The organism is Sphingopyxis sp., from assembly GCF_016463645.1.
Taxonomy (GTDB): domain Bacteria; phylum Pseudomonadota; class Alphaproteobacteria; order Sphingomonadales; family Sphingomonadaceae; genus Sphingopyxis.
The window spans coordinates 57672-99495 of record NZ_JAEMQX010000004.1; the positions used below are offsets into that span (position 1 = coordinate 57672).

Sequence of the window (41824 nt, forward strand, 5' to 3'; positions counted from 1 at the left end):
TATGATCGAAGGGGTCTAGTCCTTCCAGCCCCAGAAAAGGAAGCACGGCGGGACGTTCACCCATTCGAAGGCGTTGTCGATGCGCTTGAAATGCGCCGCGAGAAAATCGCGCGCGCGGGCGCGGAACTGGTAGACGAGAAATGCGCCGCCCGGGCGCAGCACGCGGTGCGTCGCGGCGGCGATCGCGGGACCGACACCGGCCGGCAGCGTCGAGAAGGGCAAGCCCGAGAGGACGTAATCGGCCTGCTCGAAGCCATGCGCGCGGACGATCTCCTCGACATCCGCCGCCGAGCCGTGGACCGCGATGAAGCGGCTGTCGCGAATGTCCTTCCGCAGATAGTCGATGAAATCCTCGTTCGTATCGATCGCGATCAGCGTCGCATCGCCCGCCATGCGCTCGAGAACGGGGCGGCAGAAAGTGCCGACGCCCGGACCATATTCGACGAACAGCCTGGTATTCTTCCAGTCGACGGGACGCAGCATGTGGCGGATCAGCGTCGGCGACGACGGCACGATCGATCCCACCATGACCGGATGCTTGATGAAACCGCGGACGAACATGCCCCACGGCCCGAAAAAGCGTTTGAGGCCCTCGCGCAGCCGACGGGCCAGCGGGGCTTTCGATTGCTGGGCCTGCGCCCGGGGATTGGTCATGATGGCTTTCGCGTTGTTGCGGTTGGTCAAATGCGTGGCAAAATCGTGACGGTCGCGCAAGAAAAGAGTCTGTCTTGACTCTGGACAGACAGCCGCCCGCGTGTAGGGACAGGCGGCATTGACGGCCGGAACAACAGGGAGGGGCGGACATGGCGACACCATCGCATTCCATCCCTTCGGACCGCATGGCGGTGCTCTTTGCGGTGATGCTGGTCGCGGCGGCCGGCAATACCGCGATGCAATCGATCCTGCCCGCAATCGGCACCGAACTGAAAATACCCGATGTCTGGGTCAGCCTTGCATTCAGCTGGTCGGCGCTGCTCTGGGTCCTGACCGCGCCACATTGGGCGCGCCAATCGGACAAGCGCGGCCGCAAGGCCCTGATGGCACTTGGCGTCATCGGTTTCCTGTCGTCGATGGCATTGTGCGGTCTCGTGCTGTGGGCAGGCCTGAAGGGCCTTGTCGGCGCCGGGATCACCTTCATCATTTTCGCGCTGTTCCGCAGCCTTTACGGCGGATTGGGCTCGGCCGCCCCTCCCGCGGTACAGGCTTATGTCGCCTCGCGCACCGATCCCGAGCAACGCACACAGGCTCTTTCGCTCGTATCCTCGTCCTTCGGGATCGGGACGGTCATCGGGCCTGCGGTCGCGCCCTATTTCATTCTGCCGGTCGTCGGAATGGCAGGTCCGATGCTGATATTCGCGCTGATCGGACTGATCGTGCTGATCATGCTGCGCTGGCGACTGCCCAACGACACCCCTCGCTTCGCGGCGCGCGGCGCGATCGCTCCCTACCCCCTGTCGGCCGGCCCGAACGAGCCCTCGGGCGAGGAGGAGAATGACCCGAGCGCCCCTGTGCAGGAATCGCTGAGCTGGCGCGACACGCGGGTTCGGCCGTGGTTGCTCGCCGGCTTCCTCGGGGGGCAGGCGCAAGCGATGATGATTGGCGTCATCGGCTTCCTCATCCTCGACCGGCTTCATTTGCGCGGAGACCCGAAAACCGCTGCCGGGCTCACGGGAACGGTCCTGATGGCCAGCGCATTTGCCACTCTGTTGGCGCAATGGGGACTGATTCCGCTTTTCAGGATGACCCCGCGCCCGACGGTCCTCTGGGGCGCCGCTCTCGCCATCTGCGGGATATTGATGACCGGGCTTGCGCAGGACCTCCACGGCATCATCATCGGCTTCGCCCTTGCCTCGCTCGGTTTCGGGCTGTTCCGCCCCGGCTTCACCGCGGGCGCGTCGCTATCGGTACCACGCCGCGATCAGGGCGCGGTCGCGGGGATGACCGCATCGATCAACGGATCGGCCTATATCATATCGCCCGCGATCGGCGTGCTGCTCTACAACTGGCACGCGATGGTCGCCTATGGCCTGATGGCGGGTTTTTGCGGCTGGCTGGCAATCTGGGGCTGGTCGGCACTCAAGCCGAACCAGCCCGGAACCTAGCTGAAAGTCAGTCCTTCGGTTCCTCATGCTTGCGCTCGCGCGAGGGCTTGAGCATGCCGGGCGCGAAAAAGCCGATCGGATCGACGCTCATCGCCGCCTGCTTGATTTCGCCCTGGATCTTTTCATAATCCTTTTCCATCGCCTCGGTCACCGACGCGCGCGTATCCTTCAGCGCGGCCTCGAAATCCTCCATCGTCACCGTCTCGCTGTCCATCGAGCGCTTGAGCGCGGCAAGGCCGGCACGACGGGTCAGATCCTCGAGGTCAGCGCCGGTAAAGCGATCCGACCTTTCGGCGAGGGCGCCCAGATCGACCTCCTCCGCCAGCGGCATCCTGGCCGTCTGGATTTCAAGGATGCGCTTGCGTCCCTCGGCGTTGGGGACCGAGACGTAGATGAGCTCGTCGAGCCGCCCTGGACGGAGCAGCGCGGGATCGATCAGGTTCGGACGGTTCGTCGCCCCGATCACGACTACCGACTGCATCTCCTCGATCCCGTCCATCTCGGCAAGGATCGTGTTGACGACGCGTTCGGTCACCTGCGGCTCGCCCGATGTCCCGCTGCCACGCGCGGGCACAAGGCTGTCGAGTTCGTCGATGAAGATGATCGTCGGCGCGACGGCACGCGCGCGCTGGAACAGCCGCGCGATCTGTTGCTCGCTCTCGCCATACCATTTCGAGAGGAGGTCCGACGATTTGATCGAGATGAAGTTCGCGTCGGATTCGCGTGCCGCCGCCTTCGCCAGCAGGGTCTTGCCGGTTCCGGGAGGCCCATAAAGCAGAAAGCCCTTGGCCGGGCGAATCCCGAGCCGCCGGAAGGCCGCGGGATTCTTCAACGGCAGTTCGATTCCCTCGATCAGCTTGTCGCGCGCGGCATCGAGTCCGCCGATGTCGCTCCAGCGCGTCTTCGGCGCCTGCACCATCACCTCGCGCATCGCCGACGGCTGGACGCGCTTCAGCGCATTGTTGAAGTCCTCGCGCGTGACGCGCAGTTCCTCGAGCACTTCGGGCGGGATCGTCCCGGCCTCGAGGTCGAGCTTGGGCATGATCCGCCGCACCGCCTCGATCGCGGCCTCGCGCGTGAGCGCCGCCATATCGGCTCCGACGAAGCCGAACGTCGTCCGCGCAAGCTCGTCGAGATCGACATTCTCGCCGAGCGGCATGCCGCGCGTATGGATGCCCAATATCTCGCGCCGCCCCTTCTCGTCGGGAACGCCGATCACGATTTCGCGATCGAAACGGCCGGGCCGCCGCAGCGCCTCGTCGATCGCGTCGGGGCGGTTGGTCGCCGCGATCACGACGAGGTTGGTGCGCGGTTCGAGCCCGTCCATCAGCGTCAAAAGCTGCGCGACAATGCGTTTTTCGGCCTCGCCCTGCACCTGTCCGCGCTTGGGCGCGATCGAATCGATCTCGTCGATAAACAGGATCGAGGGCGCCGACTTCGTCGCCTCCTCGAAGATATCGCGCAGCCGCTTTTCGGATTCGCCATAAGCGCTGCCCATGATCTCGGGGCCGTTGATCAGGAAGAATTGCGCTTCGCTTTCATTGGCGACCGCGCGTGCAAGCCGCGTCTTGCCCGTACCCGGCGGGCCGTGCAGCAGCACGCCGCGCGGCGGATCGACGCCGAGGCGGCGGAACAGCTCGGGATAACGCAGCGGCAGCTCGACCATCTCGCGCAACTGGTCGATCGTCTCGCCCAGCCCGCCGAGATCGTCATAGGTGACGTCGGTGCGCCGCGCGTCCTGCGGCTCCTGATATTCGGGGAGCAGCTCGATTTCGGTATTTTCATCGATGAAGACGACACCCTTCGGGCTCGCCGACACGACGAGCAGGCGCACCTCGGCGAGCGCATAGGCCGGCGCGTTGAGCATCTGGCGAAGCTGCGGCGGCATATCGCCCGAGGGAAGCCGCTGCTGCCCTGCGGTGGCGACCGTATCGCCCGCAACGAGCGGGCGCCCGAAAAAGCTGCGCTTCAGCGCGTTGGCCGAGCCCTGCAGCCGGAGGTTTTCCTGCGCGGGGGCAAAGACGACGCGCGTCGCGGGACGCGTTTCGACGCGGCTCAATACGACCATGTCGCCGGCGCCGGCGCCGGCATTGGCGCGCTGCAGGCCGTCGAGGCGAATGACTTCGAGCCCTTCATCCTCGGCATAGGGCAGGACAACACGCGACGCTGTGTCGCGCTTGCCTGTAATCTGGATGATATCACCCTCGGTGACGCCGAGTTCGGCCATGGCGGATCGCGGAATACGCGCGATCCCGCCGCCGCTTTCCTCGGCCCGGGCATTGGCCACCTGCAGTTTGACCAGTTTTTCTTTTACCGCTGCATCGGCCAAGGCGTGTCTCCCGCAAAATCGTCAGAATGCGAAAGATAGGATGGTGGTTCCCCTTTTGCGACCCCCCGGATGCAGCTTTGATACATCCGATTTTATGACGCACCGCACAAAATTCTGGCATGTCCGTGAGGCACATGCCATCATCGGCACCCGATATGCCACGCCTTCCTCCCATCAGCAGCATGGAAGCCTTTCTGGAGGTCGCCCGCCACGGCACGGTCAAGGCGGCGGCGCTCGAACTCGGCCTGTCGATGCCCGCGCTGTCGCGCCGGATCCAGACGCTGGAGCACGCCGTCGGCCGCCCGCTCTTCAATCGCCATCATCACGGGCTCAGCCTGACCGAAACCGGACGCGCGCTACACGAACAGCTGTCGCCCATCCTCGACGAATTGCGCACCGTGATCGGCCAGGTCGGCAGCCCCGATGCGTCGCTTCGCCTGCACCTCAATGTCCTGCCGCTCTTTGCGCAGCAGCGCCTGTTCCCGCGCCTTCCCGAACTCCGCCGCCAGCATCCCGAACTGCATATCGACATCGACACCATGTCGCACGGCGAGGCGCGGCTGGGCGAAGGCATCGACGCGGCGATCGCGCTCGCGCGCTCGATCGACCCGGCGCTCTATGCGGCGCGGCTCGATCAGGACAAGGTGTTCCCGATCGCCTCGCGCGCGCTGACCGACGGCGACCGGACTATCACGGTCCCCGAACAGATGCAGCGGATGACGGTGCTGCTTCATCGTGAAATGCCCGAGACCTTTACCGAATGGAAGAAGGCGGTCGGCATGCCCTATCTGGAACCGGCGGGGATCGACTATTTCGATTCGGGACCGCTGATGCTCGAGGCCGCGGCGCAGGGCATCGGCGTCGCCTTCATGCACGGCCACCATTTCGACGACGCGCACGACCCGCGGCTCGTCCGTCTCTTCGATTTCGACGTCGACAGCCCGTACAGCTACTGGTTCGTCTGTCGCCCGCGCGCGCTGCGCCAGCCCGCGGTGAAACTCTTCCATGACTGGCTGCTGGCGGCAAAAATCTGAGGAGAAATGGTGCTGCTGGACAGGATTGAACTGTCGACCTCGTCATTACCAATGACGCGCTCTACCACTGAGCTACAGCAGCAACCGATAAGCCCCGGAACGCATGTTCACTGGGCAGGCGCGGCCTATGGCGGGGCTCCCCTCGCCTGTCAAGGTGCGAGGCTTGACGATATGGCAATTTCGCGAGATTGGCCGCGTATGAGCAAGACGCCCTCCCCCGCCGACATCGAACGCGAGCGTCGCCTCGCGGAAGCGCTGCGCGACAATCTGCGCAAGCGCAAGGCGCAGGCGCGCGAAGCCAGGACCGGGACCCCGCCTAAAGACTGACCGTCACCGTGACCTCGTCGCCTTCGACGAGGCTTTCGGCTTTCCGGACTGCGGCTTTGACCGGCAACAACCAGCCACCGCTTTCCTTGTGCGGGAAGACCGATGTACTCCAGCTCGTGCCGCCGATCGCCGCGCGCACCTTCGCCGAGCCAAAACCCCTCCGCCCGTCGAGCCACTGTCCGCTAATCGCTGCAAGACGGATTCCGTCGCCTGCCTCGCCAGCGATAGTGACGAAGAACCACGCCGCGGGCGCGGTCGCCGACTGCCAGCGCCAGAGCGGCGTCGTGACCGTGAAATCCTCCAAATGCGCTACTTCGCCGCCACCGGACGCACGGGCACGGGTATATTGCAGATGTCCGCGCCGCCGGCGGGCCGGATGAAAAAGGGATCCCGGCGGTTCGCGCGCGCGTCGGCGTAGCGGGCGAAGCTGTCGCTGTCGGTCGACAGATATTCGAAGCGCGGCCGGTCGGCAGCAGGCAGGTCGGTCGCAATACGGATCGAAATGATCGCGACACGATCGGCCGCATCCTCGTAAAAGCCGAGTGCGCCGGTCCCGCGCGGCAGGCTCGACAGATGCTCGATCCCGCTGATCACGCGGCCGACGACCGCGATATTGCGGTCGAGATGGCGCGGGGCATGTCCGATCACGGCATAGAGCTCGGCACCCGAACCGGTATCGGGCGACAGGTTTCGACCGACGCCGACCGCGCCATAGCAATGGAGCGGCCAGCGGCTATCCGGAACCTGCGCATCCGAATATCCGATCGGCCATCCGTCCGCGAACATCACGTCCGGCGCGTAGGCATCCGCCATTGACATACCGCCGAAAATATCGCGCTTTCCCGCCCGTTCAATCTGCTCCCCCCTCCGGGCCGCCTCGTCTTTCGACAGCCGGATGGCCGGCTTGCCGTCGACCGACGTCTGGCTGCTTGCGGGGTCCGAGTTCACATATTCGACCTCCGGCACCGTCGCCAACCCTGCCGGCAACGCCTTCTTCTCGGTCGCATCGCCCCATTGCGCGACATAATTGTCCTGCACACGGTTGACGCTGGTGCCGTCCCACCAGTGCGCGGCGGCAAGCTTGCGGATATTGCCGATCCATCCCTGGCTGAACGGCGCCGGCATCAACTGGATGATGACGCGGCGCTGTCTGCCCTTCGCGTCGGGCGCAAGGTCCATTACGAGCAGGTCGGCGGGCGCGATGGCGACCCAGTCGCCGGCGGGGGCCGCGGCCGCGATCTCGCCTGGCGACGGGACGGGTGCGGGTTCTGCGGCGAATGCCGGAAGGACGAACGACGTGGCAGCGACAGCAGCGAGGAAAAGATGTTTCATGTCCGGTGTCTGCCACGGCCAATCGGCTTGCGAAAGCCCCGTCGAGCGACTAGGGCCCGCGTTCCAGTGCATGCGGAGCGGTGGCCGAGTGGTCGAAGGCGCTCGCCTGGAAAGTGAGTATACGTCAAAAGCGTATCGAGGGTTCGAATCCCTCCCGCTCCGCCATTCCAGACCGCCTCTGGGCACGCCAATCGCCGCCGATTGCCGCCCTTGACCGGCAATAAGCGTCTTTAGCAGCTCCGTTTTCGATCCCATGATGCGAATTGCGTCGTCCGCGACCTCGACGCGCTGCGCCAGGGCGCGCAGGTGATCCCGCCGATAGCCGCCCTCGTGGCCGCGAATGCGCTCCCGCGCGCGACGTGCAAACCCTTCGATCATTGCGGGGCTAAGAGCGCTATGGCCGGGGCTTTCGAGCATAGCTTGCGCCCGGTCGGCGTCGGCCCGCGCCTGATCGCGGAGAACCTTGAGGCCGGCAATACGCTCCTTGAGCGCGGGGTCCTCCAGATCGGCGACGCCCGCCTCGATGGCGTCATAGAGCCGCTTGAGGCGTGATTCCGATTCGGTGGCCTGCCGCTGCAATGAGGCGATGTGTTCACGGCGGCGCTCGGCCTGATCCTCGCGGCGACCGAGGATGCTGCCAAGCAGCTTCTCCAGACGGGCGGGATCGAGCAAGCGATCCTCGATATGGTTGACCACCATATCGTCGAGCTTGTCCATGGGGATCGAGCGGCCCTTGCAGCCGGTCTCGCCCTGGCGCGCCTTGATCGAGCAGGCATAGTAGCGGTAGCGGCCGCTCTTGCCGGTGCGGATGGTCATGGCTCCCCCGCAATTGCCGCAATAGCAGATGCCGGTCAGCAGGGTCGGCCCGATCACCACGCGGGCGGGCAACTCGGTCTTGGGGTTGCGAGCCTGCAAAAGAGACTGAACGGCGTCAAAGGTCTCCCGCTCGATGATGGCGGGCACCGGGACGATGACGATTTCGCCGGGAGCGCGCGGGTCATTGTGCTTGCTGCGCTTCCCCCACTCATGTTCACCGATATAGGTGCGGCGGGTCAGGACGCGGTGGACCTGGCCGATGCCCCACCGTCCGCCGTCGCGGGTGAAGATGCCCTTTGCGTTGAGATGCTTGACGATGGCCTTGACGCCCATCTGGCCGCTGTCGCCCTGACCTTCGAGAGCGAGCCGGTAGATCAGGCGGATCGTGTCGGCGTGCAGTGGGTCGATTTCCAGCTTCTTCTTGGTCTTGGCTCCACGCTGCTCGGCGGCGGCGATCCGGTAGCCGATCGGTGGCAACGCGCCATTCCAGAAGCCCTGCCGGGCGTTCTCCTTCAGAGCGCGGGTGACGTGCTTGCCGTTCTCCTTCGACTGATATTCGTCGAAAAGTGACATGATCCGCCGCATCATGTCGTGGATCGGGTCGTCCCCTAACTCCTGCGTGATGGAGATGAGGCGAACGTCATTCTTGGCGAGCTTGCGATAGTAATATTCCATGTCGAAAGCGTCGCGGAAGAAGCGCGAGAAGCTGTGGACCAGCACCACGTCGAATGGTGCGGGCTTCGACGTACCCGCCTCGATCATCCGCTGGAACTCCGGGCGGCGGTCGTTGGTGGCGGTGTTGCCCGGCTCCACGAAGATTTCGACAAGCTGATAGCCGCGCGCCGCGCAATAGGCTTCGCCCTGCCTGCGCTGGTCGGGGATCGACACGTCATGCTCGGCCTGCCGCGCCGTCGAGACACGTAGGTAAAGGGCGGCGCGCAGCGCGACGTTGGGGGATTGCGCGTTCATTTGCCGGCTCCTTTCGACTTGCGCCGCTCGATCAGCGGCAAGACCAGCTCCACGCGGTCATGAATGACCTTCGGGACCAGCTTGAGACCCTTGCCCTTCTCCATGCGAACAAGGCCGTAGCCGGCCATGGCTTTAAGTGTGCGGGACAGGTTGGATTTTGCGCGGCCGGTGATCTGCGCCAGTTCCTCCAGCGATTCCGGCTCATGCTGATGGATGATGCGAAGCAACTCGCAATTGCTGGGCGACAGGAACTTGGCAAAGGACATGGTGGACGCGAACCAGACGGTCGGATCGCCGGGCGCTGGCTTTTCCTCGCCTCTGGCGATCCGCATGGTGCGGGCCTTCATTTCATCGGGTTCGGCGATCCCGACCTTCAGTGTCGTCATGGCGTGGCTCGATCATCAGTTATGGCTTTTCATTATCATACAGAGATAACTTTTTCAAGCCTTCTGGCAGATCGACAGAGCCGAACATCTCGTCGAAAACATCGGCGAACCAGCGCTCGAACACCTGAATCTCGGCCTCGGTGATCGGCATCTCATCGGGCCAGTCGTCTATTACGGGCAGCTTCTCCACGTCGAAGACATGAGACGGACTGCCACGCGACGGGCTGATACGCGGCGCGGGATCGTCATCATAGTCGTAGAGGTCGTCGGGGAGCGTTCCGGGGGCCGGCCTTTTTGGGCGGCCTCGTTGGGCGCGGCGGTGCTCTGCGCACATGGTATCCTCCGTGTTTCGCGGGTGGATTCAGAGGCGCTAAAGCCCCGAATTAGGCGAAGCATGGAGGGGGATCGGCGGTGTGTAGCGTGCCGCATTCGCGCCTGTTCGCTCGCGGCACCCCCGTCGTGACGGATCAGGTCGCCTGCCGCCGTGCCTTGGCGAAGCCGCGATCCGTGGCGATGAACCGCTCCAGCATCGGCACGATAAGTCTGGCTGGCTCGATTGGGGCACCGCCATCAGCCAACAGAGCGCCATAGTCAATTAGGTCACGGTGGAGCTGCGCGGGTAGTTCCAGCGTCACCTTCACCGGCTTGTCGTCGGCAAGGGGACCGAGTTTCAGCTTCGCCATAGTCAGTTCCTGTAGGGTTCGAGGACTAAATCCCGCGTCACAATGACCCTGACCGGGAAGCCCGGCCGGATGGTCAGCGTGGGCGCGACCTGCAACTGGCGCTGGACGATCTGCTGCCCGGCCTGATTGATGGTGTCCTGCGCCCCGTCGCGGATGGCGCGGATCAGCCGGTCCTCGTCGTCGGTCGCCAGCTCCGTGCCGATGCCGAGCAGCGTGGACAGGCCGGCTGCCTTCATCAGATCCCACCAGTGATAATCGACGCCATCCTCAAGCCCGGCATAACCACTGGCGTCCGCGCCGGGCTGGCGCTCCAGCACGATGGAGCGGCCGTTGGGCAGGATCAGGCGGTTCCAGACGAGCAGTACGCGGCGCTGACCGAAGGTCACGCCGGCATCATATTGGCCGATGATGCGCGTCCCCTGCGGGATCAGGAGAAGCGCGCCGGTCGGGCTGTCATAGACGTTTTCCGTCACCTGCGCGGTGATCTGGCCGGGAAGGTCCGAACGAATGCCGGTTATCATCGCTGCCGGGATCACGGCCCCGGCCTGAAGGATGTAGGGCGATGCGGGAGCCATGATGCGGTCCAGGGCGACGGTCTGCCGGTCCACCGGACCATTGAGGAAGGCCGTATGCCTGTCCTGTGTGCCGGTCGCGCCGGGCTGGCCGTTGAGGCCAAGGCCGGCGAGGCTCGGGCTTGCGGTTCCCGCTCCCGGTGCAGTCTGGAAAAAGACGCGGCTGACGCGCGCGGCTTCTTCTTCGGCAAGGCGGCGTTCCTCGGCAGGATCGCGAGCGGGCGTCGCCATTGCGGGCGGCGTGATGGGCTGGCCCCGGTTCTGCGCGTCGAGGATTGGGCCGCCGAGATCGCCCGGCAAGGCCGGCCCCAGGACGGGTCCGGTATAGTCGCGCGGCAGGCCGGACAGTCCGTCCGCCGTGGGGCGATTCTCGGTCGAGTAGAGTTCTTCGCCGCTGCCTCTCATGTCACGGGTCTGGAGCGCATAGATCAGCGCACCGCCGATCCCGAACAGCGTGACGGCTCCTACACCTGCAAGCATCTTGCGGGACAGACGGGTGACGCGCGGCGGTTCGGCACGCAGCCGCATAGGTGCGGTGGTGTCGGCTGCGGCTTCTACAGTGGTCGTGTCTTCGGTCATGACGGGGATTCTCCGGTCGCCTTTGCCGGCTGTGCAGCCTGCCGTTGTTCTATGCGGACGATCCTGACCGTCTGCTGCCGATCGCCGCTGCCAAGGCGCAGTTCGGCCGCGCCGAACAGCCGGTCCACGATCAGGATGTTCTGGTGGATGCGGCTGTTGACGATCTGGGTCTCGCCATCGGAGCCGATGACGAAGATCGGCGGCATCTCGCCCTGCACGATGCCACGCGGGAAGACGACATAGACGCGGCGGCCGTCGTCGAAGACGGAGATAGGCTTCCAAGGCGGGCTATCGCCGGTCAGGCCGTAGCGATAGTTGCGCGCCGCCTCGGCCGGGATGATCGGTGCGGCCGGAACGGTCTGGCGCTGACCCGCCGGTTGCGCCGGATAGGCCCAGGCGACGGACGGCATGTAGAGAGCTTCGCGGGCGCGCAGCTCGATCATGTAGGTGCGACGGTCTGTCGTCACGACGAGGTTTGTCGCGATGTCCGGGCGCGTCGGCTTGACGAGAATATGGACCCGGCGCGTCGTGCCTGAACCGCTCTCGGTATCGCCGATGATCCAGCGGGCGGTATCGCCTGCCGCAATCGGTCCCGCGCCGGTCAGGCCCTCGCCCGGCTCCAGCGCAATGGTCGTGATCTGTCCCGGCGCGGCATAGACCTGATACAGCGCGCCTTCCGACCACGGATAAATTTGGATGGCGTTATAATAGCCCTCGCGGCGCGGTTCGACGCGGGCGGCTGCATTGGCGTTCTCGACACGGCCTGCCGGCGTTCCGGCAGCGGTCCCGCCGCGCGCGACCGTCCATGCGGACGGCGTGTGCAACGGCCGGGGCCGGTCGTCGGTGACGGCGGCCTGCACGACCGGGAGCGATGGCACGTCGGCGTCATAGCTGAACTGCGGCGGGCGGTTGGTGGCGCAGCCGGCGAGCATGGTGGCGGACAGCAGCAGAGCCGGAAGGCCGGATTTACGGAAAGCCGGAAACACGGCTTTACGGATCATCGTGCGGGTCATTGGCTCATCTCCCGCGACCATGAGATTGCGTTGACGTAGATGCCGAGCGGATTGGCGCGCAGGCGCTCGGCGTCGCGCGGGGTCTGGATCACGATGGTCAGGATCGCGGTCCAGCGTTCGGTCGTGGAAAGCTGGCCGTTCTCATAGTGCCGTTCGGTCCACGCCACGCGGAAGCTGTCGTTCGATGCGCGGATGACGCTGGACACCTCGACCGCGACCTGTTGCCGCCCGACCTTCGTGAACGGGTCGTTGCTGCGGGCATAGTCATTGAGGGCGGCCGCGCCGCGATCCGTGGTCCACTCATAAGCCCTGAGCCAGTTCTGGCGGACGATGATGGCGTCTGCCGGGATCGCGCGGACCTGTTCGATGAAGCGGCCGAGATGGAACGCAATCTGCGGATCGGTCGGGCGATAGTCGGCAACGGCGGGCGCAACGGTCTGTGCCTGTCCGAGATTATCGACCTGCACCACCCAGGGCACGACGGTCCCGCGCGCCGATTGCCAGACAAGGGCGGCGGCAAAACCGGCCGATAGGATCAGCGAGCCGAAGGCCATATAACGCCAGTTCTTCGCCTGAACGCGGGCCGAGCCGATGCGCTCGTCCCATGCCTGCGCCGCCTTCTGATAGGGCGTCTCGGGTTCGGGGGATTTGCCGTAATGGGTCGATGGTCGTTTGAAGATGCTCATGAGCGGTCACTTTCGGAAAGGTTGACGGAAGAGCCGCCACCGTGGCTGTCGCCGGAGCGCACCGCATGGGCGGCCATGGTGGTGCCGTGGTTCATGGCCTGCGAACGCTGCATCCGCTGCGCCCAGGCCGGGGGACCGGCGGTCGGTGGCGATGGTGCTGCGGCTGCGGGGGCGGCACTGCTGCCTCCGACCGTGCCTGCGGTGGAGGAACCGCCCGTCACGCCAAAACCTGCGCGTGCGCCATCGGAAAAGCTGGATTTGACGCTTTCGGATGCTTTGGAAGCGGCGCGCTTCAGGGGCGATACGGCGGCGGAGCCTGCGGCGCGGGCGACACCGCCGAGGCCGGAGGCGACGCCTGCCGCGCCCGACTGGCCGAGCGATCCCATGCTGTAAGCGGCAGATGCTGCGCCTGCGGCGGTCGCGCCGCCCCGAACGGCGGCGGCTCCACCGGACATGGCGGCAGCGCCTCCCTTGACGGCGAGACCGGCCGCGCCGCCTGCGGCAAGAGCTGCACCGCCCACGGCAAGGCCGGTGCCAACGGCCGCGCCTGCGCCGAGCTGCGGGCCGCCCGAAACGAGACCGGAAGCAATGCCGGGACCGAAGATGCCGAGGCCGAGAAGAGATAGGGCCGCGAGCACGATCGCCATGGCGTCGTCGATCGTCGGCGTCGCGCCGCCGAAGCCTGCCGTGAATTGTGAAAACAGCGTCGAGCCGATGCCGATGATAACCGCGAGGACCAGAACCTTGATGCCGGACGAGACGACATTGCCGAGCACGCGCTCGGCCATGAAGGCGGTCTTGCCGAACAGGCCGAACGGGATCAGGACGAACCCCGCCAAGGTGGTCAACTTGAACTCGATCAGGGTGACGAAAAGCTGGATCGCCAGAATGAAGAAGGCGAGCAGCACCAGCGCCCAGGCGAACATCAGGCAGGCGATCTGGATGAAATTCTCGAAAAACGACCAGTAGCCCATCAGGTCGGAGATGGAGTCGAGCAGCGGGCGGCCGGCGTCGAGGCCGGTCTGCGCGACCTTGCCGGGACGCATCAGGTCGGCGGTGGAAAAGCTGGTGCCGGAGGCTTTCAGGCCGAGGCCGGCGAAGCTCTCGAAGACGATGCGCGCCAGATTGTTCCAGTTGGAGATGATGTAGGCGAACGCGCCGACGAACAGGGTCTTCTTGACCAGCCGGGCGATGATGTCGTCATCCGCGCCCCAGCTCCAGAACAGCGCGGCGAGCGTCACGTCGATGACGATCAGCGTGGTGGCGATAAAGCCCACCTCGCCGCCGAGCAGGCCGAACCCGCTGTCGATGTAGGACGTGAAGACTCCGAGGAAGTTGTCGATGACGCCGGTGCCGCCCATGGTTCACTGTTCCCCGTTCTGATGCGGGGCGGCGGGCGCCGGCGTCCGGCCGAGAAACCGATCGCGGTTCTCGGCCCAGGTGGCGAGGCAGCCGGGATCGCTCGCGGCAGCCTCGCCAAGACGCTGGCATTCGCGCAGGCTCTGGCGCAGCGGATCGGCAGGAGGTTGTAGCTCCGGCGCGGGCCTGCCGCGCGGCGGCTCGTCCTTGCGGGTCATCTCGATCACCGTGGCGGTGATGGCGATGGCGACGAATATGATCGCGCCCAGCCGGGCCGGCATCTTGCCGTCCATGTCGCGCCCCTCCTGTCCGGTCAGTTGTTGCCGTTGCCGAACATCTGCGCGTTGCCGGGCTGGTAGCCCGATCCCGGCGTCAGGAAGCGTTCACGCTGGATGCGTCCCTGTTCGGCGGCGGTGGCGCGTTCGGCCTCGATCAGCGCCTCCGAACGGCCATTGGCCGACATCAGCGCGATCAGGTCGGAAAGCTGCTGCGACTGGAGGGCGAGAAGCTGATTGCCGGCCTGCGTGGCTTGCAGCGCGCCGGTCGCGTTCTGGCTCTGACCGACCAGTTCCGACATCTGCGTGCGGTTGGTGTCGATATTGCCGACGACGCCGGCCTGCACGCGCATGGCGTCCTGCAAGCCGCCGACCGTGTTCTGCCAGCGGGACCGCGCGTCGGCGACAAGCTGGCCGTCGGTCGCGGACAGCGAGACGTTGCCATATTGGGTCTGGAAGATCTGATCGACCTTCTGCACGTCGAACGCGATGTTTTGCGCCTGGCTCAAGAGCTGCTGCGTGCGCTGCACGTTCTGCTGCAACGTCTGGAGCGAGGAAAATGGCAGGCTCGCCAGGTTCTTCGCCTGATTGATGAGCATCTGCGCTTCGTTCTGAAGCGAAGTGATCTGGTTATTGATCTGTTGGAGCGTGCGCGCGGCGGTAAGCAGATTCTGCGCGTAGTTGCTCGGGTCATAGACAATCCACTGCGCGGCAGCGGGCGTGATGAGCACCGGCGAAAGCGCTACGGGCATGGCGAGCGCGAGGGCTAGAGCCGAAGCGCGGGCGATGCGGGGAACGGGAAGACGGATCATGAAAGGGTCTCCTTTGCTTTGGGGCCAATCGGCGCGGCGGTGTCCGGCCGCTCAGTGAGATTGGTGAGGTTGGGGATCAGGTCGGCCGCCCAATCGACGCCGCGCAGGCGCAGCCACTGGCCAAGGAAGCCGTCGCGGCCGTGTTCGGCGACGACGCGCGCGATGGCGGTCTGGTCGGATTTGGACGATGCGGCACAGAGCGCGAGGCCCACTTCGGACAGGCCAAGCTCGAACAGGCGGTTGCCGCGCCGCGACTGGCAGTAGTAATCCCGCTTGGGCGTGGCTCGCGCGAGGATTTCGATCTGGCGGTCGTTCAAGCCGAAGCGGCGATAGATGGCGGTAATCTGCGGTTCTATGGCCCGTTCGTTCGGCAGTAGCAGGCGCGTCGGGCAGCTTTCGATGATGGCGGGCGCGATAGTGCTGCCGTCGATGTCCGACAGGCTTTGCGTGGCGAAGATGACGGAGGCGTTCTTCTTCCTGAGCGTCTTCAGCCATTCGCGGAGCTGGCCTGCGAAGCCTTCGTCGTCCAGCACCAGCCAGCCCTCGTCAATGATGAGCAAAGTCGGGCGGCCGTCGAGCCGGTCGCCGATCCGATGGAACAGATAGGCGAGCACGGCCGGGGCCGCGCCGGTTCCGACAAGGCCCTCGATCTCGAAGGCTTGCACATCGGCCGAGCCGAGATGTTCGACTTCGGCGTCGAGCAGACGGCCATAGGCCCCGCCGATGCAATACGGCCTCAATGCCTGTTTCAGATCGTTGGATTGCAGCAGCACCGTCAGGCCGGTGATGGTGCGTTCTCCGGCCGGCGCGGTGCTAAGCGATGTCAGCGCCGTCCAGATATATTCCTTGGTCTCGGGCGTTACGGGCACGCCCTCGCGGCCAAGGATGGCGGCGATCCAGTCGGCAGCCCAGGCGCGTTCATAGGCATCGTCGATCCGCGCGAGCGGCTGGAGCGAGACGGACGCCTCATCCCCTTCCGTCAGTCCACCGCCAAGATCATGCCAGTCGCCGCCCATCGCGAGCGATGCGGCCCGGATCGAGCCGCCAAAGTCGAACGCAAAGACCTGAGCATCGGCGTAGCGGCGGAACTGCAAGGCCATGAGGGCGAGCAACACGGACTTGCCCGCGCCCGTGGGGCCGACGATAAGGGTGTGGCCCACGTCGCCGACATGAAGGTTAAACCGGAACGGGGTCGAGCCTTCGGTCTTGCCGAAGAACAGCGGGGGCGCGCTGAAATGCTCGTCCCGTTCCGGCCCCGCCCACACGGCCGATAGCGGGATCATGTGGGCAAGGTTGAGCGTCGAGACGGGCGGCTGCCGGACGTTCGCATAGACGTGTCCGGGGATCGAGCCGAGCCAGGCATCGACGGCGTTGACGGTTTCGGGCATCGCGGTGAAGTCGCGGCCCTGAATGATCTTTTCGACCAGCCGCAACTTCTCGTCGGCACGGCGGGGATCGGCATCCCAAACCGTGACGGTCGCCGTGACATAGGCCATGCCCGCCATGTCGGCGCCCAACTCCTGCAAGGCCATATCGGCGTCGAGCGCCTTATTCGCCGCGTCCGTGTCAACGAGCGCGGATTGCTCGTTGGTCATGACTTCCTTGAGGATGGCGGCGATGGACTTGCGCTTGGCGAACCATTGCCGCCTGATCTTCGTCAGCAGCCGGGTGGCATCGGTCTTGTCCATGAGGATGGCGCGCGTGCTCCACCGATAGGGGAACGGCAGCCGGTTCATCTCGTCGAGCAGGCCGGGCGTCGTCGCGGTCGGGAAGCCGATGATGGTAAGGACGCGCAGATGCGCGTTGCCAAGGCGCGGCTCCAGCCCGCCGGTCAAAGGCTGGTCGGCAAGCAGCGCGTCGAGGTGCATCGGCACCTCGGGCACGCGGACGCGATGCCGGTTGGTCGAGATGGTCGAATGCAGATAGGTCAGCGTGCCGGCGTCATCGAGCCAGCGGCATTCCGGCATGAAGCCGTCGAGCAGCGCCAGCACGCGGTCGGTGCGGTCGATGAAGCCACGCAGCAGTTCCCATGGATCGACGCCGGATTGTTCGCGGCCCTCGTAGAGCCATGTTTCGGCGCGGGCGGCGTCCTCGGCGGGCGGCAGCCAGAGGAAGGTCAGGAAGTAACCCGACACGAAATGCGTTCCGGCTTCCTCGAAACCGGCCTTGCGCTCGGCGTCGAGCAGCGCGGATGCGGCTTCGGGAAATTGGCTCGCGGGATAGGTCGCGGCCTCGCTGCGCTGCGCCTCGACGAAGATGCTCCAACCGGAGCCAAGACGACGAACGGCGTTGTTGATGCGGCCGGCGACGGCGACCAGTTCGGCCGCGACGGCGGAATCCAGATCGGGGCCGCGAAACTTCGCCGTCCTCTGGAAACTTCCGTCCTTGTTCAGCACGACGCCGGAGCCGACCAGCGCAGCCCAGGGCAGGAAGTCCGCGAGACGCGCAGCGGTGCGGCGGTATTCGGCAAGGTTCATCATGGTCGCGCCCTCACACCGCTAGAAAAGCCGGGATGCGCAGATGCCTGCGCCCCACCTCGACAAAGAGCGGATCGCGCTTCGCGGCCCAGACGGCGGCGAAGTGGCCGATGGCCCAGATGGCGAGGCCGACAAGCCAGAGGCGCAGGCCGAGGCCGACAGCCCCGGCGAGCGTTCCGTTCATGATGGCGATGGAGCGCGGTGCGCCGCCGAGCAGGATATGCTCGGTCAGCGCCCTATGGACCGGGACTGAAAATCCCGGCACCGCGTCGAGTTGTTCGAGGCCGCCCGCCATCAGACGAGCGCCCCGCCGCCAAAGCTGAAGAAGCTGAGGAAGAAGGAACTGGCCGCGAACGCGATGCTGAGGCCGAAGACGATCTGGATCAGGCGGCGGAAGCCGCCGCTGGTGTCGCCGAACGCGAGCGCGAGGCCGGTGGCGATAATCACGATCACCGCGATGATCTTGGCGACCGGCCCCTCGATCGACTGAAGGATGGATTGCAGGGGCGCTTCCCAGGGCATCGACGAGCCGGATGCGTGTGCGGCCGGGGCGAGGAACAGGCTGACATAGGTGAAGGCGGCGGCCGTTGCGATGTGACGGCGCAGGCGCAGGGCATGACGGATCATTCTGAATTTCCTTTCGGGCTGGTTGCGGGGGTGATGCGGTAGTCGCCGTCCGGTCCCAGCCCCTCAACGCGGGCGAGTTCGGCCAGCCGGCGCGCGGAACCGCGCCCGGCGAGGACGGCAACGAGGTCGATGGTCTCGGCGATCAGCGCGCGCGGGACGGTGATGACGGCTTCCTGAATGAGCTGTTCGAGACGGCGCAGCGCGCCGATGCCGGAACCGGCATGGATGGTGCCGATGCCGCCGGGATGTCCCGTTCCCCACGCTTTCAGAAGGTCGAGGGCTTCGGACCCGCGCACCTCGCCGATGGGAATGCGGTCGGGGCGCAGGCGAAGGCTGGAGCGCACCAGATCGGAAAGCGTAGCGACGCCATCCTTGGTCCGCATGGTGACAAGGTTGGGCGCGGCGCATTGCAGCTCGCGCGTGTCTTCGATGATGACGACGCGATCCTGCGTCTTCGCCACCTCTGCCAAAAGCGCATTGGTGAGCGTCGTTTTGCCGGTGGACGTGCCGCCCGCGACAAGGATGTTGGCGCGCGCCGCAATGGCTTCACGCAGCGTCACGGCCTGATCGGCGGACATGATGCCGGCCGCCACATAGTCGTCGAGCGTGAACACCGCGACCGCGGGCTTGCGGATGGCGAAGGCGGGCGCGGCGACGACGGGCGGTAAAAGCCCCTCGAACCGTTCGCCGGTTTCGGGAAGCTCTGCCGAGACGCGGGGTGCGCGGGCGTGGACTTCCGCGCCGACATGATGCGCGACCAGCCGCACGATGCGCTCGCCATCGGCGGCGGACAGTGTTTCGCCCGTATCGGCCAGCCCTTCGGACAGCCGGTCGATCCAGATGCGACCGTCCGGGTTCAGCATCACCTCAATGACGGCCGGGTCTTCCAGAAACCGGGCGATGGATGCGCCGAGCGCCGTGCGCAGCATGCGCGCGCCGCGTGCAATCGCCTCCGGTTTCTGGTGATGTGTCGTCATGTCGGCCCCGATTTCTCGCGGGGCGCAACAGACGGACCCCGCAACGGGGTCGATTAAAAGAGCCTGAAATCAGGCCGATTCAACAAGTATCTAAGAGGATGCGGTGATCGGCGGCTATCGGCGGCAAATAGGATGGGTTGAAAATCTAAACAGCGTCGCCATCGGTCTCGGTCTGATCTTGCGGCGGACTGTCGTGCAGCGAATCCATGTCGCGTGACAACTCTTTCAGGAACCTGTCTCCGGTCGCCAGCCTGCGACCGAGATTCTGCATGAAACCCTCGAACCGTTCGTTGCCCTTGATCCGCGCGGACTGCTTGGCGCTGTCCGGCAACGGCGGGGTCATCGTCAACCAGAAATGGACGAACAACGAAAGGGTCTCGCCGAGGACGGCGAGATCTTCGTCTAGCGTGCCGATCTGTCGGCCGATCTTGTCGAGACGGCGCGACATGGCCGCTTCCAGCCGATCCGACGTGTCGCCCGACAGGAAGGATGCGACCGCCGCCTCGATGATGGCGGACTTCGAGACCTGTCGGCGCAGCGACAGCGCCTCGACCTGTTTGAGCAGTTCGGGATCGAAATAGACGTTCATGCGGGTGCGGGTCGTCATTGGCTTCCCCTCAAAGCTCGATGCCGTCATCGGGGTTCATGGACGCCTGCCGGGCGATCATCCGCATCCGCGAACGCAGCGCGCGGGCCTTGGCGGCATCCACGTCCGGCTCGTCGTCCAGAATGTCGAACTCCTGGGCCGGCGTTGTCGGCGGCGGGACGATTTCCTCATGCTCGGGTAATTCCGGCTCGCGGCGGATGCCGGCATTGTGGGGATCGCCCTCCGCGCCACGGGCAGCGGTCGTCGCTGGCCTGTCCGCCCCTACGATGACGCGGCTCGTCCAGTCGTCGGTTGCCGGGTTCGTTGCTGGAACGGAAGGCAATTCGGGCGGTGGCAGAATGCGTTCCTGCAACCGCGCGTCCTCGAAGTAGCGGGCCTTCTTCGCCCGGATCGGCGGCGTGCCGGCGACCATGACGATTTCGTCGGCGGGCGGAAGCTGCATGATCTCGCCGGGGGTCAGCAGCGGCCGCGCTGTTTCCTGCCGCGATACCATCAGATGCCCGAGCCAGGGCGCGAGCCGATGGCCGGCATAGTTGGTGGAATCGCGCATCTCCGTCGCGGTGCCGAGCGAGTCCGACACGCGCTTGGCCGTGCGCTCGTCGTTTGTGGCGAAGGCGACGCGCACATGGCAGTTGTCGAGAATGCTGTTGTTCGGCCCATAGGCGCGCTCGATCTGGTTGAGCGATTGGGCAATGAGGAAGGATTTGAGGCCGTAGCCCGCCATGAAGGCGAGCGCCGATTCAAAGAAATCGAGCCTGCCCAATGCCGGAAATTCATCCAGCATCATCAGCAGGCGATGCCGCTTGCCGGAGGTGCTCAATTCCTCGGTCAGCCTGCGGCCGATCTGGTTGAGGATGAGCCGGATCAGCGGCTTGGTCCGGTTGATGTCGGACGGAGGGACGACGAGGTAGAGCGTCACCGGCTTCTTGCTTCCGACCAGATCGGCAATGCGCCAGTCGCAGCGGTCTGTGACGCGCGCCACGACCGGATCGCGATAGAGGCCGAGAAACGACATGGCCGTGGACAGCACGCCCGAACGCTCGTTCTCGCTCTTGTTCAGCAGCTCGCGCGCCGACGACGCGATGACGGGATGAACGCCGGCTTCGCCCAGATGCGGCGTGTCCATCATGGCGCGCAAGGTGGCCTCGACCGGGCGGCGCGGATCGGACAGAAAATTGGCGACGCCGGATAGGGTTTTGTCCTTCTCGGCATAGAGGACGTGGAGGATAGCGCCGACCAGCAGGCTGTGGCTGGTCTTTTCCCAATGATTCCGCTTGTCGAGGCTGCCTTCGGGATCGACCAATATGTCCGCGATGTTCTGCACGTCGCGGACTTCCCATTCGCCCTGCCGCACCTCCAGCAACGGGTTGTAGGCGGAGGACTTGGCGTTGGTCGGATCGAACAGCAGGACGCGGCCGTGCTTGCTACGAAAGCCCGCTGTCAGCGTCCAGTTCTCCCCCTTGATGTCGTGGACGATGCAGCTTCCCGGCCAGGTCAGCAGCGTCGGCACCACAAGGCCAACGCCCTTGCCGCTGCGGGTCGGGGCAAAGCAAAGCACATGCTCCGGCCCGTCATGGCGCAGATAGTCGCGATCGTATCGGCCGAGCAGGACGCCATCGGGGCCGAGCAACCCGGCGCTGCGGATTTCCTTGTCCTCGGCCCATCGCGCCGACCCATAGGTGGCGACGTTGCGGGCCTCGCGTGCCCGGATGATCGACATGAGGATGGCGGCGGCAATGGCGAGGATACCGCCCGACGTGGCGATGGCCGCCCCCTCCATGAAAATCGCGGGCGCATAGGCGTCGAAGGAAAACCACCACCAGAAGAAGGCGGGTGGATGGTAGAATGGCCAACCGGCCAGATCGAACCACGGGCTTCCGAGTTGGGGCTGAAAGCCGAGCCGGAACGCCACCCATTGCGTCGCGGCCCATGTCATCACCAGAACAATGATGAAGACGACTGTGATCTGACCCCAAAGTATTCGGCCTCCACGCATACAGGCTCCAATCGGCAAGAGAGACGGAGCCGATCAGAGAATAGGCAATCATCGGGTCTGCAACTGCAAAGGCATTGTCGGAGGGCTATAGGATACTATCGGCGGCAAATAGGACGGGTTGGCGCGGCACTCTTCCGGCACTGTGCTGGTGGATTGGTTGCGATTCGGTCAGCGGAAAGATCAGCGCATGTTCGTCGCGAGCGCGAGCAACTTGAGAAGCGCGGGCGCGCGATTGGACGGCGACCAGACAGCCGAAAATGGGATGGTTTCAGGCTCGTCCCGGATCGGCCGGAAAGCGACATTCGCCGTGCTGTCCGCTGCGCCTTCCTCGACGAAAAGCGAGATTCCGTGTCCGATGGCTACCATGGACAGCAGGGTGCTGCGTTCAACATCGAAACGCAGGATTGTTGGCGTTAGCCATTTGCCGGCCGCCCGCGCCACGATCAGATCGTGAACCTGCGGGCCAGTGCCGCTATGGCGGACGAGGAAAGTTTCGTCCGCAAGGTGACGCCATTCCACATCCGATTGTGCCGCCAGAGGATGCTTGACCGGCAGCGCAACCATAAGGCGGTCGCGCCAGATCACGCGGGAATTAAGGTCGGGAGTCTGATGGGTGCAGGCCATGAAGGCGACATCGAGCCTGCCTTCGCGGATCATGAATTGGGCGTCTCTCGCCGTTCCCTCGGCAACTTGCAGCCGGATACCGGGATGGTCGGTGTGGAACTGCTCCAATAGCCGGTCGAGAAAGCAGCCAGGGGTGAGCGCATGCACGCCGATGCGAAGTTCTCCGGCCTCGCCGCGCGCTTGCATCCCGGCGATCTTGATGGCGCGGTCGAGGATACCCATCGCCTCACCGACCTGATCGACGAAGCGGCGTCCGGCTTCAGTCAGGCGGACGCCGCGCGTGTTGCGGTCGAAGAGAATGATGCCAAGGTCCTCCTCCAGCGCCTTTATCCGAGCGCTGACGCTGGACTGGCTGACGCCGAGCGCCAGGGCGGCGCGATGAAAGCTTAGATATTCAGCGACAGCGAGCGTCTGAACGAGGACGGCCATAGGGAAACGACCACCCCGCAAAGCAGACAAGGTGATCGCCTCACCGACATATTCACTCCGCTTTCGCCGCCGCATACAAGCGCCACCTACACATCGGTCGCCGGCACGTCCGTCGGCTTGTCGCGAAGGGTGAGCAGGCAGATGAGAGCCGTCAGGATGGCGAGCATGGCGAGCACGAAAAGGATCGAGCGAAACGCATCCGTGTAGGCGACATTCGCCAGCGCCGTGATCGTCCCGTCCAGTGCCGGGCCTCCGTTTGTCGTGGCACCATGCGCGCCGCTGCTGATTGTCGATGCGATTGTGGAGGTGCTCGCCGGGAGCGATATGGCGCTATCGGCTGCGGCGACGGTCAGTCCATGCGCTGTAAGTCCGACCAGCCCAGCGCCGATTGCCGCTATGGCGATGGCTTCGCCCGCGACACGCATGGTGGTGAAGATGCCGGCCGCCATGCCAGCGCGCTCCTTCGGCACGACGCTGACGGAGAGCGCGTCCATCAATCCCCATGGCAGGCCGTTGCCAATGCCGATCAGCAGCATCGGCAGTATCATCGGGCCAAGCCCGGCTGCCGGCGAAAGCCGCATGAGCAGCAGCGCACCGGCACCGGCAATCAGGAAGCCGATGCCGGACAGAACGCCGGGCGAGACGAACTTTGCCAACCGGCCGGCGATCAACGGCACCACGAGCATCGGCGCGGTGAGCGGCAAGATAGCGAGGCCGGCAGCGAAGGCGTCCCGGCCCTGAATGGCCATGAACCAGATCGGCAGATAGACGATCAGGGCGACGAAGCTGAACCCGGTTGCGACCGGCAGGAGCTGGACGCCGATGAAGCGCGGATAGCGAAAGAGCGACAGGTCTAGCATCGGATGCGCGCGCTTCAACTCGACGGCAACGAAGGCCGCCAGCAGCACGATTGCGCCGCCGAGCAGGCCGAGAACCGTGGCGCTCGCCCATCCCTGCTGCGGGCCGAGCACGATGGCGAAGGTCAGGCCGACCAGAGCGGCCGTGAACAGGATCGTTCCCGGCCAGTCGATCCCTTGCGCATCCGGGTCGCGTGATTCCCTGATCCGGGGTGTCCCAAGCACGAGGATCAGGATCGAGATGACGGCGATGGCGAAATAGAGGGCGCGCCAGCCCCAATGCTCGATGACGAAGCCGGAGGCCATAGGGCCGAAGGCAAGGCCCACGCCGAAAGCCGTGCCGAGGAACGAGAAGGCGCGTGTCCGCTCCGCGCCCTCGAACTCCTGCGCCAGCAGCGACGTGGCGGATGTCAGCACCAGCGCGCCGCCGATGCCTTCGAGCGCTCGCAGGAGATTGAGCACCAACAGGCTCGGTGTGAGACCGATCAAGACAGAGGTGACGGCGAAGATTACGAGGCCGGTCACGAAGCAACGCTTGCGGCCGACCTGATCGCCGAGCGCGCCCGCCGCCATGACGCAGCCGCCGAAGGCGATGGCGTAGGCGTTCACGATCCATCCGAGGCTCGCCTGATCGCCGCCAAGATCACGCGCGACCGAGGGGATGGAAATGGCCGGGCCGGTGAAGACCAAGGGGATGATGACAGCCGAGATGCAGATCGCAACGAGAACCTTGTAGCGGTGATCGGCGGCGGTCGGGATTGATGCTGCGTTCATGTTGAACTCCGTTTCGCCGCGCCGGAGCGCCCGGCTGAACGGAGGGAGCGGAAGCACGGACAGTTTTCCGTGATGGTAATTTGCCGAGAATAAGACGATAATGGTAAGAATAGTCAGATTACCTCTGCACTGGATGCAGCAATGGACGGAACGGATTTCGACCAGATCGCGGCCTTTCTCGCCACGGTGGAGAACGCTGGGTTCACCGCCGCCGGGACCGCATTGAACCGGGACGGCTCGCTCGTCTCGCGGCGGGTGACGGCGCTGGAGAAGCGACTTGGCGTGCGACTTCTGGAGCGGACGACACGCAGGGTCGCTCTGACCGAAGCCGGCGAAGCCTATTACCAGCGGATGCGGAAAGCCGTTCAGGCGATGGGCGAGATCGACACAGAAGCCGTTGACGCGGCTGGCTCGGTGCGGGGAACGCTGCGTCTGTCTCTTCCGGCGACCTTCGGGCGGATGTGGATCGCGCCGATCCTGCCAGCATTTCTGCGGCAGCATCCCGGCCTTGCCGTCGAGGCGCGCTACGAGGATCGCTATGTCGATCTCGTTGCGGAGAGCTTCGACGTTGCAGTGCGGATCGGCGAACTCGCCGATAGCCGCCTGATCGCCCGTAAACTTGCCCCTGCCAGTCGCCTGTTGTGCGCTTCGCCAGATTATCTGGCCGAGCGCGGCATGCCTGCGCATCCTTCCGACCTTGCCAACCACGACTGCATCGGGTTTTCGCGGCTCGCGTCGCATCCGATCTGGCATCTCGGTGATGATGGCAAGACGATCGCGATCCGCATCTCCGGACCGCTTGTCACCGACGATGCAACCAGCTTGCTCCAGGCTGCCGTAGCCGGTGTAGGTATCGCGATGGTATCCGACTGGCTCGCGGGACCGGAACTCAAGAGCGGTCGGCTGGTGCCGGTGCTTCCCGGCCATCCGGTCGCCACGCCTGAAGGCATCTACATCGTCCACCCATCTGCAAAGCTCATTCCGGCGAAGACGCGCGTTTTCATAGACTGGCTGGCTAACACCATCATGCCATGAACCTGAAAGGTCCGCTGGTTCGCGAAAGAGCGCAGTTGCGATGTCTAGCCGCACTGAACGGTAAGTTATGTCGTGCTGAGGTTGTCCCTCGCAAATTTGAGCAAGAGCCTGACGGCGCATCGTTTCACACCTCTCTCGCCACTGGTCTGGCTTCGCCCGCGTTCTCGCGCGCTTCGCGCCTGTCGAGCCAGCCGCTCCATAAGGTCAGCAGCAGGCCGCCGCCGACCATGATCGCTCCGACCCACGGCGTCGCGCCTAGCCCCAGCCGGGATTCCGCCACCAGCCCGCCGATGATCGCTCCGAGCGCAATGCCGGCGTTCGCGGCCGACACGTTGATGGTCGAGGCAATGTCCACGTTTCCGGGCCGATAGCGCATGGCGAGCTGCACGACATAGAGCGCCAGACCCGGCACATTGCAGAACATGAGCGCTCCAAGAACGCCGAGCGTCAGGATAGAGCCGATCATGGACGGAGCCGTGAAGGTGAAGATCAGCAGCACCGCCGCCTGCGCGCCGAGCATCAACGCCAGCGCCGGCACCACCTGTCTGTCGGAGACGCGCCCGCCGAGGAAGTTGCCGACGATCACCGATACCCCGTAGAGCGCCAGCATCCATGCGACGCCATTGGGGCCGAAGCCTGTAATTTCCGCGAGAATGCTGGGGAGATAGGCGAAGGCGACGAAGGTGCCACCCCAGGCGCAGAAGTTCATGCCGAACGCGATCAGCAGGCGTCCGCTGCCGAGCACCTTGACCTGTTCGATGAGGCTCCCGGCTGGTGCGATGTCAATCTTGCGGGGCAAGGTCACGGCCATGGCGACCAGCGACACGAGGCCGATGGCCGCGACGAACCAGTAGGACATGGGCCAGCCGAGCCTTTGGCCGATGACGGTTGCAATCGGCACGCCGGCCGCCACCGCGATTGTCAGGCCGCCGAACACGATTGCCACGGCCGACGCCCTGCGATCCTCTGACACGAAGCTTGCGGCGATGGCTGCCCCCACGCCGAAGAAGATGCCATGCGGCAGGGCCGAGAGGACACGCGCGACGATGAGCAGTTCATAGCTTGTGCTTAGGGCCGCTGCCGCATTGGCGACGACGAACAGCGCCATCACCGCCAGCATGAGTGTCTTTCGTGACAGGCTTCCGGTCAGCGCCGCGAGGATCGGCGAACCGAAGCTGACCCCGAGCGCATAGCCGCTGACGACCAGCCCGGCCCGCGCGAGATTGATCCCGAAGTCATCGGCGATCTGCGGCAGGACGCCGACGCTCGCATATTCGGTGGTGCCGATGGCGAATCCGCCGGCCATCATGGACAACAGAGCGGGTAGTCGATTTGGGCTTGAACGCAACATTGAACCTCTCGGGAAAACTTCGCTATCAGTTTCCCGAGGGTATTCTTGCGGGAGATATGATGGTAGAATCATATCTCTGAAATCAGACATCAGATTAAAATGATATCCGACGCTCTTACTCCTGATCTGTTGCGCGCCTATGTGTCGGTCTGCCGGCTGGGAAGCCTCAGCCGTGCCGCCGAACAGGCGGGTCGCGCGCAATCTGCGCTCAGCATGCAGATGCGTCGCCTGGAAGACCTGCTGGGAAAACGGCTGTTGCGCCGCACTGGTCGCGGCGTCGTTCCGACGGTCGAGGGCGAAGTCTTTCTCAGCTATGCCACGCGCATGCTGCATCTTGGTGAAGAAGCCGTGGCGCGCCTTGGCGAGTGCCGCGCTGGCGATCCCGTCCGCATCGGTCTTGCCGAAGAGATCGCCATCGGTACGCTCCCCGAGGCGCTGGGCCGCCTGCGCCGCGCTCACCCGGAACTGCCACTCGATGTTGTTGTAGACCACAGCATCGCGATCGCTGATCGCTGGCGCGACGGCGATCTTGATCTCGCCATCGCCACCTGCTCTTCCTTCGCAGGCGATGCCGCCGAGACATGGGATGTCGAACTTCTTTGGGTTGGTGCGATTGACAGCGACCCTGACAGCACGCGGCCGCTTGAGATCATCGCCTATGCCGAGCCGTGCTTCTGGCGACGACGTATGGTGGAAGCGCTCGCGGAATGCCAACGCGATTACCGGGTGACGTTGACGAGCCAGAGCATCGCGGCGATCCGCTCTGGCGTAGAAAATGGCCTTGGAATCGCTTTGATGATGGACGAGTGCTTCCGCTCCGAGACGATGCGGGTGCTGCCGGTCTCGGCGGGGCTTCCGGCACCGCTTGTCGTCCAGTATGGCCTTTACGTGCGAGATCGCACCCATGCCGCCACGGCCGCGGCGATGGACCATTTCCTTGCTAGTCTGCGCGGGTCGAATTTCACGGCCCGGCGCGCTCATGCATAGATCGCCTGCGCCAGCTCGTCAGGGAACCGCCCACCGGGCGATTGTCCTTCGAGACCGGCATTAGTGAAGGCGACCACAGATAGCCCCTTTTCCCGATCCACGGACCACGAATGTCCATAGGCCCCGCCCATGCGCCATGTGCCCGGTGTCTCCGCGAACCCCGCCGCGAAGGGGTCACGCAGAATGGTGAAACCAAGACCAAAGCCGCGCCCCGGCCATGGCGCAAGGTCCATGCCGGCCGCGTGATCGGTAGCCATTTCGCCGACCAGTTCAGTAGGCAGGAGTGGTGCGCCACCCCGCCGCAATATTTCAAGGATGCGCAGCGTATCGCCCGCCGTGCCGATCATGCCTGCGCCACCGGAGGGAAAGGCGCTCGCATCAAGGGCGCGCGCTGGCGACAGGCGCAGTCCCTCGACCTCTTCCCAAAGGGGCACGATTTCGGAATCCGCCATCCGGCGCGGGCCGGACGCTTCGTTGACGTAAGGAACGGCCAGACGAGCGGGATCGACGACCTCGAATCCGGTGTCATTGATGCCGAGCGGCGTCGCCACCAGCTCGCGCACCGCCTCGGGGAGCGGAACGCCCGTCACTCGTGCGATCAGCCCACCCACGACATCCGTTGCGAGCGAGTAGGTCCATGCCGTTCCCGGTTGAAAAAGAAGCGGCACCGAAGCGATGCGGCGGATGTTTTCCTCAAGCGAGATGTCCGACAGGTCCATGCCATCGGACACGCCGGCACGGTGATAGGGTCCATCCGCCGGTTCGAGGAAGCCGTAACCGAGACCGGACGTGTGGCTTAGCAGATGGCGCAGGGTGATCCGGGCAGACGAGCCGTCCGCGAGCTTCGGCCGGAAATCCGCAAGCCATGTATCGACGGGTTCATCGAGCGCCAGTCGCCCTTGCGCGACCAGCACCATCGCGGCGGTGGACACGTAGAGCTTGGAGACGGACGCCAGCCGGAACAGCGTGTCCTCGCGCATCTCCCGGTTCGCTTCGCGGTCGGCAAGGCCGGCGGCGCGGCGATAGACAAGTTTCCCATCCAGGGAGAGAAGGACAACGGCCCCGACAAGGCGTTGCTCGGCAATTGCCATGTCGATGACGGCGTCGATGCGATCCGGCAGGCCGTCAATGGTGATCGCCGTCGAGGACTCTTCTGTGGCTATGGATGTGTTCATGGTCTCACCTGTTTTGCGGATCATTGGCCCGGCTGGTGGCCGATCCGGTTTTCGATGACGGGAACCCGTGCGAGCGGGCGGCCCAGGCGACGGCGAACGTCGCGACGAGCAGCGCCAGCACGCTCCACGGAAAGGCGGACACGCCGAGGGTTTCGAGCAGGATGCCGCCGACGATCCCGCCTCCGGCAATCGCCATGTTCCAGGCCGTGACGATCATGGATTGCGCCACATCGGCAGCTTCCCCTGCCGTTTTTGCCGAAGCAGTCTGGAAGAGCGTCGCCGCACCACCGAAGGCCAGCCCCCAAACGGCGACCGCGACGTAGATCACTGCCGGCACCTGTCCCCAAATCCCGAGAAGCAGCGCGGACAGGCCGAACAGCACGGAGCTGACAAGGACCAATTCGCGTAGCCAGCGGTCGATCAGCACGCCGACGATCCAGATGCCGAGAAGCGCCGTTACGCCGAAGACGAGCAGCACCACGTCGATACGCTCCGCGATACCGGCCGGCACGAGGAACGGCGCGATGTAGGTGTAGAGGATGTTGTGGGCGAGAACGAAGGCCAGCGTGACGAACAGCACCGGCCGGATGCCCGGCAGGGTGAAGACAGCCCGAAGCGCAAAACCCTTTCCGCGCGCCTGACCGGGGAAGTCGGGCACCTTGGCGAGCACCCAAAAGATAAGCAGCACCGTCAGCACGCTCATGAGCCCGAAGGTCACACGCCAGCCGAGCGCCGCGCCGAGGAACGTGCCCGCCGGAATGCCGAGCGAAAGGGCGAGCGGCGTTCCGACCATGGCGACGGCGATGGCGCGGCCTTTCAGATGCTCGGGCACCATGCGCGCGGCGTAGCCGGCGACCAGCGCCCAAAGTAGCCCGGCAAACACCCCGGCGAAGAAGCGGGCGACCAGCGTGATCGCGTAGTTATCGGAAATCGCCGTCACCGTGTTGACGATGGCGAAGCCGCCGATGGCGATCAGCAGCAGCGGCCGACGCCGCCACCCTTGCGTGGCGGTGGTCAGCGGGATGGCCGCGATGAGCGAGCCGACCGCGTAGATGGTGACGAGCTGGCCGACCAGCGCCTCGGAGACCGAAAGGCTTTCGGCCATCTGCGGCAGCAGGCCCGCCGGCAGGGCTTCGGTCAGGATCGTGATGAACGCCGCCATGGCGAGCGCCAGCAGCGCGGCCCAAGGCAGCCGGTCGCTTAGGGCCGAATGTTCATCGGCTAGATTTTCGGGGGAGATTTCTTCGCTGGTCGTGGTCGAGTTCATAAGTCTGCCTGCATCGTTACTGGTGAGCGGCAGGCGGAAACTGGCGAATGCTTCGACGTGACCCTTATCCGGCTGCTCTGTTGCACCGAATAATAGGCAGATGCCATCTCAAGAAAATAAGGCTATAGTTCCGTTCTTAACGGACGTCTGCGTCCGCAATGGAGCTTGGCATGATGGATCACATGGCCGGTCTCGGCGCGTTCATTCAGGCCGCCGAAACGCGCAGCTTCGTTGCGGCGGGCCGCCAACTCGGCGTGTCGGCCTCGGCCGTGGGTAAGGCAATCGCCCGTCTCGAACAGCGCCTCGGTGTCCGGCTTTTCCATCGCTCAACACGCAGCATCACTCTGACCCCGGAAGGCGTGATGTTCTTGGAGCGCTGCCGGCGCATCGTCTGCGAGATCGAGGCCGCCGAACTGGAGCTGTCGCAGCGGCAGGAAGCACCGCGCGGCAAGCTGCGAGTCAGCCTTCCGCTGGTCGGTATGCTACTGATGCCAGCAATCGGAGCCTTTGTCCGCACCTACCCGGAGATTGAGCTGGACCTTGATTTCACGGATCGGCTTGTGGATGTCATTGACGAAGGGTTCGACGCGGTGATCCGCACGGGCGAGATCAGCGATTCCCGCCTGATGACCCGCGTTATCGGCACTTTCCGACAACATCTCGTGGCCTCGCCCCGCTACTTGAAAGAACGCGGCACTCCACAGACGCCCGCCGATCTTCTCACCCATGCCTGCCTGCACCACAAGTTTCCGAGCAGCGGCAAGCTCGAACGCTGGCCGCTGCACGCCGATGGAAATCCTCTCGACATTGAGCTTCCGACGACCGTGGTGGCGAGCACGATCGAACCGCTTCTATCTCTGGCCGACCAAGGCATCGGCATCGCCTGCCTGCCTGATTTCGCGGTAGCGCGGCAGATCGAGAGCGGGACGCTGGTTCCGATACTTGAAGATCACACCGCGAATGCGGGGACGTTCCGATTGCTCTGGCCCTCGACTCGGCATGCCTCTCCCAAGCTGACTGCGTTCATTGAGTTCATGGCGAAGCATCTCTTTGGTGTTGCGGTTTGACCGAAGGACTAAATCCCCAATCCGCGCTGCCGTCCCAACTGCCACGACACCGACCCGCCCTGCACAACGCCCATCACTTCGCGGCCGAGCTGGCGGTCGATGACCGGCCGCCATGGGACAAGGGTGAACTCGTGGCTCTTCTCGACCAGGGCGAACTTGCCGCTGGATAGCTGCACGGTTCCGGTGAACTTGCCGCTGACGCTCTCCCCGTCCGCTACCACCCGGAACGGCAGCGCCTTGCTCTCCGCCATTTCCGCGCCGACGCGGGCGACTTCGCGCTCGCGCAGCGTGGCGAGAAGGCTGCGCCGGTAGAAGATGCGACCGTCCCGCGCTCGGGTGGCGTCACCCTGTTCGATATGATGCTCGCGGCGCAGGTCCATGGCGTCGCGCACCTGCTGGCCGAACCCGGCCGGAGCGAGATCCGATGCGTCAGGCGTCACCAGCCGCCGGTCGAGCCAGGTCGCGCCGTCAGACCCGATCTGGCTTTCCAGATTGAAGGTCGAAAGGACGCGGATGCTGGCCTGCCGGTTGCGGCCGGCGTCATAGGCGGCGGCGCGGCTCTCGAAATCCTCCGGGATGCGCCATTGGTCAGTGTCGATGCGCTCGACGATCCCGGCGCGGCGGAGCGCCTCCAGTCGGCGAACATGGGCATCGACGAAGCCCTCATAATCGCCGCCCGGAACGCGGCCCTCGAACTTCGCCTGTTCGAGATGGCGGCTCGGCCGGTAGATGCCGTCCTCGGCGATGACGGCAATAGTCCGGTCGGATGGCCGTTGTGTCGTATCGGCCGGGCCGATCTCGATGACGCTGCCGATCCGGGCGTCCTCGACGCGGGCCGGGTCGATGCCCGGAACATGATGCGTCCGGCCGTCGATGCCGTCCACCACGACGGTCAGGTTCTCGCCCATCTCGTCGGTGAGATATTTGTCCACGACGCGGCCGACGATGGGCGTCTCGGGCGCGGCATCATGAAGCTGGAACGTCATCGGATCGCGCTCCAGCCCATCGGCCTTCAGCGCCTTGTGCATATTGCGGATGATGTCGCCGCGCTTGCCCAGCTCGCGCAAGGTCGGCTCCATGCGCTCGCTCAACTCCCAGACGCCCGGCGCGTGTTCGGTGGCGAGGCCCATCTGCTCCAGCTTGCCCAGGCGGCGCAGTCGCAGCGTCCGGTCGAACTGGCGACGCGGATCGTCGGGTTCATGGCGCAGATCGATGAAGCGTTCATCTGCTTCCTCGGTCATGGCCCGGTCGATGCGGGTTAAGCGGTCCTGATCGACTTCGGCCGAGAGCTTGCGGGTCTGCTCGATCTCGTTGACGGGACCAAGCTCCAGCGTGGTCAACTCGCTCGCCCGCTCGCGGATGCCGTTGGCGAGATAGTCGCCGTTGATGACCAGATTCTCGCCCAGGTCATCCTTGCCCCGGACTATGACATGAACATGAGGATGGCCGGTGTTGTAGTGATTGACCGCGACCCAATCGAGTTTCGTTCCAAGGTCGGCCTCGATCTGGCGCATAAGGTCGCGGGTGTGCGCTGTCAGGTCGGTCAGGTCCGCGCCGTCTTCCGGCGAGACGATGAACCGGAACTGATGCCGATCGTCTTTGCCGCGATCAAGAAAGGCGTCGCCATCGGCGCGGTCGTCTGTCGCGGAATAGAGCTGGCCGCGCTCGCCGTCGCGCGATGTCCCATCGCGCTGGATATAACGCAGATGGGCGGCGGCCTTGCCGTTCTTTCCGGCCTGCTGAATGTAGCGGGTTTTCACGACGACACGGCGCATTCCCGGCGCGCTGTGCTTCCAGCCGCCGGACAAGGTGCGGGCACGCACGAAGGCCGCGCCGCGTCCACGCTTGAGGCCCGGCCCGCTACTCCCCCGCGATGCTTTGCCGCCCTTGGTGGAGGCTGACGATCTGGAGCGTGGCGAGGATGATGCGGATGACCGCGACGGGCTGTTGCTGTGCTGGCGGGCAAGTTTCTTCGCCTGCGTCAGAAAGCTCTTGGCCTTGCCGAGCTTGGGCGCATCAGATCGGATGCGGCCGGGCTTCGGCCGGAAGCGGTTCTCGTCGTCGGCGCTCATGGACGCGCCTCCGGCCAAAATCCAAGGAAATCGGGCGTTCGGCGGCCATGGTGCCGGTCAAAACCCAGCAAAGCCAAGGCTTTGCGCAAATTGGCGGCTCGTGCCGTCCAAAAACAGGGTGCTGCTCGCGGCTCCCCTAACCAGTGTGCAGATAACAACAATTTCGAGAACATGGGCGCCGTGGTGCCATGTTCCTTTATCTTGCCCTCCGCCTTTACTGCCCTTTCCGCCCTTCCTGCCGATAATCCAGCCAGGCGAAACCCTGCATGACTGGACACCGGAACGGATCGCGCCGAGCGCGGGAACACGCCTCTCATGGCGCGCTCCCGTCATCGGCGCGAGCCACGAACATGCTGCCGGTCGGCGGCTCCGTATCGGCGGCATCGCGCACCGGAACGGTCGCGCGGCTGTCGCCGGATTGCGCTTCGGATGATGGTGCGGCGGCAGTTCGCATGTCGGTCGAGCGCGTGACGAACAGCGGAGCGGCGCGCCAGTCGGGCGGCGGTGGTGGTGCTGGCGCCGGTGTTTCACTCCCGGCAGAGCCGCCCAAGACCGGCGCAAGCGCGGCGACATAGGCGCGCGTCTCGGCGGGCAAGGCGCGGCCTGTCGTGCGATGTTCGTCGTAGCGGCCGGGACCGGCATTGTAGGCCGCGAGCATCGCCGCGACATTGCCGTAGCGGTCCCACATTTCGCGCAGATAGGCCGCGCCCGCCATGATGTTGTCGCGTGGATTGTAGGGGTCGCGACCGAGGTCGTGGCGAACGCGCAGGCCCGCCCAGGTGTCTGGCATGACTTGCATCAATCCCATCGCTCCGGCCGACGAAATCGCGCGCACGTCGCCCGCGCTCTCGGCGCGCAGCACCGCGCGAATCCAGTGCTCGGGAACGCCGAAACGCTGCGAGGCTTCGGTGACGAAGCCGGCATAGGGATCGGCGGGATTCGCGCGCGCCACAGGTGCGGCCTGCGCCGATACGGCGCCCGGACAGGCTGCGACCGCGAGCACGCCAGCCAGCAGGAGACCGGCATATCGCACGATCTCCCTGTCTCCGTTCGACCTCCAGCCTGCCAGCGTGCTCGCTGCGGTCAAGGGCAAGGCGCCAGCGCCGGCCAGAGGCCGCCCTTGACCTTCGCTGCGCGCGCCGGCCGTCCGGTGGCCGAGCGGGACGACGGGATGAGACGGCTTTTCCACGAACAACGGGATGAGGGTTTTGAGCGCAGGGATGACGCGGGATCGCATGGCCTTAGTCCCGCTCGTCGCGCGGTTTGGGGCGGTTCCAGTGCAGCGACCACGATGCACCTGCATCGTCGTCGCGGAACAGATTGGCGCGGATCGGCTGCGGCAAGGCGGGATCGTCGAGCAGCACGGAAAGATATTCGCCGGCCTTCTCGCCGGTGCGTTTCCAGGCCGCCCCGATCTCCGGGCCGTCGTCGGCGCCGTGATGGACACGGAAGTCCGGAGCATTCTCGGCGTCGGAGTGCTCGGCGGGAATGATGGTGAGTTCGCGGTAAAGGGTGAGCGTGTGGACGCGGCCGGTGAAGCCGGTTTGCTCGCGGGTGAATTGACCGATCTGCGGCATGGAAAGTCTCCTTCGGTTGGGGTGGATGTCCGGGGTCAGTGCGCCGGCCAGTGCGTATGGGCACGCCATTCGTAGCGGCCGTCGCCTTCCTCATCGGTCCAGAGCGGCAGCGCGCGGCCGATGACGGAATCTGCGGGGATGGGTCCGAAATACCTGCCGTCGAGGCTGTCGCGGACCTCCCAATTCATGAGGAAGATTTCGCCGTCGCCGATGAGGCGGCAGCCCTGCCAGACCGGCAGATCGCGGCCGATCCGGTCGCGGTCCAGCGCTTCGCCCATCTCCACGCCATCGACGGTGATCGTGGATCGCGAGCGGCAAACCCATTGCCCAGGAAGGCCAAGGACGCGCTTCAGGAGCGGCACGCCGCGACCGACATAACCGCGCTCGACCATGAAGGCGGCGAGCGGTTCGGGCGGCATGATGGCGACCAGCTCGGGCACCTCGATCCGCTCGGCCGGCTCGACGGTGTAAAAGCCGATGGGCGCGCTGGCGGTCGCGTTCCAGATCAGTTTCGTGGGCGTCGGTATGAACGCCGCGATGGCGACGCCCATCGCCGCGAAATACGTCACCATGACGTAGCCGAACCGCGTCATGGCGCGATCCTCCGGCGATGGAGCCAGGCGGCGTGTCGTTCCGGTGTGTAATCGCGCGGCTCCAGACCGACGATCAGACGGTTGTGGACATGCCGCCAGTGGTCCGGGGCAGCGTCGGCGGGATCGAGGCCGAGCGCTTCCACCGCGTCGATGGCGGCAAGCGCACGCTGCACCTTCGCCCAGCTATCGAGGCGCAGCAGGATGTCGCCGCCGGGGCGGACGAAGGGCAGCGTCTGGAACGGCTCGCCGCGGCCGATGGCGCGCACGATGTCGATGCGGGAAATCACCGTGCCATGCTCGCCCGCCGCCCAGCGGACGAAGGCGAAGATGCTCTCCGGCGCGAAGCCGACGACGCTGCGGCGGCGGTCGAGTATCTGTTCGTAGCTCTTGCGGCCGAAGCGTATCCAGCGCTCGACCTTGCGCTTGTCGAAGGTCAGTTCGACCAATGTGGTGAAGGGCGCGGGACCGTCCGGCAACGGACGGCCGTGCAAGCGGCGGGCCGCGTTGCCGGTCATGTCGGATCTCCTTCGGAGGGTGGAAATTCGCGGGCGAGCAGGTCGCGCAGCATGTCGGTGACGGTGATGCCGCGCCGGAAAGCAGCGACCTTGATGCGGCCGCGCAGCTCGGGCGTGATGTCGATGGTCAGGCGGGCGGTGAACGCCTCGCAAGCAACCTTGCTGGCGGACGGCGTGTCGGCGGCCTTGATCCAGCTATCGGGATTGCCCGGCCGGGACGCGAAGCCGGGCTTGCGGGTGCGTCCGGTCATGGTGCGATCCTCCCGATGCGCAGCCAGTCGATCTCGGCGGCAAGCGCGGTGATCTCGCGCGTGGCCCGGCTGTCGGCGTCGATCTCGGATGCCAGCCGGCCGGACTGCGCGGCATCGGCGAAGACGACGCGCTGGCCGATGGTTTGGCCAAGCACCGGCGGATCGTGGTCGGCCAGCGTCTCGGCCGTCTCACGGGCGATGACGGTGCGCGCGCCGCAACGGTTGAGCACGAAACGGGCGGCAAGCTCTGGCCGGTAGATGCGCGCTTCGCTCAGAAGCGCCAGCATCTCGGCCGAGGCCCAGCCGTCGAAGGGCGATGGCTGCACCGGGATCAGCACAAGATCGGCGGCCAGCAGCGCCGAGCGCATCAGAGCGGCGACACGCGGCGGCCCGTCGATGACGACGTGATCGGCGTCGCGGGCCAGCTCCGGGGCCTCCCGGTGCAAGGTGTCACGCGCCAGGCCGATGGTGCTGAACAGCCTCGGCAGCCCCTCATGGCTGCGCGTCTGCGACCAGTCGAGCGCGGAGCCTTGCGGATCGGCGTCGATCAGGATGACGCGCTGGCCGCGCTGCGCCCAGGCTCCGGCGAGATGCAGCGCCAGCGTGGTCTTGCCGACGCCGCCTTTCTGGTTGAGGAGCGCGACGATCATGGCGCACCTCGCCGGCCAAAAGCAGCACTGGCACCGGCACCACGGATCGCGTGCGCGCGCGTCAAAGAAGAAGAGTTAGATTCTTTGTTAGATTCTTCTATAGAGTCCGGCGAGCGATTTGCGCCTAATGTCCCGATACTGCGTGCGCCTAATGTCCCGATAGGTTTCACATGGTTATCCACAGGCACTGTGGATAGATTTTCGGGTAGAAAACGCAGCAGTTCGCGCCCTTCTTCCCATTCGCTCTGGAGCAGGTAGCCGGGCAGAGATTGACGTGCCGCGATCCGGCGCAGGTCGAGCGCAAAGTCGGACGGCCGCGCCGCGCTGCCGGATTTCTGGTGGAGGTGGGAGACCTCGAACGCCCAGCCCTCGGTCTGGCGTCCGGCGTGCTTGCGAGCGACCCGATACAGCCAGCGCTCGATCCCGCCCGTCAGCCGGAAATAGGCCGGGTCGATGGTGAGCACCAGCGAGCGGTCGATGACGCTGTTGTAGAACCATTCGGGCAAGACGAACTCCATGCCCTCGATGCGGCCGGCGCGCGTCGTCATTTCCTCCCACTCGTTGATCCATGAGAATTGCCGCCGCCGCCAATGCTTGCCGTTGCGGATGGTGGTGGCGATGACGGTGGATTGCAGGCGCGCGAGCGCGGCCTTGAGCAACAGATACTCGCGGTTTCCGGTGGCTCGCCCGATCGAGCGCAAGAGCTGATAGGGCATGAAGCGGAAGAACCGCGACGTGGGGATGCCGTTGTTCTCGGCCGCGACGATCTGCGAGGCGGCCCAGATCAGCACATCGGCATCCCAGATCGTCGCCATGCCATGTTCGGGCATGGCGAAGACCTGCACCTCGACATCGGCGGCCCGGTAAAGGATCGGCGTGGTGCGCGGGCGCTTCGCCAGCGAGAAGAACGGCCGCTCCATCAGGTCGCGCTGGTCGCGTGGCGCGGCGTCGCCGGTTGCGACCACGAAGGGGTCCAGGCGGTTGCGCTCGCTATCCTCGGTCGGTTGCGCGGGTCTGGGATCGTCGTCGCGCAGCATTTACAGCTCGTCCCGCTCTTGCGGCGTCAGCGGACGCGCGGGAAAGACCGTGCCGGCGTTTTCGTCGCGGGTGGATTTGCGGGTGCCGATGGCGCTCCACGCTTCCAGATCGCGGACGGCGTAGAGGACGCGGCCGCCGATCTTGCGGTATGTCGGGCCGGTGCCATAGGTGCGATGCTTCTCAAGGGTGCGGATGGACAAGCCGAGGAAGCGCGCGGCTTCCTTTGTGCGCAGCAGGCGCGGCGGCAGGTCCGCATTGGGGCGGATGGCCATGGAATCTCTCTCCGGGTCGTCAGACAGGCGGCTGTCGAAGCGACAGCGGGCTGTGGCGGACGATGGCGAGGGATCGGCGGCCTGTAGCGTGCCGCAGTTGCGCCTATGCGCTGGCGGCACCCCCTGACGGGTGATAGTCAGCCGGAAAAGGCGAGAGATTTCAGCGATTCATGTTCCGGCGCGTCGAAATGCCAAAGACATCCATGCGCGGTTCGGTTAATAGTGAAGGTGGAGCAGACGCGCTGCTCCGGGGGCGTAGTAACCCCTGACTAGCGGTTGGTGCCGGCCGTGACGGCACCATACTCCTTGACCCTATGGTCGGGGAGCCTGTGGCGTATACAACAGGCTTTCCGAGCTAAAGGCCATGGGGCCGTCTAGTCACGGTTACTAACTCCCCGATCACCAGGAGTCAGAGAGTTTTGTTTGCGGGGGCGCACCGCAAGCCATCGCTCTCCTAGGATGAAGGGGAATGACGATGCGGGTTCCGGTAGAACTTGACCCCGAAGTGGATGACGTAGCGCCGACAGGCGATGAGATCACCGCCTATGACGAACGGCATTTCGTGACCTATCTCCGTCTCCTCGACGCCAAGGCCGAGGATGCAGATTGGAAGGAAGTCGCTCAAATCGTGCTGCACCGCGATCCGGTCGCCGAGGAGCTTCGGACCTATCGGTGCTGGCAGAGCCATCTCGAACGGGCGCAATGGCTATCCCGCGAGGGTTACAAGCGGCTTCTGGAGCAGGCTGCGGCCAACAAGGCGTGATGCCGTAACATTGGCGACAAGCGATGACATCCACCGGACTCAGGGTTTGCCGGGTTTGACCGGATAGTGCAGCAGCATGCGATAGCCGCCGCGCATCATCTTGATGCCATGCGCCACGAGCCTGCGAGCCTTGTTCTTGCTCGGATCACCCTCGAAATCCTCCTTGTTGCCGTGGAAGTCGAGCAGGATTTCCGCAATGGCGCGATAGCTCTCGCCGCATAGTCGCGCATCCAGCGCGCGTAGGGACAGGACGTGCCATTGCCGGAGTTGGTCGGGAAGGATGCCGATAGGCGGTCCCGGCGGTCGCTGGGTGAGAGATCGCCAGAGACGCCGTGCGGCATGGATGCGAAGCTCCAACAAGAAATCCATCGGCAGGGTCACGGCGTAGAAGGCGGCGGTGTCCGGCATCGCTTCGGGTAGCCAGAACTGGTGCGCTATGTCACCTGCCTGCCAGACACCATGCCAGCCATCGGCCGCGCGGCGCAGATCGAGACCGTCAAGACGGGCGAACGTGATCGACAGGTCTGCCGCAATGTCCTCGTGGCCGACCAGCGATAGCATGACCGCCTGCGGCTGAATGCGCGGAGACCAGAACAGAGTCAGATTATCAGGCGATGTGTCGGGGTCGCTTGGGAAATCGCAACCCCCATCGCAGCGCGAACCGTTCCAATTGCGGCCCGCCGGCTTGTCCGGTCAGGGCAATAGCGTTGAAGTCGTTGCGATACTCGTCATTGCGACGAAGATATTCCCAGGCGAAGCCGGCGGCGGGCAGATGCTTGGTGTGCCCGTAAGCCGCCGGAGTACGCCAGTCGATGCTAAGCATGGCGTTACCTCCGAATATCGGGCTGTGCTGGAGAGGCCCGGTTCGGAAGCGTGCGGGATTTGAGGGAGCGGATGTAGCTGCTCCAACGATATAAGTGGTGACGCTAAGTCGATCAATTATTTGGTTATTTTTGTCTTAAATGCGCTTATCTGGATTCGCGAGCCGGGCCTAGCCCGGCGAGCGCCGGCCGTGTCCCGGCATGGCCGCGCCGCCGATCCGCAAAGCCGGATCGGCGAAAAATTGGGCAATCTGCAAGGCTGAAAGCGGAAAACCGTAGAGCCGGCTTTCCGGCTCTACGGATTGGCGGTCATCGGGTCTTGAGGCGCTGCATCCCTTCGGCCAGCGTCCAGAGCGCGCGATTGAGGGTCACATTCTGGTCGATGCCGTTGATGGGACGGGTCTGGCTGCGGCGGATGCGGCCTTCGGCATTGCGCTTGCGGCCATGGAGTCCGCCCCGGATGATATTTTCCTGAATGGTGTTGTAGGTCATCCAGAGGCTTTGCCCGACATCCTCGCGGCGGCGCGGTTCGATGATCTGTTCCGGGCGGATCGGGCTTTCCTCTTCGCCATAGCGGGCGACAAGGCTGGCCTCGCCCAGAACGCGGCGCTCATCTTCGCCAAGCTGGATTTCCTTCATGGTTTCGCTGGCGTCGATCAACCGGGGGAAGTCCTCCGCGACCGTATAAACACCTTCGATAATGTCATGCTGGATATTGCCCTTGTGGGGAACGCGAACGTCCTCGAACCGCTCGCCCGCCACAAGGCTGTTGGTGCAGACGAAACGCAGCATCCCGGCGAACATTTGATAGCTGCTCGTTCCGTCATGCGAATTGACGATGATGACTTCCGCCGCCTCCGGCTTGCCGATGCCGTCATCCCGGCGCAGGCGCAGCATATGCTTGGCGTGGCCGTGGCGGCTGCCGTCGCGCGGAACCGACTGCACGGCGAAAAACGGGAACCATCCTTCCCGGCGCAGCCCCTCCACAATGTCGATGGTGGGGACATAGACGTAACGCTCCGACCGGCTGTCATGGGCCTCTCCGGCGAAGATGGACGGGACGTGACGATAGAGCGCTTCATTGTCGAGCGCTTCGCGCCCGCTGATCTGATGGCTGTTGCGACCGAACCGGGTGGCAAGGTGATGATAGGTCATGGTCTTTTTCCTCATTGGACTGGGTTGGAGCGCAGCGCTGCGCTGCAACCCTGGCCGTCGCCGAGACCGGGGGGTGCAAGGGGCAAGGGAGCCGGGGCGGAGGGGGATCACCCGGCCTGCACGGAACGAGGAACGAAGTGGAGGAAGGCTGGGGATACCGTCCCGGCTCCCTTGCGCCGCGCCAGGGGGCAGCGCCCCCAAGGAACCGGCCCGGCCAGAGCGAAGCGGAGGCCGGGGAGAAGATCTGATCGGGATACGCAAAGCCGGAAAACCGGAAAGCCGTGTATCCTGATCTCCTTGTTTCCTGAAAGGCGGCGGACATGAGTAAAAAGAAGCCCCGCTCGGTTGAGCGGGGCAGTCTCGGGGCCGGTCTTAGTCGCCGTTGCGGCGGGACCAGATGAGGTTGTGGCTGCTGCCGTCCTCGGCTTCGACCAGGCTGGCGTAGATCGGTGCAGGGAAGCTCGGATCGTCCAGCTTAACAGAGAGGTATTCACGCTGCGTCTCGCGGGCGGTCTTCTTCCAGGCCGCGCCGAACTCGGTGGCGCCGGCGAAGATGCGGAAGTCGGGGCCGCGCTCGCTGTCGCCCTCGGTGG

Annotated in this window: 45 protein-coding genes, 2 tRNA genes and 2 pseudogenes (1 of these 49 running past the window's edge); 10 read left to right on the top strand and 39 right to left on the bottom strand. The window is 65.0% G+C overall.

Annotated features, from left to right (window positions below; all coding sequences use genetic code 11):
• A protein-coding gene (locus JHC57_RS02355; RefSeq protein ID WP_294028327.1) for a phosphatidylserine/phosphatidylglycerophosphate/cardiolipin synthase family protein crosses the window boundary here: on the top strand, positions 1–5 show its final stretch. 1186 nt of this gene lie to the left of the window's left edge; only the last 5 of its 1191 coding nucleotides appear in the window; the start codon falls outside the window, past its left edge; the stop codon is at positions 3–5.
• Between the two features lie 10 nt (positions 6–15).
• On the opposite strand, the gene JHC57_RS02360 is transcribed toward JHC57_RS02355, so the two are convergent.
• On the bottom strand, positions 16–654 hold the full coding sequence (locus tag JHC57_RS02360; RefSeq protein ID WP_294028328.1) for a methyltransferase domain-containing protein: 639 nt from the start codon (positions 652–654) through the stop codon (positions 16–18).
• Between the two features lie 149 nt (positions 655–803).
• Between JHC57_RS02360 and JHC57_RS02365 the strand changes: the two genes are divergently transcribed.
• A complete protein-coding gene (locus JHC57_RS02365; protein ID WP_294028330.1) occupies positions 804–2102 on the top strand; it encodes an MFS transporter in 1299 nt (432 codons plus the stop codon).
• A 7-nt stretch (positions 2103–2109) separates the two neighbouring features.
• Here JHC57_RS02365 and JHC57_RS02370 read toward each other — a convergent pair whose 3' ends face one another.
• The gene (locus tag JHC57_RS02370; protein WP_294028332.1) at positions 2110–4431 is read right to left on the bottom strand and encodes a CDC48 family AAA ATPase; all 2322 of its coding nucleotides are present in this window, start codon (positions 4429–4431) and stop codon (positions 2110–2112) included.
• A 155-nt stretch (positions 4432–4586) separates the two neighbouring features.
• On the opposite strand from JHC57_RS02370, the gene JHC57_RS02375 reads away from it, so the two are divergent.
• Entirely contained in the window at positions 4587–5465 is an 879-nt protein-coding gene (locus JHC57_RS02375) for a LysR substrate-binding domain-containing protein (RefSeq protein ID WP_294028334.1), read from the top strand.
• 7 nt (positions 5466–5472) lie between these two features.
• Here the strand turns inward: JHC57_RS02375 and JHC57_RS02380 are convergent.
• Positions 5473–5547, bottom strand: a tRNA-Thr gene (locus JHC57_RS02380).
• Between the two features lie 116 nt (positions 5548–5663).
• Between JHC57_RS02380 and JHC57_RS02385 the strand changes: the two genes are divergently transcribed.
• On the top strand, positions 5664–5792 hold the full coding sequence (locus JHC57_RS02385) for a hypothetical protein (protein ID WP_294028336.1): 129 nt from the start codon (positions 5664–5666) through the stop codon (positions 5790–5792).
• Here JHC57_RS02385 and JHC57_RS02390 read toward each other — a convergent pair.
• Together JHC57_RS02390 and JHC57_RS02395 are read right to left on the bottom strand one after the other, a co-directional pair.
• Positions 5782–6096 (bottom strand): DUF1905 domain-containing protein, encoded by a 315-nt coding sequence (locus JHC57_RS02390; RefSeq protein ID WP_294028338.1) that lies wholly within the window; start codon positions 6094–6096, stop codon positions 5782–5784. The genes JHC57_RS02385 and JHC57_RS02390 overlap by 11 nt on opposite strands.
• Positions 6097–6101: 5 nt before the next feature.
• On the bottom strand, positions 6102–7124 hold the full coding sequence (locus tag JHC57_RS02395) for a peptidylprolyl isomerase (protein ID WP_294028339.1): 1023 nt from the start codon (positions 7122–7124) through the stop codon (positions 6102–6104).
• Positions 7125–7198: 74 nt separating this feature from the next.
• Between JHC57_RS02395 and JHC57_RS02400 the strand changes: the two genes are divergently transcribed.
• A tRNA-Ser gene (locus JHC57_RS02400) sits at positions 7199–7289 on the top strand.
• Between the two features lie 231 nt (positions 7290–7520).
• Entirely contained in the window at positions 7521–7676 is a 156-nt protein-coding gene (locus tag JHC57_RS02405; RefSeq protein ID WP_294028341.1) for a hypothetical protein, read from the top strand.
• A gap of 189 nt (positions 7677–7865) precedes the next feature.
• Here the strand turns inward: JHC57_RS02405 and JHC57_RS02410 are convergent.
• The 18 genes and pseudogenes from JHC57_RS02410 to JHC57_RS02495 all read right to left on the bottom strand — a co-directional run.
• Positions 7866–8909, bottom strand: a pseudogene (locus JHC57_RS02410) (recombinase family protein); the annotation flags it as partial.
• A complete protein-coding gene (locus JHC57_RS02415) occupies positions 8906–9295 on the bottom strand; it encodes a helix-turn-helix domain-containing protein (RefSeq protein ID WP_294028342.1) in 390 nt (129 codons plus the stop codon). The gene JHC57_RS02415 and the pseudogene JHC57_RS02410, both read right to left, overlap by 4 nt.
• A gap of 19 nt (positions 9296–9314) precedes the next feature.
• Positions 9315–9629 carry a hypothetical protein gene (locus JHC57_RS02420; RefSeq protein WP_294028344.1) on the bottom strand — a complete coding sequence of 105 codons (315 nt, stop codon included), beginning with the start codon at positions 9627–9629 and terminating at the stop codon, positions 9315–9317.
• Between the two features lie 133 nt (positions 9630–9762).
• The gene (locus tag JHC57_RS02425; protein ID WP_294028345.1) at positions 9763–9978 is read right to left on the bottom strand and encodes a DUF2274 domain-containing protein; all 216 of its coding nucleotides are present in this window, start codon (positions 9976–9978) and stop codon (positions 9763–9765) included.
• Between the two features lie 2 nt (positions 9979–9980).
• Complete coding sequence (locus tag JHC57_RS02430) at positions 9981–11129, bottom strand: TrbI/VirB10 family protein (protein WP_294028347.1); 1149 nt, start codon at positions 11127–11129, stop codon at positions 9981–9983.
• The gene (trbG, locus tag JHC57_RS02435; protein ID WP_294028349.1) at positions 11126–12142 is read right to left on the bottom strand and encodes a P-type conjugative transfer protein TrbG; all 1017 of its coding nucleotides are present in this window, start codon (positions 12140–12142) and stop codon (positions 11126–11128) included. Before trbG ends, JHC57_RS02430 begins: the two co-directional genes overlap by 4 nt.
• Positions 12139–12828: a conjugal transfer protein TrbF gene (gene trbF, locus JHC57_RS02440; RefSeq protein WP_294028351.1), complete on the bottom strand. Its 690-nt coding sequence runs from the start codon at positions 12826–12828 to the stop codon at positions 12139–12141. Before trbF ends, trbG begins: the two co-directional genes overlap by 4 nt.
• Complete coding sequence (trbL, locus tag JHC57_RS02445; RefSeq protein ID WP_294028353.1) at positions 12825–14189, bottom strand: P-type conjugative transfer protein TrbL; 1365 nt, start codon at positions 14187–14189, stop codon at positions 12825–12827. The genes trbF and trbL overlap by 4 nt, the downstream gene beginning before the upstream one ends.
• 3 nt (positions 14190–14192) lie before the next feature.
• Positions 14193–14480, bottom strand: a complete 288-nt coding sequence (gene trbK-alt / locus JHC57_RS02450) for a putative entry exclusion protein TrbK-alt (RefSeq protein ID WP_294028355.1) — start codon at positions 14478–14480, stop codon at positions 14193–14195.
• Between the two features lie 20 nt (positions 14481–14500).
• The gene (gene trbJ, locus JHC57_RS02455; protein ID WP_294028356.1) at positions 14501–15274 is read right to left on the bottom strand and encodes a P-type conjugative transfer protein TrbJ; all 774 of its coding nucleotides are present in this window, start codon (positions 15272–15274) and stop codon (positions 14501–14503) included.
• Complete coding sequence (gene trbE, locus JHC57_RS02460; RefSeq protein ID WP_294028358.1) at positions 15271–17754, bottom strand: conjugal transfer protein TrbE; 2484 nt, start codon at positions 17752–17754, stop codon at positions 15271–15273. Before trbE ends, trbJ begins: the two co-directional genes overlap by 4 nt.
• 10 nt (positions 17755–17764) lie before the next feature.
• Entirely contained in the window at positions 17765–18046 is a 282-nt protein-coding gene (locus JHC57_RS02465) for a VirB3 family type IV secretion system protein (RefSeq protein WP_294028360.1), read from the bottom strand.
• Positions 18046–18378, bottom strand: a complete 333-nt coding sequence (locus JHC57_RS02470; protein WP_294028362.1) for a TrbC/VirB2 family protein — start codon at positions 18376–18378, stop codon at positions 18046–18048. Before JHC57_RS02470 ends, JHC57_RS02465 begins: the two co-directional genes overlap by 1 nt.
• Positions 18375–19355: a P-type conjugative transfer ATPase TrbB gene (gene trbB, locus JHC57_RS02475; RefSeq protein ID WP_294028363.1), complete on the bottom strand. Its 981-nt coding sequence runs from the start codon at positions 19353–19355 to the stop codon at positions 18375–18377. Before trbB ends, JHC57_RS02470 begins: the two co-directional genes overlap by 4 nt.
• A 145-nt stretch (positions 19356–19500) precedes the next feature.
• A complete protein-coding gene (locus JHC57_RS02480; protein WP_294028365.1) occupies positions 19501–19962 on the bottom strand; it encodes a ribbon-helix-helix protein, CopG family in 462 nt (153 codons plus the stop codon).
• A 10-nt stretch (positions 19963–19972) separates the two neighbouring features.
• Positions 19973–21958, bottom strand: a complete 1986-nt coding sequence (locus JHC57_RS02485) for a conjugal transfer protein TraG (RefSeq protein WP_294028366.1) — start codon at positions 21956–21958, stop codon at positions 19973–19975.
• A gap of 180 nt (positions 21959–22138) precedes the next feature.
• Positions 22139–23011 carry a LysR family transcriptional regulator gene (locus JHC57_RS02490; protein ID WP_294028367.1) on the bottom strand — a complete coding sequence of 291 codons (873 nt, stop codon included), beginning with the start codon at positions 23009–23011 and terminating at the stop codon, positions 22139–22141.
• Positions 23012–23097: 86 nt separating this feature from the next.
• Entirely contained in the window at positions 23098–24642 is a 1545-nt protein-coding gene (locus tag JHC57_RS02495) for an MFS transporter (protein ID WP_294028369.1), read from the bottom strand.
• Between the two features lie 141 nt (positions 24643–24783).
• Between JHC57_RS02495 and JHC57_RS02500 the strand changes: the two genes are divergently transcribed.
• Entirely contained in the window at positions 24784–25677 is an 894-nt protein-coding gene (locus JHC57_RS02500) for a LysR family transcriptional regulator (RefSeq protein WP_294028371.1), read from the top strand.
• A gap of 124 nt (positions 25678–25801) precedes the next feature.
• Here JHC57_RS02500 and JHC57_RS02505 read toward each other — a convergent pair whose 3' ends face one another.
• Positions 25802–26986, bottom strand: a complete 1185-nt coding sequence (locus JHC57_RS02505; RefSeq protein ID WP_294028399.1) for an MFS transporter — start codon at positions 26984–26986, stop codon at positions 25802–25804.
• 141 nt (positions 26987–27127) lie between these two features.
• Here JHC57_RS02505 and JHC57_RS02510 point away from each other — a divergent pair, with 141 nt between their 5' ends.
• Entirely contained in the window at positions 27128–28015 is an 888-nt protein-coding gene (locus JHC57_RS02510) for a LysR substrate-binding domain-containing protein (RefSeq protein ID WP_294028373.1), read from the top strand.
• On the opposite strand, the gene JHC57_RS02515 is transcribed toward JHC57_RS02510, so the two are convergent.
• Positions 28006–29214 (bottom strand): serine hydrolase, encoded by a 1209-nt coding sequence (locus JHC57_RS02515; RefSeq protein WP_294028374.1) that lies wholly within the window; start codon positions 29212–29214, stop codon positions 28006–28008. The two genes, JHC57_RS02510 and JHC57_RS02515, sit on opposite strands and share 10 nt — an antisense overlap.
• Positions 29195–30457: an MFS transporter gene (locus JHC57_RS02520; RefSeq protein ID WP_294028376.1), complete on the bottom strand. Its 1263-nt coding sequence runs from the start codon at positions 30455–30457 to the stop codon at positions 29195–29197. The genes JHC57_RS02515 and JHC57_RS02520 overlap by 20 nt, the downstream gene beginning before the upstream one ends.
• A gap of 170 nt (positions 30458–30627) precedes the next feature.
• On the opposite strand from JHC57_RS02520, the gene JHC57_RS02525 reads away from it, so the two are divergent.
• Positions 30628–31524 carry a LysR family transcriptional regulator gene (locus JHC57_RS02525; RefSeq protein ID WP_294028378.1) on the top strand — a complete coding sequence of 299 codons (897 nt, stop codon included), beginning with the start codon at positions 30628–30630 and terminating at the stop codon, positions 31522–31524.
• A gap of 8 nt (positions 31525–31532) precedes the next feature.
• Here JHC57_RS02525 and JHC57_RS22485 read toward each other — a convergent pair whose 3' ends face one another.
• From JHC57_RS22485 to JHC57_RS02570, 9 genes and pseudogenes are all read right to left on the bottom strand, one after another.
• Positions 31533–33596 carry a DUF3363 domain-containing protein gene (locus JHC57_RS22485; RefSeq protein WP_366928523.1) on the bottom strand — a complete coding sequence of 688 codons (2064 nt, stop codon included), beginning with the start codon at positions 33594–33596 and terminating at the stop codon, positions 31533–31535.
• 313 nt (positions 33597–33909) lie between these two features.
• Positions 33910–34818 carry a lytic transglycosylase domain-containing protein gene (locus JHC57_RS02535; RefSeq protein ID WP_294028401.1) on the bottom strand — a complete coding sequence of 303 codons (909 nt, stop codon included), beginning with the start codon at positions 34816–34818 and terminating at the stop codon, positions 33910–33912.
• Positions 34819–34837: 19 nt separating this feature from the next.
• The gene (locus JHC57_RS02540; RefSeq protein ID WP_112948939.1) at positions 34838–35173 is read right to left on the bottom strand and encodes a DUF736 domain-containing protein; all 336 of its coding nucleotides are present in this window, start codon (positions 35171–35173) and stop codon (positions 34838–34840) included.
• Between the two features lie 35 nt (positions 35174–35208).
• Positions 35209–35766 carry a S26 family signal peptidase gene (locus JHC57_RS02545; protein ID WP_294028381.1) on the bottom strand — a complete coding sequence of 186 codons (558 nt, stop codon included), beginning with the start codon at positions 35764–35766 and terminating at the stop codon, positions 35209–35211.
• Positions 35763–36281, bottom strand: coding sequence for a DUF2840 domain-containing protein (locus tag JHC57_RS02550; protein WP_294028383.1), 519 nt, complete (start codon positions 36279–36281; stop codon positions 35763–35765). The genes JHC57_RS02545 and JHC57_RS02550 overlap by 4 nt, the downstream gene beginning before the upstream one ends.
• Positions 36278–36532 (bottom strand): hypothetical protein, encoded by a 255-nt coding sequence (locus JHC57_RS02555; RefSeq protein ID WP_294028384.1) that lies wholly within the window; start codon positions 36530–36532, stop codon positions 36278–36280. The genes JHC57_RS02550 and JHC57_RS02555 overlap by 4 nt, the downstream gene beginning before the upstream one ends.
• Positions 36529–37182 carry a ParA family partition ATPase gene (parA, locus tag JHC57_RS02560; protein WP_294028386.1) on the bottom strand — a complete coding sequence of 218 codons (654 nt, stop codon included), beginning with the start codon at positions 37180–37182 and terminating at the stop codon, positions 36529–36531. Before parA ends, JHC57_RS02555 begins: the two co-directional genes overlap by 4 nt.
• Positions 37183–37385: 203 nt before the next feature.
• Positions 37386–38219, bottom strand: a pseudogene (locus tag JHC57_RS02565) (replication initiator protein A); the annotation flags it as partial.
• Complete coding sequence (locus JHC57_RS02570; protein ID WP_240578701.1) at positions 38220–38492, bottom strand: helix-turn-helix domain-containing protein; 273 nt, start codon at positions 38490–38492, stop codon at positions 38220–38222.
• 475 nt (positions 38493–38967) lie between these two features.
• On the opposite strand from JHC57_RS02570, the gene JHC57_RS02575 reads away from it, so the two are divergent.
• A complete protein-coding gene (locus tag JHC57_RS02575) occupies positions 38968–39255 on the top strand; it encodes a DUF2285 domain-containing protein (RefSeq protein WP_294028390.1) in 288 nt (95 codons plus the stop codon).
• Between the two features lie 39 nt (positions 39256–39294).
• Here JHC57_RS02575 and JHC57_RS02580 read toward each other — a convergent pair whose 3' ends face one another.
• From JHC57_RS02580 to JHC57_RS02595, 4 genes are all read right to left on the bottom strand, one after another.
• Complete coding sequence (locus JHC57_RS02580) at positions 39295–39816, bottom strand: DUF2285 domain-containing protein (RefSeq protein ID WP_294028392.1); 522 nt, start codon at positions 39814–39816, stop codon at positions 39295–39297.
• Positions 39817–39862: 46 nt separating this feature from the next.
• The gene (locus JHC57_RS02585; RefSeq protein WP_294028394.1) at positions 39863–40078 is read right to left on the bottom strand and encodes a DUF6499 domain-containing protein; all 216 of its coding nucleotides are present in this window, start codon (positions 40076–40078) and stop codon (positions 39863–39865) included.
• A 307-nt stretch (positions 40079–40385) separates the two neighbouring features.
• Positions 40386–41231, bottom strand: a complete 846-nt coding sequence (locus JHC57_RS02590) for a DUF932 domain-containing protein (protein ID WP_294028406.1) — start codon at positions 41229–41231, stop codon at positions 40386–40388.
• A gap of 372 nt (positions 41232–41603) precedes the next feature.
• Positions 41604–41824 (bottom strand): DUF736 domain-containing protein (locus tag JHC57_RS02595; RefSeq protein WP_294028395.1); only part of this gene is annotated, 221 nt, incomplete at its 5' end.

Bases quoted from the DNA above. Each gene is read 5' to 3' on its own strand.
- JHC57_RS02395 (WP_294028339.1), bottom strand. From the start codon at position 7,124: ATGAAACATCTTTTCCTCGCTGCTGTCGCTGCCACGTCGTTCGTCCTT.
- JHC57_RS02575 (WP_294028390.1), top strand. From the start codon at position 38,968: ATGCGGGTTCCGGTAGAACTTGACCCCGAAGTGGATGACGTAGCGCCG.
- JHC57_RS02420 (WP_294028344.1), bottom strand. From the start codon at position 9,629: ATGTGCGCAGAGCACCGCCGCGCCCAACGAGGCCGCCCAAAAAGGCCG.
- JHC57_RS02545 (WP_294028381.1), bottom strand. From the start codon at position 35,766: ATGACGCGGTTCGGCTACGTCATGGTGACGTATTTCGCGGCGATGGGC.
- JHC57_RS02495 (WP_294028369.1), bottom strand. From the start codon at position 24,642: ATGAACGCAGCATCAATCCCGACCGCCGCCGATCACCGCTACAAGGTT.
- trbF (WP_294028351.1), bottom strand. From the start codon at position 12,828: ATGAGCATCTTCAAACGACCATCGACCCATTACGGCAAATCCCCCGAA.
- JHC57_RS02505 (WP_294028399.1), bottom strand. From the start codon at position 26,986: ATGATGGCCGGCGGATTCGCCATCGGCACCACCGAATATGCGAGCGTC.
- JHC57_RS02375 (WP_294028334.1), top strand. From the start codon at position 4,587: ATGCCACGCCTTCCTCCCATCAGCAGCATGGAAGCCTTTCTGGAGGTC.
- JHC57_RS02480 (WP_294028365.1), bottom strand. From the start codon at position 19,962: ATGACGACCCGCACCCGCATGAACGTCTATTTCGATCCCGAACTGCTC.
- JHC57_RS02590 (WP_294028406.1), bottom strand. From the start codon at position 41,231: ATGACCTATCATCACCTTGCCACCCGGTTCGGTCGCAACAGCCATCAG.
- JHC57_RS02405 (WP_294028341.1), top strand. From the start codon at position 7,521: ATGGCCGGGGCTTTCGAGCATAGCTTGCGCCCGGTCGGCGTCGGCCCG.
- JHC57_RS02500 (WP_294028371.1), top strand. From the start codon at position 24,784: ATGGACGGAACGGATTTCGACCAGATCGCGGCCTTTCTCGCCACGGTG.
- JHC57_RS02515 (WP_294028374.1), bottom strand. From the start codon at position 29,214: ATGATCCGCAAAACAGGTGAGACCATGAACACATCCATAGCCACAGAA.
- trbE (WP_294028358.1), bottom strand. From the start codon at position 17,754: ATGATGAACCTTGCCGAATACCGCCGCACCGCTGCGCGTCTCGCGGAC.
- parA (WP_294028386.1), bottom strand. From the start codon at position 37,182: ATGATCGTCGCGCTCCTCAACCAGAAAGGCGGCGTCGGCAAGACCACG.
- JHC57_RS02425 (WP_294028345.1), bottom strand. From the start codon at position 9,978: ATGGCGAAGCTGAAACTCGGTCCCCTTGCCGACGACAAGCCGGTGAAG.
- JHC57_RS02485 (WP_294028366.1), bottom strand. From the start codon at position 21,958: ATGCGTGGAGGCCGAATACTTTGGGGTCAGATCACAGTCGTCTTCATC.
- JHC57_RS02430 (WP_294028347.1), bottom strand. From the start codon at position 11,129: ATGACCGAAGACACGACCACTGTAGAAGCCGCAGCCGACACCACCGCA.
- JHC57_RS02490 (WP_294028367.1), bottom strand. From the start codon at position 23,011: ATGGCCGTCCTCGTTCAGACGCTCGCTGTCGCTGAATATCTAAGCTTT.
- trbG (WP_294028349.1), bottom strand. From the start codon at position 12,142: ATGACCCGCACGATGATCCGTAAAGCCGTGTTTCCGGCTTTCCGTAAA.
- trbJ (WP_294028356.1), bottom strand. From the start codon at position 15,274: ATGATCCGTCTTCCCGTTCCCCGCATCGCCCGCGCTTCGGCTCTAGCC.
- JHC57_RS02360 (WP_294028328.1), bottom strand. From the start codon at position 654: ATGACCAATCCCCGGGCGCAGGCCCAGCAATCGAAAGCCCCGCTGGCC.
- JHC57_RS02550 (WP_294028383.1), bottom strand. From the start codon at position 36,281: ATGACCGGCAACGCGGCCCGCCGCTTGCACGGCCGTCCGTTGCCGGAC.
- JHC57_RS02470 (WP_294028362.1), bottom strand. From the start codon at position 18,378: ATGATCCGTCATGCCCTGCGCCTGCGCCGTCACATCGCAACGGCCGCC.
- trbB (WP_294028363.1), bottom strand. From the start codon at position 19,355: ATGACGACACATCACCAGAAACCGGAGGCGATTGCACGCGGCGCGCGC.
- JHC57_RS02525 (WP_294028378.1), top strand. From the start codon at position 30,628: ATGATGGATCACATGGCCGGTCTCGGCGCGTTCATTCAGGCCGCCGAA.
- JHC57_RS02580 (WP_294028392.1), bottom strand. From the start codon at position 39,816: ATGCTATCGCTGGTCGGCCACGAGGACATTGCGGCAGACCTGTCGATC.
- JHC57_RS02555 (WP_294028384.1), bottom strand. From the start codon at position 36,532: ATGACCGGACGCACCCGCAAGCCCGGCTTCGCGTCCCGGCCGGGCAAT.
- JHC57_RS02415 (WP_294028342.1), bottom strand. From the start codon at position 9,295: ATGACGACACTGAAGGTCGGGATCGCCGAACCCGATGAAATGAAGGCC.
- JHC57_RS02465 (WP_294028360.1), bottom strand. From the start codon at position 18,046: ATGGCGGGCGGCCTCGAACAACTCGACGCGGTGCCGGGATTTTCAGTC.
- JHC57_RS02520 (WP_294028376.1), bottom strand. From the start codon at position 30,457: ATGAACTCGACCACGACCAGCGAAGAAATCTCCCCCGAAAATCTAGCC.
- trbK-alt (WP_294028355.1), bottom strand. From the start codon at position 14,480: ATGGACGGCAAGATGCCGGCCCGGCTGGGCGCGATCATATTCGTCGCC.
- trbL (WP_294028353.1), bottom strand. From the start codon at position 14,189: ATGGGCGGCACCGGCGTCATCGACAACTTCCTCGGAGTCTTCACGTCC.
- JHC57_RS02365 (WP_294028330.1), top strand. From the start codon at position 804: ATGGCGACACCATCGCATTCCATCCCTTCGGACCGCATGGCGGTGCTC.
- JHC57_RS02385 (WP_294028336.1), top strand. From the start codon at position 5,664: ATGAGCAAGACGCCCTCCCCCGCCGACATCGAACGCGAGCGTCGCCTC.
- JHC57_RS02585 (WP_294028394.1), bottom strand. From the start codon at position 40,078: ATGCTTAGCATCGACTGGCGTACTCCGGCGGCTTACGGGCACACCAAG.
- JHC57_RS02510 (WP_294028373.1), top strand. From the start codon at position 27,128: ATGATATCCGACGCTCTTACTCCTGATCTGTTGCGCGCCTATGTGTCG.
- JHC57_RS02570 (WP_240578701.1), bottom strand. From the start codon at position 38,492: ATGGCCATCCGCCCCAATGCGGACCTGCCGCCGCGCCTGCTGCGCACA.
- JHC57_RS02540 (WP_112948939.1), bottom strand. From the start codon at position 35,173: ATGCCGCAGATCGGTCAATTCACCCGCGAGCAAACCGGCTTCACCGGC.
- JHC57_RS22485 (WP_366928523.1), bottom strand. From the start codon at position 33,596: ATGAGCGCCGACGACGAGAACCGCTTCCGGCCGAAGCCCGGCCGCATC.